This window comes from Bacillus sp. MM2020_4 (assembly GCF_011250555.1).
Lineage (GTDB): Bacteria > Bacillota > Bacilli > Bacillales > Cytobacillaceae > Neobacillus.
In genome coordinates this window covers 1-57,671 of the sequence record NZ_JAANMZ010000015.1, presented here as the reverse complement: position 1 = coordinate 57,671, position 57,671 = coordinate 1, and the positions used below count along the sequence as shown (strand labels likewise).

At 39.5% G+C, this 57,671-nt stretch carries 50 protein-coding genes and 2 tRNA genes (1 of these 52 running past the window's edge); 10 read left to right on the top strand and 42 right to left on the bottom strand.

Going from position 1 to position 57,671, the window contains the following annotated elements:
* Together G6554_RS11780 and G6554_RS11775 are read right to left on the bottom strand one after the other, a co-directional pair.
* A protein-coding gene (locus G6554_RS11780) for a polyprenyl synthetase family protein (RefSeq protein WP_166242001.1) crosses the window boundary here: on the bottom strand, positions 1-1,664 show its 5' portion. Its footprint begins 718 nt before the window's first position; the window shows 1,664 of its 2,382 coding nt (coding positions 1-1,664); the start codon lies at positions 1,662-1,664; its stop codon lies off the left edge, out of view.
* Between the two features lie 198 nt (positions 1,665-1,862).
* Positions 1,863-2,435 carry a YybS family protein gene (locus G6554_RS11775; RefSeq protein ID WP_166241997.1) on the bottom strand — a complete coding sequence of 191 codons (573 nt, stop codon included), beginning with the start codon at positions 2,433-2,435 and terminating at the stop codon, positions 1,863-1,865.
* A gap of 252 nt (positions 2,436-2,687) precedes the next feature.
* Here G6554_RS11775 and G6554_RS11770 point away from each other — a divergent pair, with 252 nt between their 5' ends.
* Complete coding sequence (locus tag G6554_RS11770; protein ID WP_166241995.1) at positions 2,688-3,392, top strand: hypothetical protein; 705 nt, start codon at positions 2,688-2,690, stop codon at positions 3,390-3,392.
* Between the two features lie 205 nt (positions 3,393-3,597).
* Here the strand turns inward: G6554_RS11770 and G6554_RS11765 are convergent, their stop codons facing one another.
* From G6554_RS11765 to G6554_RS11735, 7 genes are all read right to left on the bottom strand, one after another.
* Positions 3,598-4,155 carry a hypothetical protein gene (locus tag G6554_RS11765; RefSeq protein WP_166241993.1) on the bottom strand — a complete coding sequence of 186 codons (558 nt, stop codon included), beginning with the start codon at positions 4,153-4,155 and terminating at the stop codon, positions 3,598-3,600.
* 270 nt (positions 4,156-4,425) lie between these two features.
* Positions 4,426-4,917 carry a DUF6803 family protein gene (locus tag G6554_RS11760; protein ID WP_166241990.1) on the bottom strand — a complete coding sequence of 164 codons (492 nt, stop codon included), beginning with the start codon at positions 4,915-4,917 and terminating at the stop codon, positions 4,426-4,428.
* A 164-nt stretch (positions 4,918-5,081) separates the two neighbouring features.
* Positions 5,082-9,551 carry a coiled-coil domain-containing protein gene (locus tag G6554_RS11755; RefSeq protein WP_166241988.1) on the bottom strand — a complete coding sequence of 1,490 codons (4,470 nt, stop codon included), beginning with the start codon at positions 9,549-9,551 and terminating at the stop codon, positions 5,082-5,084.
* Positions 9,529-10,275 carry a DUF6063 family protein gene (locus G6554_RS11750; RefSeq protein ID WP_166241985.1) on the bottom strand — a complete coding sequence of 249 codons (747 nt, stop codon included), beginning with the start codon at positions 10,273-10,275 and terminating at the stop codon, positions 9,529-9,531. Before G6554_RS11750 ends, G6554_RS11755 begins: the two co-directional genes overlap by 23 nt.
* The gene (locus tag G6554_RS11745) at positions 10,275-11,786 is read right to left on the bottom strand and encodes a hypothetical protein (RefSeq protein ID WP_242637876.1); all 1,512 of its coding nucleotides are present in this window, start codon (positions 11,784-11,786) and stop codon (positions 10,275-10,277) included. The genes G6554_RS11750 and G6554_RS11745 overlap by 1 nt, the downstream gene beginning before the upstream one ends.
* Positions 11,777-12,850, bottom strand: coding sequence for a Wadjet anti-phage system protein JetD domain-containing protein (locus G6554_RS26205; RefSeq protein ID WP_166241981.1), 1,074 nt, complete (start codon positions 12,848-12,850; stop codon positions 11,777-11,779). The genes G6554_RS11745 and G6554_RS26205 overlap by 10 nt, the downstream gene beginning before the upstream one ends.
* Before the next feature lie 159 nt (positions 12,851-13,009).
* Positions 13,010-14,275: an MFS transporter gene (locus G6554_RS11735; RefSeq protein ID WP_347564300.1), complete on the bottom strand. Its 1,266-nt coding sequence runs from the start codon at positions 14,273-14,275 to the stop codon at positions 13,010-13,012.
* 320 nt (positions 14,276-14,595) lie between these two features.
* Between G6554_RS11735 and G6554_RS26350 the strand changes: the two genes are divergently transcribed.
* On the top strand, positions 14,596-14,976 hold the full coding sequence (locus tag G6554_RS26350; protein ID WP_481747920.1) for a YkvA family protein: 381 nt from the start codon (positions 14,596-14,598) through the stop codon (positions 14,974-14,976).
* 68 nt (positions 14,977-15,044) lie between these two features.
* Here G6554_RS26350 and pqqE read toward each other — a convergent pair whose 3' ends face one another.
* The 8 genes from pqqE to G6554_RS11690 all read right to left on the bottom strand — a co-directional run bounded on the left by pqqE (position 15,045) and on the right by G6554_RS11690 (position 21,883).
* On the bottom strand, positions 15,045-16,187 hold the full coding sequence (gene pqqE, locus G6554_RS11725) for a pyrroloquinoline quinone biosynthesis protein PqqE (protein WP_166241975.1): 1,143 nt from the start codon (positions 16,185-16,187) through the stop codon (positions 15,045-15,047).
* Entirely contained in the window at positions 16,162-16,503 is a 342-nt protein-coding gene (pqqD, locus tag G6554_RS11720; protein WP_166241973.1) for a pyrroloquinoline quinone biosynthesis peptide chaperone PqqD, read from the bottom strand. The genes pqqE and pqqD overlap by 26 nt, the downstream gene beginning before the upstream one ends.
* Before the next feature lie 47 nt (positions 16,504-16,550).
* Positions 16,551-17,291 (bottom strand): pyrroloquinoline-quinone synthase PqqC, encoded by a 741-nt coding sequence (gene pqqC / locus G6554_RS11715; protein WP_207343062.1) that lies wholly within the window; start codon positions 17,289-17,291, stop codon positions 16,551-16,553.
* Positions 17,292-17,296: 5 nt separating this feature from the next.
* Complete coding sequence (gene pqqB / locus G6554_RS11710; protein WP_347564299.1) at positions 17,297-18,223, bottom strand: pyrroloquinoline quinone biosynthesis protein PqqB; 927 nt, start codon at positions 18,221-18,223, stop codon at positions 17,297-17,299.
* Complete coding sequence (locus G6554_RS11705; RefSeq protein ID WP_207343063.1) at positions 18,211-18,465, bottom strand: hypothetical protein; 255 nt, start codon at positions 18,463-18,465, stop codon at positions 18,211-18,213. Before G6554_RS11705 ends, pqqB begins: the two co-directional genes overlap by 13 nt.
* Positions 18,466-18,862: 397 nt before the next feature.
* Positions 18,863-19,327 carry a hypothetical protein gene (locus G6554_RS11700; RefSeq protein ID WP_166241970.1) on the bottom strand — a complete coding sequence of 155 codons (465 nt, stop codon included), beginning with the start codon at positions 19,325-19,327 and terminating at the stop codon, positions 18,863-18,865.
* Positions 19,328-19,447: 120 nt separating this feature from the next.
* Positions 19,448-21,376, bottom strand: a complete 1,929-nt coding sequence (locus G6554_RS11695) for an outer membrane protein assembly factor BamB family protein (protein WP_166241968.1) — start codon at positions 21,374-21,376, stop codon at positions 19,448-19,450.
* 411 nt (positions 21,377-21,787) lie between these two features.
* Positions 21,788-21,883 (bottom strand) — tRNA-Sec (locus G6554_RS11690).
* Between the two features lie 268 nt (positions 21,884-22,151).
* Between G6554_RS11690 and G6554_RS11685 the strand changes: the two genes are divergently transcribed.
* Positions 22,152-22,577: a DUF2621 domain-containing protein gene (locus tag G6554_RS11685; RefSeq protein ID WP_166241965.1), complete on the top strand. Its 426-nt coding sequence runs from the start codon at positions 22,152-22,154 to the stop codon at positions 22,575-22,577.
* A 76-nt stretch (positions 22,578-22,653) separates the two neighbouring features.
* Here G6554_RS11685 and G6554_RS11680 read toward each other — a convergent pair whose 3' ends face one another.
* Together G6554_RS11680 and G6554_RS11675 are read right to left on the bottom strand one after the other, a co-directional pair.
* Entirely contained in the window at positions 22,654-23,133 is a 480-nt protein-coding gene (locus G6554_RS11680) for a CcdC family protein (RefSeq protein ID WP_166241962.1), read from the bottom strand.
* Positions 23,134-23,342: 209 nt separating this feature from the next.
* Entirely contained in the window at positions 23,343-24,050 is a 708-nt protein-coding gene (locus G6554_RS11675) for a cytochrome c biogenesis CcdA family protein (RefSeq protein ID WP_166241959.1), read from the bottom strand.
* 275 nt (positions 24,051-24,325) lie between these two features.
* On the opposite strand from G6554_RS11675, the gene G6554_RS11670 reads away from it, so the two are divergent.
* The gene (locus tag G6554_RS11670) at positions 24,326-24,502 is read left to right on the top strand and encodes an aspartyl-phosphate phosphatase Spo0E family protein (protein WP_166241957.1); all 177 of its coding nucleotides are present in this window, start codon (positions 24,326-24,328) and stop codon (positions 24,500-24,502) included.
* A gap of 56 nt (positions 24,503-24,558) precedes the next feature.
* On the opposite strand, the gene G6554_RS11665 is transcribed toward G6554_RS11670, so the two are convergent.
* The 8 genes from G6554_RS11665 to yneA all read right to left on the bottom strand — a co-directional run bounded on the left by G6554_RS11665 (position 24,559) and on the right by yneA (position 32,711).
* Positions 24,559-26,352: an ABC transporter ATP-binding protein gene (locus G6554_RS11665; protein ID WP_166241954.1), complete on the bottom strand. Its 1,794-nt coding sequence runs from the start codon at positions 26,350-26,352 to the stop codon at positions 24,559-24,561.
* A 1-nt stretch (position 26,353) separates the two neighbouring features.
* Positions 26,354-28,105, bottom strand: coding sequence for an ABC transporter transmembrane domain-containing protein (locus G6554_RS11660; RefSeq protein ID WP_166241951.1), 1,752 nt, complete (start codon positions 28,103-28,105; stop codon positions 26,354-26,356).
* A gap of 188 nt (positions 28,106-28,293) precedes the next feature.
* Complete coding sequence (locus tag G6554_RS11655; RefSeq protein ID WP_007083891.1) at positions 28,294-28,509, bottom strand: YneF family protein; 216 nt, start codon at positions 28,507-28,509, stop codon at positions 28,294-28,296.
* 73 nt (positions 28,510-28,582) lie between these two features.
* Positions 28,583-29,023: a sporulation inhibitor of replication protein SirA gene (gene sirA / locus G6554_RS11650; RefSeq protein WP_166241948.1), complete on the bottom strand. Its 441-nt coding sequence runs from the start codon at positions 29,021-29,023 to the stop codon at positions 28,583-28,585.
* Between the two features lie 221 nt (positions 29,024-29,244).
* Complete coding sequence (gene tkt, locus G6554_RS11645; protein WP_166241946.1) at positions 29,245-31,251, bottom strand: transketolase; 2,007 nt, start codon at positions 31,249-31,251, stop codon at positions 29,245-29,247.
* A 165-nt stretch (positions 31,252-31,416) separates the two neighbouring features.
* A complete protein-coding gene (locus tag G6554_RS11640) occupies positions 31,417-31,647 on the bottom strand; it encodes a DUF896 domain-containing protein (protein WP_166241943.1) in 231 nt (76 codons plus the stop codon).
* A gap of 77 nt (positions 31,648-31,724) precedes the next feature.
* Positions 31,725-32,372, bottom strand: a complete 648-nt coding sequence (locus G6554_RS11635) for a YneB family resolvase-like protein (RefSeq protein ID WP_166241941.1) — start codon at positions 32,370-32,372, stop codon at positions 31,725-31,727.
* Between the two features lie 12 nt (positions 32,373-32,384).
* Positions 32,385-32,711 (bottom strand): cell division suppressor protein YneA, encoded by a 327-nt coding sequence (yneA, locus tag G6554_RS11630; protein WP_207343111.1) that lies wholly within the window; start codon positions 32,709-32,711, stop codon positions 32,385-32,387.
* A 161-nt stretch (positions 32,712-32,872) separates the two neighbouring features.
* Here yneA and lexA point away from each other — a divergent pair, with 161 nt between their 5' ends.
* Positions 32,873-33,496: a transcriptional repressor LexA gene (gene lexA / locus G6554_RS11625; protein ID WP_166241938.1), complete on the top strand. Its 624-nt coding sequence runs from the start codon at positions 32,873-32,875 to the stop codon at positions 33,494-33,496.
* 106 nt (positions 33,497-33,602) lie between these two features.
* On the opposite strand, the gene glnA is transcribed toward lexA, so the two are convergent.
* From glnA to hflX, 4 genes are all read right to left on the bottom strand, one after another.
* Entirely contained in the window at positions 33,603-34,937 is a 1,335-nt protein-coding gene (glnA, locus tag G6554_RS11620; protein ID WP_166241936.1) for a type I glutamate--ammonia ligase, read from the bottom strand.
* A gap of 34 nt (positions 34,938-34,971) precedes the next feature.
* Positions 34,972-35,346, bottom strand: a complete 375-nt coding sequence (locus tag G6554_RS11615) for a MerR family transcriptional regulator (protein ID WP_166242060.1) — start codon at positions 35,344-35,346, stop codon at positions 34,972-34,974.
* Between the two features lie 172 nt (positions 35,347-35,518).
* Positions 35,519-36,790 (bottom strand): methionine gamma-lyase family protein, encoded by a 1,272-nt coding sequence (locus tag G6554_RS11610; RefSeq protein WP_166241934.1) that lies wholly within the window; start codon positions 36,788-36,790, stop codon positions 35,519-35,521.
* Between the two features lie 14 nt (positions 36,791-36,804).
* On the bottom strand, positions 36,805-38,064 hold the full coding sequence (hflX, locus tag G6554_RS11605; protein WP_166241932.1) for a GTPase HflX: 1,260 nt from the start codon (positions 38,062-38,064) through the stop codon (positions 36,805-36,807).
* A gap of 379 nt (positions 38,065-38,443) precedes the next feature.
* Between hflX and G6554_RS11600 the strand changes: the two genes are divergently transcribed.
* Positions 38,444-39,049 (top strand): trimeric intracellular cation channel family protein, encoded by a 606-nt coding sequence (locus G6554_RS11600; protein ID WP_166241930.1) that lies wholly within the window; start codon positions 38,444-38,446, stop codon positions 39,047-39,049.
* A gap of 32 nt (positions 39,050-39,081) precedes the next feature.
* On the opposite strand, the gene spoVK is transcribed toward G6554_RS11600, so the two are convergent.
* The 3 genes from spoVK to miaA form a co-directional block, all read right to left on the bottom strand.
* Positions 39,082-40,029, bottom strand: coding sequence for a stage V sporulation protein K (spoVK, locus tag G6554_RS11595; RefSeq protein ID WP_166241928.1), 948 nt, complete (start codon positions 40,027-40,029; stop codon positions 39,082-39,084).
* 209 nt (positions 40,030-40,238) lie between these two features.
* A complete protein-coding gene (hfq, locus tag G6554_RS11590) occupies positions 40,239-40,469 on the bottom strand; it encodes an RNA chaperone Hfq (protein WP_007083878.1) in 231 nt (76 codons plus the stop codon).
* Between the two features lie 28 nt (positions 40,470-40,497).
* A complete protein-coding gene (miaA, locus tag G6554_RS11585) occupies positions 40,498-41,451 on the bottom strand; it encodes a tRNA (adenosine(37)-N6)-dimethylallyltransferase MiaA (RefSeq protein WP_166242058.1) in 954 nt (317 codons plus the stop codon).
* Between the two features lie 307 nt (positions 41,452-41,758).
* Here miaA and mreBH point away from each other — a divergent pair, with 307 nt between their 5' ends.
* Positions 41,759-42,766, top strand: a complete 1,008-nt coding sequence (gene mreBH / locus G6554_RS11580; protein ID WP_166241926.1) for a rod-share determining protein MreBH — start codon at positions 41,759-41,761, stop codon at positions 42,764-42,766.
* 192 nt (positions 42,767-42,958) lie between these two features.
* Here mreBH and mutL read toward each other — a convergent pair whose 3' ends face one another.
* Positions 42,959-44,836, bottom strand: a complete 1,878-nt coding sequence (gene mutL / locus G6554_RS11575) for a DNA mismatch repair endonuclease MutL (protein WP_166241924.1) — start codon at positions 44,834-44,836, stop codon at positions 42,959-42,961.
* 12 nt (positions 44,837-44,848) lie between these two features.
* A complete protein-coding gene (gene mutS / locus G6554_RS11570; protein WP_207343112.1) occupies positions 44,849-47,440 on the bottom strand; it encodes a DNA mismatch repair protein MutS in 2,592 nt (863 codons plus the stop codon).
* A 226-nt stretch (positions 47,441-47,666) separates the two neighbouring features.
* Between mutS and G6554_RS11565 the strand changes: the two genes are divergently transcribed.
* Both G6554_RS11565 and G6554_RS11560 read left to right on the top strand, forming a co-directional pair.
* Positions 47,667-48,410: a YwaF family protein gene (locus G6554_RS11565; RefSeq protein ID WP_166241922.1), complete on the top strand. Its 744-nt coding sequence runs from the start codon at positions 47,667-47,669 to the stop codon at positions 48,408-48,410.
* 204 nt (positions 48,411-48,614) lie between these two features.
* Positions 48,615-48,688: transfer RNA gene (locus tag G6554_RS11560), tRNA-Arg, on the top strand.
* Between the two features lie 120 nt (positions 48,689-48,808).
* Here the strand turns inward: G6554_RS11560 and G6554_RS11555 are convergent.
* The 5 genes from G6554_RS11555 to G6554_RS11535 form a co-directional block, all read right to left on the bottom strand.
* Complete coding sequence (locus G6554_RS11555) at positions 48,809-49,306, bottom strand: carbonic anhydrase (RefSeq protein WP_166241920.1); 498 nt, start codon at positions 49,304-49,306, stop codon at positions 48,809-48,811.
* A gap of 51 nt (positions 49,307-49,357) precedes the next feature.
* On the bottom strand, positions 49,358-49,723 hold the full coding sequence (locus tag G6554_RS11550) for a Na-translocating system protein MpsC family protein (RefSeq protein ID WP_166242054.1): 366 nt from the start codon (positions 49,721-49,723) through the stop codon (positions 49,358-49,360).
* A gap of 27 nt (positions 49,724-49,750) precedes the next feature.
* Positions 49,751-52,363 carry a DUF2309 domain-containing protein gene (locus G6554_RS11545; protein ID WP_166241918.1) on the bottom strand — a complete coding sequence of 871 codons (2,613 nt, stop codon included), beginning with the start codon at positions 52,361-52,363 and terminating at the stop codon, positions 49,751-49,753.
* On the bottom strand, positions 52,360-53,883 hold the full coding sequence (locus G6554_RS11540; protein ID WP_166241916.1) for an NADH dehydrogenase subunit 5: 1,524 nt from the start codon (positions 53,881-53,883) through the stop codon (positions 52,360-52,362). Before G6554_RS11540 ends, G6554_RS11545 begins: the two co-directional genes overlap by 4 nt.
* Before the next feature lie 510 nt (positions 53,884-54,393).
* The gene (locus G6554_RS11535) at positions 54,394-54,921 is read right to left on the bottom strand and encodes an ECF transporter S component (RefSeq protein WP_166241914.1); all 528 of its coding nucleotides are present in this window, start codon (positions 54,919-54,921) and stop codon (positions 54,394-54,396) included.
* A gap of 147 nt (positions 54,922-55,068) precedes the next feature.
* On the opposite strand from G6554_RS11535, the gene pdxR reads away from it, so the two are divergent.
* Complete coding sequence (pdxR, locus tag G6554_RS11530; RefSeq protein ID WP_207343092.1) at positions 55,069-56,472, top strand: MocR-like pyridoxine biosynthesis transcription factor PdxR; 1,404 nt, start codon at positions 55,069-55,071, stop codon at positions 56,470-56,472.
* Between the two features lie 135 nt (positions 56,473-56,607).
* Here pdxR and G6554_RS11525 read toward each other — a convergent pair whose 3' ends face one another.
* Positions 56,608-57,567, bottom strand: a complete 960-nt coding sequence (locus tag G6554_RS11525) for an aldolase catalytic domain-containing protein (protein ID WP_166241912.1) — start codon at positions 57,565-57,567, stop codon at positions 56,608-56,610.
* Positions 57,568-57,671 lie beyond the last annotated feature (104 nt).

Below are 57,671 nucleotides of genomic sequence, written 5' to 3'. Positions count from 1 at the left end.
GCCCATGTCACGATAGGGCGCAATCGCTTTCCATCACCTTCCAAACTATAATTGGCCGCATCAATTATCGGGTCATTCATGAACCTATCATTTTGGGTTTTGGGAATTTTCAAGATGTTGTTAATCTGAATCCGTACGGATTCAATCATCGTTTGAAAGTCTTCCTGCTCCCTCCGTTCATTTTTTAGTGTGGTAATGATATGATCTCGAAGAAGCTTATCAAAAAAATCAACATCATCTGCTTTTCGAACCATACCTTGGATCATTCGGTTGAATTTCGAATTTCCAGTGGTAAATAGCGTCATCACTTCATTGTATTTTTCCATTCCCACGCGTTCTTTAAATCGTTTAAGGCCATTGATGGCACGATCTAAAATGACCTCACATGCCTTTGTATCTGAATGATATACGGAATGTAACAAATGGGAGATAACCGTCCAATATAATTCAAAGGGATTGATCAGATCTGGTCGCTTATCATGATATTTCATATAGTACGTATAGGGGGTCACTGAACCGGCCTTCATGTCATCAAACATATCAGCAAAATCATCCGCCAACTGGTTGTAAATGCCATAAAAGAAGGTTCGGCTGCTAAATCCCTTATCCTCGGGAGCGCTGATGACAGAACGGACAATTAAGCGGGAGGAAGAGGATTTTAAAATGATTGGTATGTAAACATCCTCATTGGTGTAATTTGCATTGGATAAATCCTTTACCCGATCAACTTCCTGCGAGTGGAAAAAAACATAGGCCTCTTCGAAAAAGGTTTTTCTTGTTTCCGGTCGTTGCTGGGTCTCGATATACTCAAATGCCTCTTTGAGTTCTAAGTGAATATACTTGATCAAATTGGCATTACTTCCGGTCCACTCGCCCAATTCCGGTACAGCCCCGGTAATTAGTGTGGTACGGATCATTTGAGAATATTGTTTTTTCTCTTTATCGGATAAAACTTCTGAATCCAGTAGGTCATCAATGAAGGGATATGTCAGGCCATAAGAATAGCCCAACCTAATGGCCTCATCTAGTTTCTGTGCACGTTCAGTAGAGGATAACTCGTCGTTTAGCTCTTCCATTACGTGCAACAAAACACCCGCAATGATTTTGATCAATTTTCGCTGGGCCTGTTCAGCATCCATCCCTATTGGAATATGGGAAGATACCGTTTTTAATTTGTCCATCATCCAAATAATAGTGGATTCAATCCCTTCCTTTTGCGCCCACCTGTATAACCAAGCCATGCTAAAAGCTTCCCTTTTCTCTGCACGATTAGTAGTCAGAGCATTTTTCAAACTGTCCACAACACGCCTAATCCTTGTCTGTGTTTCAGTTGTGTCAAGAGCTTTGCCAAGATCCCTCATAAAAATATATGAAATACTCCGATCAAGATAATTATCCAGTTTTCCGGCGTAATCCAACCATTGGATATAAGTGTGATACCCCTCAGAATCAGGTTTTCTCCTTCTGCGCAAAAATAAGGATAGTACTGGATGGTGATGAATATGGTTGTGTTTCCATGATTGGAAATCTTCTGCAAGGGTAGCAACATATGACCTTTTTGAGACTTGAACATATAGTGATTTAAAATAATGAGCAGCCCTCTTCTCAGCCACCCGATAGCATTCATCGGTATTTATTCGTATCTCCGTATTCATACAATCCATTACCCCTACTTCTTTATGTTCTCTTAAACATGTTTTGTAAAATATACCTGGCATGATTAATTATACAAGCATTTTTCTATATAACTATCAGAATATATTTATATTTACGACATAATGATTTTATAACTCGTTTACGAAGCGAAAGAATGAGAAATATAATTTTGTCGAATATTCATGAACATTTTAAAAAATTATTCCCTACCGATTGGGTACACCTTTTTCCCGAAAAAATATTTTAAACACCTTTTTACTCAATCCCGTCCAAAATGAACTGTAAAATAATGAAAATACAAGGATGAGAGCTGCCATTTTGAAATCAACTGTACGGGATACAGAAGGTCCTAAAACAGGGAATTGAAGGACGTATAATAAAGTCAGAATCCCCAGCGTTAATCCAATCCCTCCAACAAGTGAAACCATTATCCAATGGTTCCACCATTTAAAAGCTGCTCCAAGTGAAATTCCCAATAATCCGGTGGTGAATGAAAAAACCAATAACTCACTAGGCTGCAAAATGGTCAATAATAAAATCGTTATCATGTAGGACATAATGCCAATTCTTAACGAAATCATCGCTGAAAGAACAATCGGAAGTGTAGCCAAGATACTAAATGTATAACCAATTCCAACAACTACTCCGACTGACTGAAAAAGGGCTGCAATGGTAGCTAAAACTGACCCTAATACTAATTTCTTAGTATTTGTAAATTGATTAGCCTCTACCTCTTGGCAGTTTATGTACGATTGATTGCGTTCTAAACGATTCTTCAACACATCCACCCCCTATAATAGGAAATGCCGAGGTCAACCCGCATATGATGATTTTTTCCAGATCTTACATCCATTACATTTTTCGCTAGTAGAATTCCTCGTAATTAGGCTACAAATGATAGGAACTATCACAATTCATAAGAAAGTGACGATGGAAACTCCACATACATAAACAGGAATGTGAGAAAGAATATTGAATTATACTCTTACAAGGAAATTAACCTTGTACCAAAATGGAAAGGTTGTGAGTTTATGAGAATTTCGGATCTACAACCTAAGAAAAACCTCAGTTACATCTTCGTTCAATTTCCAGGAATGAAAATGAATCTCCCTATGCTCTCAAGCGATAAGGAAAAGGTGGTGAAGGAAGAAGTTGCCTTATGTGTCCAAGTAAACAGGAATAAAAAGGTTGATCAATTATACTTTGTCAGGACACAGAGTATAAAACCTTTTGATTTTACAGATGGAGGAAGTGGAGCTAAGGCATCTTATCGGGTTATCAAGCCAAAGGAAGACTCCCAAGTAAAAGCCCCTCTGGACTTCGTCACAGTTATTACAGATGAAGTAGAAATTGTTCAAAAAATAACGAAAACAGGATATCACTTTATTTTGATGGTCAATAAACGTGAAATTGGAATAGTTGCGTCAATCGAATTAGAAGTTTTACAAACAGAGAAAGAAGCCGTACAACAGAAAGAGAAAATGACAGATAATGTTACGGTTACCTCCATAAATAAGAAAAATAGGACTGTCTTTGGAAGGAATGCCAAAAAGAAGATATTCTGGGGAGGCAAAATCTTTGAGGATATTGTTGCGAATAAGCCAATCCGAATTCTATTGGAGGGCGGTAAAAGAACAGTTACAGTCTTTTCTCCTGCCGCGTTAGACTTTCTCGGTCCAGGTGATAGGAACCATTCTATTTTTAACATGGGGGGTGTTAATGAGATTTGTCCTTAATGGACTATACAATTTCATACTAAATAATCGAAATTTGGGGGATGAAATGGCTCATCCTATTCGATTGAATACATTAAAATGATAAGGAAAGGAATGTAGCTAAAAGAATCATTCTCTGAATGGAGTTTTAACCTATTGGGACTTAACTCACCTGTTAAGTCCTTTTTACTTTAACCATTTCTTTTTCACCATACACTTCCTCTTTTTAGAGCGTTTTTATTAGCTTAATCTCGCCATTTTTGGGAATTAATTCAGTAATATTTTCAACTTTATTGTCTATTTTTTGATGTTCGCGCATACCTTTTTCATATTTCATAAAGGAACAGCAAAATAGCTTTCGTTCAACTCTTCCCTTTTCCCCAATTAAATTAAACCATCTTTGTCCAACATAAAAAGGATTCGTTAGGATTCGATCAACAACAAAATATATACGGTCATTTTCTTCGTTGGTTTCTATTTTTGTCTTTGACGAAAGAGCCAATACAAAATAATTTTTAAACCTATCCAATTCTAGTAATTCAAGGTGGTACTTTCCAGTCTGCCTTTGATTGAATTCCTTTAGAACCGTTTTGATACTTTTTTCAACATCTATTTCATATTTACTGGCGTCCCTCCAGCTCGACAATCGAGAATTATAAATAGTCAGCGTTAGGATATAATGCGAGGCATAACTTTTCGGATCAAATACTTCGTTCCCATTCGTTTTTTCATTGACCGGTGTAACTATAAACTTTTTATAATCTGCAAAAAAATTTTCGTTCATACCGCATACCTTCTTTCTTACATAGATTGGGATGGAAGGATGAATAAAATGGTTCTTTACCGTTGCATTCTGATTCTTTAATTGTTTTGTATTATATATTCATTATTAAGATTTAAAATCCTGCCTTTTCATCCAAAAACCAACATTTTCCTAGCATTTTAATCAAAAAGTCCTATTATTAAAATCAAAAATTGTCGGGGTTTTGCGACAATCGAGAGGTTAGATCGCAAAAAAGACACAACTAGCAAAAAAGCTAGTTGTGCCTTTTATTTACATATTGTGACCCATCGTTGGCATGTCAGAAACAACCGTTGGATCAACCATTCCGGCAATCATAGCAATATGTGCAAAGATTAGAAACATACCAACAAAGACCACGTGAACTTTTAATTTTTCTTCTTGAGATTTGTTTTTAGAAATAATATTTACATCCAAAAGTGCCATTCCCAGCAATGGAATTATTCCAAGCAAGTAAAACCCAACTGCAACTACATCAATCCATCCATGCCATTCTCCTTTTGATGTAATCGGAATAACTGCATTAATTAGTAAGTAAATAAAAATACCAGTAAAATAAAACCCAACAAAAATAGAAGTTATTTTGTTAACTAATCTTAATTTACCAGAGAGATTTCTAGTAAACAAAATGGCTAATTCTGTTACAGCAATTGTTTCAGCACAGATAACTGGTATTGCCATAAAAATAATCAGATTCCATGGTTGATTATCTGCTAGTAAGCCCATATAATGTGTCATGTTCATTCACTTATATCCTCCTAAAACATCCTGTTTTGTTTGCAGATTGATTATAGGTTTAGGATATAAAGATACGATGAAGAATCTGTGACAAAAACATGACTTATATTCTGCTTGAATATAAATATTGAAAGTGAGAATTTTCGGTCATCCACGCCTTTTCCTATCAATTATCTTTCCTGAATAACTTCCTCACCTTGGTAAATCCGAAAAGCTGGAACAATCGTATCTGTAACGATTTCTTTACCTTTTTCACGTATGAAGTCCAATTTATAATAGGCAGCAAATCTTTGGCTTATTTCAGTTTTCACCAGTTCGGGCGGGGTCACCACGATGAATTGGAATTTCAGTTTTTCAGCAACTGCAAAAATAGGGTCAAGCACATGTGCTGAAGCAGCTTGTCCAAATGGATTATCACAAACTAAAGGAACCCAGCTATGGTCTGTTTCACTCTTTACGGATAATAACATCATCATCATAACCATACGTGCTGAGAGCTTTTGCCCCCCACTTCCATCCGACTTCGTCTTTGAACCTTGATTAATAGTCTGCCATGTTGAATAATGCTCTCTTTGCGGTTTTCCGTACATAAAGGCATTATCGGTTCGCATATTATAGACAAGCAATTCAGGATATCGATTTCTTAGTGATACAAACAAAATTTGCTCATCACTAATGTGCTGTTTTATTTCTAGGTCTAATGCTTGATTATTATTATCAATCATATCAAATTGTTTCGTAATTTTGTTAATGGCAGTTACAAAATGCTGCCTCAGCAGTGGTTCAATATCTTCAGCCTTTTTTGGTAAGATATCTTCTTTTAGCTGGACTAGCGGAAAAGAGCCTCGTTCATTTTTCAGCTTCATTTTCGCAACCATGGAACGAATCGCCTCTGAAATGCCCATCACTTTCATGCTGGCACGGCTTGCCCAAAAGTTTTGTGCCTTTTCTGCCCTTTCTTTGTCACGTTCTAGTTGTTCCAATCCGCTTTGCGAAAAACGTTTCATATTTTTAACGATGGTTTGAATATGTGAATAATGCCTTGTATCCATATGGTCCAGCGTTGTTACTACTTCATTTTTAAAACGAATCTCCCAGTCTTTGCCTTCAATCGTAAGCTTTAAATTGCGCAATGATTGTTCGATTTTCGCATGCTTTTCTTGGCCTTCTTCTAGAATAGCTTGATGTTCTTCACACCAGGATAGGATACATGATTTTCCCTGATTCTTAATTTTTTCTACATCCTCATTCGTGAATACTGCAGCTTCCTCCTTTAGGATTACCGATAAGGTTAATAAATCCCCTTCGAAACCTGCAATATTCGTTTCTGTTTCTTTTTGGCGTTTCTCCGCCCGCTTTACCTCCTCATTCGCTATTTTCATTTGATCCTTAATTTCTACAGCCTTCACTTCTAAGTCAAGGCCCTCCCATTCTTCAGGCCGCTTTTCATGCTTTGCCATCTTTTTTCCTGACTTGTCACGCTGTTCGGCCGCATGCTTTAGGGACGTTTCTGCTACTGTTACAGCAGTTCCTTGTTCCCGTTCATCTTTTTCCGCTGTCTTTACTTCCTTCTGTGCAGCTTGCAGCATATTTTCTAAGATACTGATTGGTTCAGATGGTTCCGGAGTATCTTTCCAATCCACGTTAAGAGCAGAGAGTTTTTTCTCTAATTTCTTCTGCTGCTTTTGTTCGGTTTCTTTTTTCACTTGAATAACCAGTAGTTCTCTCGCCTGTTCTTCTTTTGATTTTTGAAGCTGTTTAAGCTCTTCAATACTTCCGTTAATCTCTTGTACCATATGTAGTGAAAGATGCGGGACCTCTTCACATTGATCTGCTTTATTATCGGTAGGAAAAACTGCCTCTTCAATAAAGAAGGCGATTTCCTTGATATTTTGTTCGGTTGTAAGCTTCCATTCTACATATGTTTGATTCCACTGGTTTTGCAGTTCAACAGTATTTTGGTGCACTATTCCTATTTCTTGTTGCTGAGAATCCAAAGCTTCCTTAAGATTCTCCTTCTCTCGTTTCACTCGTTTATTTTCTTGATGAAGCGTTTTTTCTTCTTCAAAATTCTCTAATATTTCCACATCTCTTGTAATCTTTTCAATCTTTCGATGTGTCTTTTCCAATTGTTCTTTTAGCCCAAGCTCAGTTTCCTTCTCTTTTTCTATTTTTGTTTTGATTTCCTGTAATTTCGTTTTCAGTGAAAGAAGTGCGTTTTGTTCCTGTGTAAAAGCCTTTTCGATTTCACTCGAAAGCTCACTTGATAAAAACCTGTCGATTTCTTTTAAAATATGACGTAAAGATGTTTCCGTCTTTTCAAGTTCAATCAGAGTACCTTTCTTTTCTTCGATTTGCTTTGTAATCCTTATTTTCCAGCTGGTAAATTGATTTTTATCACTTAATAGTTCTTTCTCGGTTCCATTAATAATCACAAAGGAGGGTTGGTGTTTTTCTCTGTTCATTTCTTCACGCAAGAAAATCGGAACAGGACTTTTAAACATTCTACTTGATAGAACCTGCTGATTAATTTTTTGCCATTGCTGTCCATTTACAACCAATCCGTATGGAAGAAGTGGATTGATCAATAGGGATTTCACCATTTCCTCAGTACTTAATGATTGAAGAAACTGCGTTCCATAAAACACATCAATCCCAGTCTTTTCATCGATCCATTCCTTTAATTCTTTCACATCTTTATTAGCGACCCAGAAAGGCTCATCATTTAAGGAATGGTCGAGTTGCGTTTCCCATAGTTCTTTTTTTATCTGTTCAGCTTGTTGAAGGTTATTGGCCAGTATTTCTTCTATTTGTAAGCTATACTTCGATAAGAGTGAATGAGTTAATGGCACTGTGACATCATCAATTAAACCAAGAAGCCGGTCCACTAGTTTTGCCTCTTTTTGCTTTTGCACATCATTGGCTGCCTTTAATTCCTCACATTTTTCTTCTGAAAACTGAATAGATTTGCCGAGGGTACCATGTGTAGTGGCAAGTTGGTTTTGCTTTTCACTTGATTCTTTGTCTTTTACTTGCAGTTCTATTACCATTGCCTTTTTATCTTCAATTTGTTTTATAAAATTCTCGATTAAACCCCTTAAATCATAAGTTAAGCGATCGCCAAATCCTTGGATGAGTGCTGCTTCCCTAGACTCAAAGGAATGTATTTGCGTATAAAGGAAATCAATTTCAGAACCAAGCTTTGCCATGTCTTTTGTCTTTTTTTTATCCTGCTGCGACAGCTCTATTGCTTTTTTATTTAAGAACTTTTGATACCCAAGGTACTGTTTCATACCTTCTTGTATCGATAAATAGGTTTGTTCCCATTGCTTTCTAGCTTCTTGTTTAATTTCATCTATTCTTTGATTCACATGCTCTAAGCCGCTATTCTGTTCTAATGTCGCAATCTGTTGTGACAGAGCACGAATACTTTGTTCGTATTCACTCCACTCTTTTACTAAAACGACAAAGGCAAGCTGTTCTTTTCGTTCCTGTTTTTCATTAACGATCGCTAGTAGGGAAGTATGTTTTTCCCTTTCTTCCCCTAATTTTTTATCCCAATTCATGACCTCTCTATGTGCCATTGCATACTCTAAATTATCTTTTTGGTAACGTAAATCTGCTTGCCTTGTCGTTAATTTCTCCATGTCCTTCTCTATTGAAAGCAGCGTTTCCTCTTCCGATTGCTTCAAATGCTCTAAAGCACCAAGTAGTTGTCTTCCTGTCAGTATACTTGCAAGAGCCATTTCTTTATGTTCAATTCCTTTAGTTAAGTGCTCCTCAAATGGGACAATGTCTTCTAAAAACTCTTTATGCGCTTGCTCTCTTTTTAAGAGCACAGGTAGATCCTTCGCAATACTTGCCTGGCTTTTAAAAATTTCCACGAGATCGTCCTTGTGATGTTCAGTACGATGTAAGACTTGACTCACAGTCGGTATGATTCGTTTTTGGAACAGGGAATGATCATCCTCTGCACCCTCAAAGTATTTCCCCACACCGCCTTCGTCCTTATTAATATCCTTCATAATATCCCAGTCTTTACGATTAATTCCGTAAGTATCAAGAATGCGATAGTGCTTCTTCGTATCTCGGTAAACATCAAAACCATTCCATTTTAAATAGTCCTTCAAACCCTCTGTTTCGGCAACCTCACCATTTTCGTAGAGTGGAATATGCTCAAGGGCTGCCTCTTCTTTCCGATCAAATTCCCTTGTATAAAAGGTAATGTTTGGGAGTATCTTCGCTTCCTGTTCCAATGTTCTTCCTTCATTCCCACTATCATCACTCATGGAAATCCGCTGTTCGGCTGAGAACATCCCTCCGGTTATCAAATGCCTGCGATCCGCACCGTCTAATTCCCACTGAATAAGAACATGAAAGGTATAGGGAATAAATTGCTCTTTATTATTAAAGAAGAATTGCTGATAATAACGATTGTTTTGTTTTCCCCACGAAGTTCCTGGTTTAAGTATTTGGAAAATGGTTTGAAGGAATACACCCTTCCCGCCTCCATTCATCATCGCAATGAGGCCATTTGTTGATGTCTTTTCGTTATGGAAATTAAACGTGGTATCTTTATATTGCTTTTGCATGCCATCGTACTTTAGGCCGACAATTCTAATTCGATGGATTTTCGGCATGCATATCCTCCTCTGTTGTCATTATTTTTTTAAAAACTTCATAACGGTCATAATCATGATATAGGTATTCAATACGCTCAAACAGCTCCGTTTTTGGAATCACCCTTGGAATATCGTCGCGGTCAAGAATGACAATCAGCCCCTCCGTCTCTAATAACCGCATCGCGCCCGCAATTAAACCAATTCTGGTTCGTCTATTGCCTTTTTTTAATCCGTAATCCTCTGTGTTAACTTCCATGTATTTCCATGTGGTCACCACTTCCTTCATATCAATTCGTTCTTCTTCTCCAAAAGTCGGTTTCGTTTTAAGAATGCTATCCCATTTCATTACTAGGTCGTTGACATGCCGTTCTAATGCATAGTAGCTAATCCCTTCCCGCTTTGTACGGATTTTTGCAGCCTGATTTTGATCGATAGCTGCTAAAAAGGCCATTATAACAACGCTAATCAGATGAAAGTGTTTTTTCGTTTCAACCTGCCGATGCTTTTCCTTCAAATGGGTGAAATTCGTAGCAAACACGGATCCCGTTGGCTGGACCACTAGGTGGATCCGTTTAGGCGATTCAATGATATATGTACCTGATTCATCAGCTAATAAAAGAACGGTCTGTCTCACTTCCGGATCAAAATAAGTCTGAAAGTGCTCACTATTATCATCGATAACTTTATCTTTTAATAATGTAAAATAGACGGCCGATGCTCTTTTGACACTTTCTGCATTCATCAATTTTCCTCCTTTACACAGATTTTGAAAGGGGTCATTTTCATTTGATACCATAGAAAAGGCTCCGCCCGATGGTCAAACATGGTATAAATCTTCAAGCCTTCAAACAGTTCAAATTGTGGATATTCCTTCATTAGTTTATAAAGAAGAATTTCCCTTTCATCGCTTAATGTCTCTACCTTTCGGTGCAGCACTTGAACCTTTAGCGGCTTTTTATCGAACATCATCCACAAATCTATTGTTTCAGATTCTTCAAACCATAAATCCTGCACCTCTAATGGCAAAGACTTTAAATCCGACAACGAAAACTCTTTGTTTGTTTGTAAAAATTGAAATACATAACTCCATGCCTTCATTACTGAATCCCAGTTGGTCACATGCTGACGAGTCATGCTTTCTTCAGCCTCATCCTCTATTACAGCTTCCGTTTCTTGTTTTTCATCGAATTCTTGTTCGCCCCAAACCCAATCAAGGGGCAAAATAAATTCATTCTTCGGTGAAAATAACGATGAAAGGACACTCTCTATGTCCATAAAGCGATGAACACCTTCCTTCATGAACCAATTTTCATAAATATGCTCACGAAAAGATACCAGACTGTTTTCCCAAAACAACGAAGGGTTTTCCGCCTTTAATTTCATCTCATAGGAAATATTTTGAATGACAAGCTTCGCAAATCGATCATGCAATTGCCTTGTATGACCAATTTTTTCTTGGAGAAGAATCAATTCTTTCTGTATATAATCATCTTCTTCATTCCTTCGTTTCGTCTTGTCTATCATACTAGTAATCGTACGGAAATGATTTTTTTCTTCTTCGAATTGCTTTTCAATTTCAACCCGATTATCGGCCCTCTGCCATTCCTCTTCCATCAATAAGATTTTGGGATTGTTGACCATTTCCTTTTGATATGTGAATTCATTTGCCATTAAGCGGTTTACACGTGAAACGAGGTGATCGAGGTTTCTTGTTGCCTTGCGAAAATTACCGTTTTTTATCAGTTGCATACTATAAAGTTGTTCAATCGTAATGGAGAATTCCTCAGCCATTTCCCTGCTCATGAAAATCATTTCCTGAGCAACATCAGTGAGTTTATAAACAATGGAACCGCCAATCTCTAAATTCGTATATAATTCATCCATTGTGACATACCGAAAGACCTGAGTTTCCCAGGTTTGTCTTATTTCATCGTAATATAAGGATTCAAACGGTTTACTATACTCCTCTTTCCCCTGATACAGGAGTCCACTTGTAATCCGTTCAATTTGCTTCTCGTCTGCTAAAAGCTTCATTTGTTTAATCGAGTCTTCTACTATATATTTGATATCTGATTTGCGTCTGCTATCATCATCATTTAACTCTTTATAAAAGATAGTAAGGAGCACTTGCATGAGAATGGTTTGGATATGCGGCTTCAGTTCACCTACTTCCATTCCCCTCCCAAGCTCAAACAGTGGATTTAATCGTTGCAGACGCTTGCCAAACCCTTCCCATGATTCGTTCACTGCCATCTCCTCCATGTTTCTATTGTTAAAACTTCTTGAGGGATTCGCTTATTATCCAGCCATAATTGCCTTAATAGTGCTTGCTCATCTTCCGTAAACCACTGAAAGAATACATCACGATATTTAAGATTTGATGTTAGACCTTGTTTCTGATCATTCTTTTGCTCTAGGCAGTCCAGCATTTTTCGATAAATTTTTAAGGCAGGCTGTATACAGCATTCCGGGTATTTTTCTATGAGCCTAATGAGAATCCCGTATCCTGCGGCATCTAAATCACCAGTATAATAGAACAGATAGGGTTTCGGTGGAAACATTCGAAAGAAAAAGGAAAAGCTTCGTTCAATTTTTGTTCCTTCACCATAAATAATCAGTTCTGGTTCATAATCGAGTTCATTTGCTTCTACTAACTTAATGGAAGTATGGAAGAATGATAGATTCTCGACAATCAGTACCCTTTGAATATCTTTTATTTCTTTCCCTTGTTTCATCCAAAATACAAAAGGCTCCCCGTAATTCACTATTTTTAGCTGCTCTTCTGATACGCCAATTCTGGCTAAAAATCCTTTTCCATCAGGAAAGTTAGCACTGTCTAGTAAAAATTTTTCATGTCCAAATAGCTCCAGGCTTCTTTCTTCGAATGAAACAAGTTCCCGTCCATGACTGGTCTTTAGAAACGTATAGACATGCTGGACTCGATTCCATTCGTCCTCCGTTTGCCATTCGGGATGCCGTTCATAAAAGGAAAAATCAAACTGATCCCTTAATTTCATCATCTCAAGACGATTCCATTTGTCTTTCTCTGTCTTTATATTTATCCAGTAATAAAGGGGCAGCGCTGGTGTTTTTCCATTATATTGATTATTTTGAATCGGACTCAGTTGTCCTTCCGCCTGCAATGTTTCAATGGCACGATAAAATAAGGAATATCCATCCATTTCAAAATAATCATCCAAAAGCCTGCGTAACTGAATTTCTAAATCGTTACTATTTATTTTCTTTTTTTGGTTAGGGTGTTGAATATCGGCAATAAACCCTCTCACCCGAGCTTCAATGACATCGATTGTCTTCACCTACTTTACTCTACTAAGTATCAAAGGAGTCTATTTCGACTCCTACTATCAAATTTCGACATCCTTTTATTATAAACTAGTTGCGTAATGGTTGGTAAATGAAATTTTCTTGAGATAATGATTGGCTGCAAAATAAATAGGTGCCCTCCCCTCCTAAAGTCACCCCGATGAAGCATGGGATTTCATTCGAATTTCGTAGGAGCTGAAGACTTTTCCATATAAATAAGCAAAACTGAATTGTAAACCAGAAGCTATGTAGAAAGGCAGGGCTAGTGAACCTAATCCAAAAAGATAGCCGGTAAAATACGGTCCAATCGAGATGGGAAGTCTGATTGAAAAGATATTGATGCTTGATGCGAAACCACGTCGCATGTCACGAGTCAAACTCACACTCAACGCTTGCTGTGCCCCTTGTGTACCTCTGTTTAGAGCCGTTCGTATGATATACATGACAGAAACAAGTGCATAGGATGATAGTACGGGCATCAAAATCAAAAGCAGGCTTGCAATGACACGAACCAGCACAATGGACCTTACTGTACCGTGTTTGTGGGATAATCTTGCTTGTAAGACCGAGGTAACACCTGTCGCAAAAAAAGTGACAGCCAATGTGCCTCCAATCTGTATACTGCTTACCCCGAATTTAGCCGCAAACCAATAAGACATCATCGGGCCCGTAAGTCCAATAGCAATCCCGTTAAGGATGTTAATGGCTGCCAGCTTTAAGACCGCAGAATTTTCTTCGCGCAGGATTCTCTTTTCCTGATTTCCTGACTCCGCTTTTATATATCCTGGTTGTTTCTCAATTTTCCCTTCCTGAATGGTTAAAATGATTGATGCGGTCACAAAGGATAAAACGAAGATAAAGAAGAAGATAGGGCGATAGGAAGAATCACCTGAGAAGTTATGATTCCATAAGGCCGTGATCCCCGCCAGCACTGCACCCGCGGCCATTCCGAAAAAGCTAAGAGCATTATTCAGACTATATACCTTTCCACGCTCTATTTTTGGGACAAAGGCCGCAAGCCAAGCCTGCTCTGCCGGGGCACACGGACTGGGAGATCCGGCGTCCGCTTTCCCAAAACCTGAAAGGGTGATGGCAATAAATAACAAAATAGGATTTGTAGACAATATCCCAATCAACGCACATCCGGCTGTTAATAGTTCAGAAAAAAGGATAAAGGGTTTCCTCCCCAGTCGATCACTATAAATACCAATGACTGGGGCTAGTCCAACACCAAGCAAACCTCCGGCCGCAAGCACACTTCCAATTGCCGCTGTGCTCCAACTCAGTGCAGCGAGGTATAGAGACAAATCAACAACTAGCATGCCTTGTCCAATACTTCGAATAGCATTGACCATCATAAGTTTTTTAGCCGCCGGATGAATTTGTCCGGCTCCTTCATCATCGTTCTTACCAAACACAAACTTCAACTTTATCACTTCTTTTCTATTTTTCTTACTTCATTTTTAATAAATATGGGGGAGATAGCGGTAAGCCATGGGTTATTGTAACTCTACCTAAAAGAGTTCCAAATCATCCTATCATTTATTCACAGCCATTAAGGTTTTCCTATAAAAGAAACCACTCAATCTGTGCATCATGACTTTAGAAAACAAAAACACAAATAGCTGATACAGCATAAGTTGTTTAAAATGGTGATGTTTGAAGCAAAATAATGAGAAATGATCTGTACTGACCGATGAAAAACGAGGATAGTTTATTAGAGAGGGAAGGAAACGACATGGTTAAGCATCCAAACAAATGGAAGAAATTCATACAGGATCTTAAACAAAATATCTATATCGTGTATCTTGCATATCGTCATCCGAAAACACCATGGTATGCTAAAGCATTTTCAGTATTAATTGTTGCCTATGCCTTAAGCCCCATAGACCTTATTCCAGATTTCATTCCCGTATTAGGCTATTTGGATGAAGTTATTCTTCTTCCCTTGGGGATATTAGGAGTATTCACTCTGATACCGAATCAAGTATTGCAAGAATGCAGGGAGATGGCCTCCCGAACGCCTAATATGCTGCGGAAGAATTGGGCAGCAGCGATTGTTATTCTCCTCGTTTGGATCAGTCTCGCGACCACGGTTCTTTTCAAATGGGTCATATAAAAAAGGTGCAAAGGTTATGTATGCAGTCCTTTAGCACCAAATTCGCAATCAGATATTTTATTAGAGTTTTATGTTTTTTTCGATGCGGGTCTGTATAGCTGAAATCTCCGATAGATGATAGGTGATGATTGTTTAATGGGGGTGCAATTAGCGTCTTGTACAGCTTTTTCAATCAGATCATGTTTTGGCGCCCATTGGCAGACTGGGTCCGTCGCATAAGCGTCCCCAGTTAAAGCAAAAGCCTGACAACGGCACCCACCACCGTCTTGGTGTCTTAGTTCACACGAAAGGCAGGGTTCCGGCATCCATTCTTCACCGCGGAAAAGGTTAAAAGACTCTGATTCATACCAAATATTACTTAGTGACGAATCAAGCACATTTTCAAAGGAAAAACCCTCAATCATCCCGGCTGTCGGGCAAGGAAGGACTGCTCCATTTGGTGTGACCGTTAAGCCAATCGTCCCCCATCCCCCCATACAAGGCTTAGGTGCCTGAGCATAATAATCAGGAATAACCCAAATGATTTCGATTTTTTTCCCAATGCGCGCTTTTGCCGCTTCGTAGATTTCACGGGCACGTTCAATCTGCACACGGCTTGGCAACAGCTGCTCCCGATTGAGCAAAGCCCAGTTATAATACTGTGTATTCGCCAGTTCCAGACGTTCTGCACCCACCTCCTCGGCGAGTTTAATAATCTCATCCAAATGATCAATATTCATTCGGTGCAACACGACATTTAAGGATAAATACAATCCGGCGTTTTTTACCGCAATGCACGCTTCCCTTTTCTTGTCAAAAGCCTTAAAACCGCCGATGATGTCCGAAAGCTTTGCATCGCCTGCCTGAAAACTCACCTGCACATTTTCCAGTCCGGCATCATAGAGCCGGGCAGCCTTTTCAGTTGTTAATCCAATGCCGCTGGTTATGAGATTGGTATACATCTCTAATTTATTTGCATGGCGGATAAAAACTTCCAAATCGTCTCGCAAAAGTGGTTCTCCACCGGAAAAATGAACTTCTACAACTCCCAGATCAGCCGCCTCAGACAAAACACGGCACCACTCTTCGGTCGATATCTCCATTGCCTTTGAAATCATTTCTAAAGGGTTCGAACAATATGGACAATGCAATGGACAGCGATGAGTTAACTCCGCGACCAAGGAATATGGAGGGGGCGCCACCTTATTATTCTTTGTTATCGACTGAACCATGTTTATGGATCACCACCCAACCCTGATCCTCCATTTCCCGGAGAAACTCAGAAATATCTGCCTTCATCGCTTTCAAATCAATTAGTGCACTTGTATCTGCGGTTTCTGTGTCTGCCAGTAGGGAAGCCCTTATTTTTTCGGTGATGGTGTTCACGGTCTGTTTCCCGTCACATAAAGTAAGTATAGATGCAGCCGTTTCGTTCAAGACCACGACCTTTTCCGGTAACAAAAGAAGATTCTTTTCCCTTACCTTATCAAATTTTAATCGCGCCTTTGCTGCGAGTCTTGGAATACTGTCAGCTAAAATTGACTCCACCACCTTTCATTTATTTTTCAGATGAGTGATAAAACCTTCGTTCACTCTTACAGCGGATATGCGTTTTCGATGGCATCAAGCTGTGCCCACAACACATCACACTTGAAACGCAGGGCAGCAACAGCCCGCCTTTGATCTTTCGGAGTTTGGCAATAGGTAGTCACAAGTTTAAGGGCTGTATCGGCATCACGCGGCGCCTGTGAAAGGCGATTTTGAAAATATTCCAGACCTGCACGGTCAATCCACGGATAAAGCCGCTCGAGGATTTTTATTCTCTTTGACATTAAATCAGGAGAAAACAATTCGGTTAGGGAAGAAGCGACGGCTTCAATCCATGGTTTTGTCCGCGCGAAGGTTACATAAGCATCAACGGCAAATCGAACACCGGGAACGACTCTGACTTCCTGTGTTACATCTTCCCGGGATAACCCCACAGCTTCACCAAGCCGAAGCCATGCTTCAATTCCACCTTCTTCCCCTTGCGTTCCGTCATGGTCAATGATTCGCCCAATCCATTCCCGGCGCATATCCCTTGACGGCAGCCTAGAAAGAATAGCTGCATCTTTAATCGGAACTGATTTTTGATAATAGTACCGGTTAGCCACCCAACCGCGGATCTGTTCTCTGCTTAATTTTCCTTCATGCATCGTTACATGAAATGGATGTTTGTCATGATAGGAGGAACTTCCAACCGCTTTTAATTGCTCTGTGAATTCATCCCTCGTCCATAATTCTTCCTTTGTTTCATTTAACACCTTTTCTAGGCTAAGGAAATCACCTTGATCCAAAATGTTCACACCTCCACTTCCATACCGTCATAGGCAATCTCAAAACCAAGCCGTTCCAATGTATGCCTTTCCATTGAGTCCTTCTTAAGAATAGGGTTGCTGTTGTTAATGTGAATCAGAATTTTCCGCTTGGCTGAGTATTTGGCTAGCTTTTCAGCAATGCCCGATGGTCCGCTAATCGGTAAATGTCCCATATTTCTTGCATCGCGCTTGGTTGCACCCATCTCAACCAATTCGGTTTCTGACCAAAAGGTTCCGTCAACCATCAAGATATCCGCCTTCTGAAAGCAAGCTTCTATAGCCGGGGTGATCCTTTCTAAAGTAGGAAAGTATGCAAGGCATCTGCCGGTACTCTCATTATGAAGAACTAGCCCGACCTCCCAACAATCTCCGGTGTCATTCTCCTCCATATTTGACCGGGTATAAAGCGGTGGTTTTTTAGAAACGGGGACAGTCTCGACGACGATGGTTTCTTCTATTCCTACACCCATAGGTCCTATCCGCTTGCGATGATCAGGGTGAAGAGACCGCCATTCCCATGAACAATAGTTTTCCAGTAGGGGGAACACTGGAAAACACGACTGCAAACTCTTTCGTACAGTTTCGGTTCCATAGATGGTTAAACAAGAACCCTCCCGTAATGACAATAACCCAATCGTATGGTCGAACTCGGCATCGGTTAAAATAACACCAGCCAGCGGAGTCTCTCTTATACCCGGACCCGGATGGAGGGCAGGAAACGATTCAATCTGCCTGTGAACATCCGGTCCCGCATTTAGGAGATACCAATCCTTTTCATTCGCACTTACAGCAAGCGATGATTGTAATAACGGCTGGTGCGAATCGCTTCCCTCGCGGACACTATGGCAATTTGGACATGCACAGTTCCACTGCGGGAAGCCGCCACCTGCCGCTGCTCCTAAGACTTTAATTCGAATTTAGCTTCAGTCCTTTCACTAGAGACTTGAACACCTTCTTTGCCAATATACCTACGTTTACCTAATGCCCTTCCAACTTGCCACCCAATCGCCATATTCACCACAGCCATGAGGGGATACAGGAGATAGTCACCCAATGGTTCTGGGAGCAGGAGATCGACGACCAGCCATCCTCCTGCCATTGCACACCCAATAATCACGCCAATTATTGATTTTTGGTAACGATTTATTTTCATTTCCCCTACCTCCGTTGATTTATTAAACTATTAAAAGCATACGTAAGAGGCAAGAGGGCTGTGCTGCTAGCCAACATAGGCATACATTGTCACCTCAGGAGATGTATTGATCACTTCATACTCAGGCTTCACCCACATGTTTAGATACCCCCTTTCATGACTCTCACAATGAAAATTCTCCCTGCGCGGGAGTGTCTGATTTTCCCTTTCAAAATAATCATATGTAGATAAATATCTCAAAATAACCAGAATTTTGACCTATAGATGTCCTAATGTGGTATTGGAATTTACAATATATTGCAAAAAGGGACAAGAACAAAAAAGAAACAACCTCAGTCCGGATGATGATGGAACTCAGGTTGTTTACGGGATTTTTTTGGTTTTTTCAACATCTACCTCAGTACTGACTGCTCCTTAAATGAAAATTAACTGTCCATTGTCCCTTTTGATTCATTATTCCATGTGTGTGAAATGATAATTCAGAATTATCTGATCTGTAATGTTGTAACTGTGCTATGATCGTTCCTCTATACTCATTATTACTTATTTTCTGAAACGATTCTGATTCCTCACGAACTAACGTATTCCCAATCCAAATATACGGGTTTGTAATCAAACTTTTTGTATTCGAACTAACTGGTATATTTAAATTTGAGGTTATCGTATAATGCAGCTGAATGTCTTGGCCATGGTTTATTATCGTATAGTCATTGATGGTTAACCTGATTCCGTTATCCTCGGATGAACCTAAGCCATTACTTGATTGAGCATTGGTCAAAGTTGGGCAGGCAATTCCAAAGAGTAAGGAAATACATAGCGCGGCCCCAATGAATCGCACGGTATAATTCGGTAATTTCCTCATTTTACCACCATCCTTATTTTTCGTGTATTGCTGATGTTTCGCCAATTTATAATGATCCTTTTAAGAAACAATCTGAGTCCGAATAAAGGAATCAGACTCGGATTGCCTCTAGTGTAAAAATCATTTCTTTTTGGAAAGCCAATCCGCTAGTGCTTCTGCCTCTGCACCTTTAGCTAGGCCAGCCGGCATGCGGTCGCCACCGTTTAGTATTTGATTCAAAATGTTTTCTTTAGACATCGTTTTACCTATGTGTTGAAGATTTGGTGCTGTTGCGCCTTGAAGATTATCCCCGTGACAGGAAATACAACTTCTTTTGTAAACCTTTTCCGGATCGATAACCACGTCTGCTTCCCCTTGTAATTTTGCATTTTTATTTATAGCTTCTGGTTTTAATTTACCTCCGAGTCCATAAACAACAACCTTCGTACCACCAGTAATGACCGCAACATATTCATGGCCGTCAACAGTATATATGGAAGGTGCCATTTTGATTTGTTTTCCTCCACTTTGCATGCTCCATAATACTTTACCTGATTTAATATCAAGCGCATTAACCTTTCCATCCAATTCCCCGTAGTAAGCAAGACCGGCAGCAGTGCTTGTGAATCCACCATACATCGGATCGTCCGTTTTATTTTGATATACTTTTTTCCCTGTATTCATATCAATGGCTGTAATGGTACCAGAAACATCCACATCCTTTGGCAAAGGAAGGATCTTTGTTCCTGGAAAGGTATTATTATCTTTTGCAATCTCTTCTGCATCTTTAGCTGCTACCATTAGATTAGGACTATTAATACCTGGAATAAGCACATAGTTGGTGTCAGGGTCATATGTCTGTGGAGCATAGCTTTCTCCACCTGGCGTTCCTGGCCATTGAAGTACAGCTTTACTCTCATCGCTTGGTACGTCGGTATGTTGAATTTTTACAAAAGGTACCCCATCATATATGGTTTTCCCCGTTTTTGCATCCCACGCATACCACTTTCCATTCTTACCGCCTTCAACCACAACCTTTTGCTTTTTCCCACCGACCTTTGCATTGAGAATCATCGGTGTTGCGGCAGCGTCATAATCCCATATATCATGGTCTACTTGAGTGGATGACCACTTAAATTTCCCTGTTTTACTATCTAGAGCAGTAATAGAGTCGGTATATGGATTTTTCCCTTTTCTATCTGCATCATAAAAGTCCGGAGCTGGATTCCCTACTGCAAAATACATCATATCAGTATCTGGATCAAACGACATCGGCGTCCATACGGAACCTCCGCCCGTATATTTACCTTTCGCCCAGCTCGTTCCTCTTTCAGGAACGGTCCAAAACGGCTCTTTCCATAGCGGTTCCAGAGTATCTGCTTTAAACGCCCAAACAAAACCTCTTGTACCATTATCACCGCCGCTGCTTCCAACGTAAACGTTGCCATCATAATACATCGGAGCTGATGATTCATAATATCTGTTTTCTAACGTGATAGTAGGTTCATGATCCCAAAAGTTAACCATTTTTAACAGTTTTCCGTTCTTCGCATCCAGTTTGGCCAGCCGGTTATCGATCATCAAAACAAATACATTTCCATTGGCCACTGCGACCCCTCTACTGGCCACATTGGACTGCCATGGCAAACCATTTATATGATCAAGTACCTCCTTGGGCGGAGTCCATGCCCAAAGTTTCTTTCCACTTGCGGCATCGATGGCAAACACATGGTTTTTCGAGCTAGTCACATACATGACCCCGTCGTGAACGACAGGGAAATCCTCTTGTAAATTTGGAACATCCTTATTCCAATCTAATATATCCTGCTGCCATGCAATCCCCATTTTTTTTACATTATCTTTTGTAATCTCTTTATAGGGCACATGTCGGGTATGTTGAAGGTCATACCCCCAATTTGGGAATCCTTCCTCATCTTCCTGATTTGCCTGGTTGGATTCCTTGGTTTTCCCTTTGTTTTTTGCATTATTCTTGTTATTATTTGATTGACAGCCAACTATAACCATACTCGCTAGCAAAACTAAACATAATGACTTTAAAAATTGCTTCATGGAAGTACCCTCCTGACATTATGAAATAATACATCGCATTTTTGATGATGAATTTTCCACTTTCAGTCTTTTTACCTCCTTAAGACATTCTAATTTTTATAAGAATATTGGTATAATTAGCTAAGGCACCATAGATTATGCAAATTATGAATAGTTCTTCCTCCCCTCTTTTTATAATGCGAATGATTAGTTTTCGATGAATTTCACTTTCCTTATAAACGATGACCATCCCCTTAATGAACAAATAGTTTTTTATCAAAAGTTTAATTGTACTGTTGTACGATCAATTACTCATTTAAACATAAAAAAGACCCCCAGCCATAATGACCGAGAGTCTTTGAAACGCACATATTAACGTTTTAAGGAAAATGGAGAACTAGTTCAAATACCGAAATGACTACAAATTATCGTTGGCGGGACCGCCTGGGAATCGAACCCAGCAGACCTGGCACGCAGGTCTCGGTAGTTTTGAAGACTATGGAGGACACCAGTACCCCATTCAGCCCCATTGGATGTAGTATTGTCAATTTGTTAGGACAATGGATTCAAAGTCTTCTTCTTTTATCTATCATTTGTAATCATATTACAATGGAATATAGTATTAATCAATAGAATCGGTAGTATTGTCATTTTTTCGACAAGTTTTCCATTTTTCTCTTTGTTCTTTTTAGGCATGTAATGCCATGACTACTCCAAAAACTTGACGATTGCTTGTCATTTTTCCTAGAAACAGTCTATAATAAGGAATAATATTGTTTTTTGTAGGTGAAAAAGAATGCTTAAAGGTTGGTTTTTGTGGTTTATCCTTTTTTGGGTTGTTTTTTTAGTAAGTGCCTTTGGTATCGGCGGATTTTTTATGTTCCGGAAATTTCTGAAAAAGATGCCGAAAGAAGATGGCAAGTCAGTCATGGATTGGGAAGAGCACTATGTAAATGAATCGCGTCATTTATGGAATGATGAGGAAAAAGCTCTTCTAGAGGATTTAGTAAGCCCTGTTCCTGAGCTATTCCGTGATGTTGCCCGGCATAAAATTGCAGGAAAAATTGGTGAGCTTGCCATTCGCGAGAATTCCCCTAAAATCACCCAAGAATTGGTGATTCGTGGGTATATTCAAGCGACTCCTAAACGAGATCACAAATTTTTACGAAAAAAACTATTTCAAAATCATATTGATGTTGCTCCCTATGAGCATTTATTCTAGACCGTTCATCGTGAACGGTTTTTCTTTTTTTAGAAAAATAAAAACACTGTCTCCTAAGAGAAACAGTGTCTATATATTACATCATTTTAAACCCATGTAATTCTTTATAAAGCTTCATATATGAACGGTACATTGCCACGCGCCATGGCACAATCATACTAAAGGCTAGCAGGAAGAACATGCCGCTCAGTTGTCCGACATCAATCGAACTGCTTAGGATTGTTTTTAAAACAAGGCGAACGACTAGCAAGCCGACCAAAATAAAAATGAATGCCTTTGAACGCTTTAAATAAATATCGTTGTCACGTATTTCAAATTGTGAGGTTTTGACAAGTAAGATTGAAAATAACATGCCAACAATGATGGCTTCTAAAATTTCCATTGGGGTTAGTCTAAATTCAGGTATAAAATACATGAGTGCCCCGCTGGACATAAAAATGGGCGGCATAATAATCTTTTTCACATTTGTTGGTTTCTTTGCCGCTTTCATCCGAACAAAAAGAACAAAGAAACCCATAAAAACTGCTCCGATTGAAGAAATAACAACGTAATTCATTGGATCCATTCTTCCCTTATTAAATTATTTACTACCCCATTATATCTCAAATGAAGAATTTTGCTATCAATTTTTCACTTTATTATGTTCCTAACATTGAAATCATAGGTACTCATTACAAAAGATGGAAATAGTAAAATTCTCTTAAAGACTATTATATTTACATATAGTTGTTTTTTTATGACCACGAAATAAAACAAGTAAGGAAATTAAAATCCAGTAAAGTTACCAAACAGGCCGGAAAAGATTGTAATGATTTTTGTCATCCAGTCAAAGAAAAGGACAAATCCCATGACGATCATAAGGTAGCCGCCAATTTTCATAATCTTTACACTGTGTTTTTTAATCCAATTCATTCTGCCAACAAAGAACGATAAAATGAAGAATGGAATCGCAAATCCTAGAGAATAGGCAATCATGTATAAAACGCCGGAGCTAGGATTTTGTCCAGCAAGCGTGATGACAAATCCAAGAATAGGGCCCGTACATGGTGTCCACCCTGCAGCAAACGCCATTCCAATTAGGATTGAGCCAATATAACCCGAAGGACGGTTTTTAAATTCAAATTTACGGTCCTTCATTAAAAACTCCGGCTTAAAGATTCCGACAATCATCAAACCAAATAAAATAATAAAAATTGCTCCAAGTTGACGAATTAAATCTTTATACTCGCGAAAGAAGCTTCCAATCAATGTTGTTCCAAAACCAATCGCTACAAAAATGATGGAGAAGCCAATTAAGAAAAATAAGGTATGTAACAGACTTCGTTTTTGCAGCATGGCATTTTCACTCTTTAATTCCCCGACAGACATTCCCGTAATGTATGATAAAAATGCAGGATAAAGAGGTAAACAACAAGGTGAGATAAAGCTTAAAAACCCTGCACCAAGTGCCATGAATATATTTACATCAGACATATTAACACTCCCACTATAGTCGATACCTCTCCATTCTAACAAAACTTTTGACTAAAAGATAATGATGAACATGAATATTTTGTGTCACCTGTGACACGGATTCAAATTTATACAATATTTCCAATTCCCATCACTGTTATTTTTGGATATTCTTTTACAAATGTCTTTGAAATAATTTACAGCATAGGTTATACTAGTAAAACAGTGCCTTTTTGCTAGTCTTTTTATACTAATATTCCCAAATTTAGGAGTTACTCCGGAAAGGATTAGTTGCCGTGATCAAACAGGAATTAGTTGCATTAATCGAAAAAAAGCGAGCTGAATTAATTCAAGTCGCCATCACCAACGGCTTTACTTCCTCCGTTGCAATTCGCTATAGCCAGGAACTTGATAATCTTTTAAATGAATATAATAGAATCTATATAAAAAAAGTTTCATCATCAGCCTGTTAACATGTAAAGCGAACAAGAGAAAAGTAAAGCCCGCCCATAAGGCAGGCTTTTTTTGATTAATTTACCGCATCCTCTACCCGTTCAATCGCTCCATTTTGCAAAAGGAACATCTTGTGATACAAACCTTCTTGTGCAAGCAATTCTTGATGGGTTCCTCTCTCCACAATCTCCCCTTGATGAAGAACAAGGATAAGATCTGCATCCTGAATCGTTGATAGCCGGTGGGCAATTGCTATAGTAGTACGGTCTTTACGCATTTTCGCCAATGCCGTTTGAATCGCCTCTTCCGTTTCGGTATCAATGTTTGCTGTCGCTTCATCTAGAACCAAAATTTGGGGATTGGCTGCAATTGTTCTCGCAAAGGCAATCAATTGTCGTTGACCGCTAGATAAAGTGGTTCCCCTCTCGACTACTTTATGGTCATATCCACCCTCCAGCCGTTCGATAAATAAATGGGCTTGAACAAACTTTGCTGCTTCTTCTATCTGCGTTTCGCTCATGTCTAAATTATGAAGCCGAATATTATCTTTTACTGTCCCGTAAAACAAAAACGGATCTTGTAGCACAAGCCCCATTTTCTTCCTTAGTTCTTGCATTGGATAGTTGCGAATGGATTCACCATCAATTAAAATTTCTCCACGTTCGTATTCGTAAAACCGCATCATCAGATTTATGATAGAACTTTTCCCACTTCCCGTGTGGCCGACAAGGGCAATTGTCTCACCCGGATTAGCGGTGAAGGAAATATTTTTTAGTACATCCCGCTTTCCATCGTAGGAAAAACAAAGATTTCTGAATTCAATTTTTCCATTTTCAATGGTACTTGTTTTCTCTTCTTTTTGTGCAGGGGCCAATTCCTCTTCATCAAGTAATTTAAATACCCTGGAGCCGGCAACAATCGCCTGCTGGTATAGGGACAACCGCATCATCATTTGGTTTACTGGTTCAAAGAAACGATCTAAATAATTGATAAACGCATAGATGATCCCAATTTCGATACTGTTCCCGAATGAGGTAATCCCAAAATAGCTGAGGACAATGATCAGCGCAACCGTATAGATCAAATCAATTGCCGGTCTTAATAATAGACCATCGATTTTAATATTTTTCATTCCCGCATTGTAATGCTGTTCATTAATATTGCCGAACTCCTTACGCAGTCGCTTTTCCTGGCGAAATACTTGGATAATCGACATCCCTGACAAAGATTCACTTAACTTTGCATTTAGCTGGCTAAGTCTCTCACGCATTTCAAGATAGAACCTCGAGCTTAATTTCCGATATAAATTCATAACAAATAATAGCAGTGGGATAATAATGACACAGAACAGTGCAAGTTTCACATTCAAAATAAACATTGCAATAAAAATTCCCGTCAACAAAAACCCACTTTGGATGAATGTAGCGATAACAGTGACAAACATATCCTTTATCGCTTCCGTGTCATTCGTTACCCGCGATACAATACTGCCCGCAGGTGTCTTATCGAAATACTTCAAACCCAGTGATTGAACCTTCGAAAAAGCATCAATTCGCAGCCGTTGGATGATATATAAGGCAATCTCTTGAAATTTCACAAACTGGTAAAACATCAGGATTGCTTTTACCACCTGAATTCCCATATATACCGATCCTAGAATCAATAATGGTCGATACTCAAGCTTTCCCGGTATTAAGTAATCATCAATAAAGATTTTCACTAAAAACGGCAGGACAATGTCGCCAACTGTCGTTAAAATCAATAGGACAAAGGCAAAGCTAATTATTTTTTTATGCGGTTTGGTATAGGAAAGAAGGCGGAATAAAACCTTTCTTTGTTCATGTTCCGACAGCTGTAATTTTTCTTCCATCCTAATGTCCCCCATGCTCAACCAGCTCTTCTAGCTGTTGATGTAGATACATTTCCTTATACCATCCATCTAAATTCATTAGTTCCTGGTGTGTACCTCTTTCCACAACCTTCCCATCTTCTAGGACTATAATGAGATTAGCATGTTGAACGGCGCTTAATCGATGCGAAGTAATAATCGTTGTTTTTCCTGCTCGATTCGCCATTAAGGACGAAAGGATGGCTTCCTCTGTTTTGGCATCAACAGCCGATAATGAATCGTCTAGCAGCAATACTTCCGGGTTCATTAATAGGGCGCGAGCAATGGAGATTCGTTGTTTTTGCCCACCTGATAAAGACACCCCGCGTTCGCCAACAACGGTTTGGTATCCCGCGGTAAATTGGAGGATATCATCATGAATATGGGCCAGTTTCCCCGCCTCTTCAATTTTTTTTATTGAGGCGGATGGATCTGTGAAGGCTATATTTTCCGCCACAGTAGCTGAAAATAAGAAATGATCCTGCGGAACATAGCCAATTGCTTCACGTAAATTATCCAGCTTATAGTCTTGCAACTTTTTTTCACCAAATAAAATATCACCGTTATAGCCTTCAAACTCGCGAATCAGCAGCTTCAACAACGTGGTTTTTCCTGAGCCTGTTTTACCGACGATGCCAAGCGTTTTACCTTTGTTAAGGGTGTACGCGACCTCTCTTAGCGTAGGCCTTTTTTCACCCGGGTAGGTAAAGTCATCAATCCTATATTGGATATCTCCATTCGGCACGACGCTTAATGCATTCTCATGATCGATTATTTCTATTTTTTTATTTAAAAGTGTAGCTACACGGTCATAAGAAGCACGGCCGCGTTCAACGATGTTAAACAGCCAGCCAAACGCCAGCATCGGCCAAATTAATAGCCCTAAATAAGTCGTAAAAGAAATTAATTCCCCAATCGTTAGCTCGTCATTTAGGACGTATTTTGCACCAAACGCAATCGATAAGAAAAAGGAAATACCGGTGATAATCGAAATGGTAGGATCATAGAGGGAATCTATTTTCGCCACGACCAAATTCTTTTGAACAACATCTGCCGACTGCTTGCGAAAATCTTCAATATCTTCCTTCTCCTGCCCAAACGTTTTGATCACTTTAATCCCTGTAATACTTTCCTGAGTTTTATCATTAAGTGATGAGAACGCTTCTTGTGCCTTATAAAAGCTTTTGTGAAGCATGGTCCCAAACCAATTTGTCAATAATGCCATAAACGGCATCGGAATTAAACATATAAGGGTTAACTTCCAGCTGATGGTAAATGCCATCGCGAGGATCACAAATCCACCTGTCGAAAGGGAGTCAACAAGAGTTAACACGCCCGCTCCCGCTGTTTGTTGAATAGCGGAAAGGTCATTTGTTGCATGCGCCATCAAGTCGCCAACCCGACTTTTTTGATAAAAGGATGGTGACATCATTGTAAAATGCTGATATAAACGATTTCTTAAAATCCTACTAAGTTTAACGGAGGAACCAAAAATCATGATTCGCCAATAATATCTAAGGCCATACATGGTAAACCCAACAACAATTAATACAAGCATCCATTCGATTAATATCGCTTTTGTAATCGTTCCCTCGTTTATATGGTCGGCAATAATGCCGATTATCTTTGGCGGAACCAGTTGTAGAAATGCGACTAGTAATAAAATACAGACACCAGATATGTACGCTTTTTTCTCCTGTTTAAAAAACCAGCCCAATTCTAAAAATACTTTCATAAATACCCCCTTAACAGCTAAGATCCAAATAGAGTTAGCTTATCGAAAATATATTTTATCAAATATTTATAAAATAATAAAGATTAGGAAATTTAATTAGAACAGGATTCGCTTATTGGAGAGGTGATCCGCTGAGTGGGGAGGATTGCATGAAAAAAGCACCCATTATAAATGAGTGCTTGTCCGTTTTATTTAGATTGCTGCTTGTTCATGGCTTGCATCATTTGATTGATCTTCTTCTGCGAAGGTTTCATGCCCATTTGCATCATCATCATTTTTAACATTTGTTCATTGATTGGCGGATTTTTCTTTAAGTAGCTCATCATATATTTACGAGCAATGAAAAATCCTAGCGCTACACCAGCTGCTAATGCTAGTATACCAACTAGAATGTAATAACCCATTCAACTTCCTCCTTCATGTTGTCTACCATACAGTTTACTAAATAAAACGGGATAAGACAATATCTCATTGCAATTAGATAAATTTTCTTTCTTTAATTGGTTTTAACCAGCCGTAGCGCTCATGTTCCAGATCAATAGCTAAAAAGGATGATTCGCATTTTCGCAGCACTTCAAAAAAAGCTGTTTCGGCTTCATAGCTACCCACTGCCTCAACTAAAATTAAATCCTGAAACACTTCTACCCTTGCCGTACTTAGTTTTCCGCTTAGGTAAATCGTATATGCACCATGGTCCGCACTAAATCCCTTTATTTTCCCCAGTTGTTTTTGAAACAGTTGATGGATTTTAAGGACTTCTACTCTTTTTGTTATATATGAAATTTGTTTTTGTGTTATAAATTTAAGCTCGCCGACAGCTGTTTGATGTTCCTGAAAAAGCTGAAAAAATAAACGCTCTCTTCCGAAGTAATGGGCGGCAAATTCATCTTCTATTAAATATAGCTGATATTTTCTCACCACTGTTCTCTCCTTCGTTGAAACCCCTTTTACCTATTATAAAAAAAGACAAGCAAAACTTTTGTCTTACGGCGGCAAAAACTTTCACTATTTTTGTCGATTTAATATCTTCATATGCTTAACGAACAACTTCCGGGCATTACAGCCACGATATTTTGTGGTCCTACATAAAATGGCAAGAAAAAAAGAGAACGGGAAACCCGTTCTCTCCTTTACCATTCTTATTTTTCTAATAGCGCCTTCACTCGGGCAACTACATTATTAACTGAAAAACCGTATTCTTCCATTATTTTTTCACCAGGTGCTGATGCTCCAAATTTATCTATCGCTAAAACATCACCCTCGTCACCGGTGTATTTGTGCCATCCGAATGAAGCTCCCACTTCTAAACCAAGACGTTTTTTCACAGTCTTTGGCAGAACAGAATCTTTGTATTCTTGCGATTGCTGATCGAAGCGATCCCATGAAGGCATGCTGACAACTGAAACATGTACACCCTCGCCTGCAAGGGCTTTTTGTGCTTCAACAGCAAGACTTACTTCTGACCCAGTTGCCAATAGTAAGGCATCGGGAGTTGCTCTCTCAGAAGGTGAAACAACATATGCTCCTTTAGACACTCCTTCGTACGCATTTGTATCGGTTCCTTTTAATGTCGGTAAATCTTGACGGGTCAATATAAGTGCTGTTGGTTTATTTGTTGATTCAACCGCAAGCTTCCATGCCGCAGCAGTTTCATTACCGTCCGCTGGGCGAATGATAGATAATCCCGGCATTGCACGTAATGCAGCAAGCTGTTCGATTGGCTCATGTGTCGGACCATCCTCACCAACAGCAATACTATCATGTGTGAATACATAGGTAACTGGTAATCCCATTAACGCTGCTAAGCGAATTGCTGGACGTAGGTAATCAGAGAAAACGAAGAAAGTTCCACCAAAAACTTTTACTCCGCCATGAAGGGCAATACCGTTCATAGCAGCACCCATCGCAAACTCCCGAACTCCGAACCAGAAATTACGGCCTTCGTATGAACCAGGCATATAATCTTTTGTACCTTTAATCATCGTTTTATTTGACCCAGCAAGGTCTGCAGAACCTCCGATGAATATAGGAAGGTTTTTCGCAATACCGTTTAAGGCTTCACCAGATGAAGCACGGCTAGCAAGGCTTTTTCCTTCAGGATAAACTGGCACATCTCGATCCCAGCCTTCCGGAAGTTCATTGTTTAAAGCTTGTTCTAGCTGTGTTGCTAACCCAGGGTATTCCTTCTTATACTGTTCAAAAAGATCATTCCACTCTTTTTCCTTCTTCTCACCATTTTCGACGATGAGTTTTTGGAAGTTATCATAGACCTCCTGTGGTACATGAAAATCTTCCGCAAATGTCCATTTATATGCCTCTTTTGTAAGCTTTAACTCTTCGGCACCAAGTGGTGAACCATGAACACCAGATGTTCCAGCACGGTTTGGTGAGCCGTAGCCGATAACTGTTCTTACTTCAATCATTGTCGGACGGTCTAAATCATTTTTTGCTTCTTCAAGTGCTTTTGCAATTTCTTCAAGATTATTGCCATCTTCTACGCGAAGATATTGCCAGCCATAGGCTTGAAATCGCTCTTTTACACTTTCAGAGAATGATTTATTCAAATCTCCATCAAGAGAAATATCATTTGAATCGTAAAGAACAACCAAACGACCTAATTTCAAATGTCCTGCAAGTGATGCTGCTTCTGCAGAAACACCCTCCATTAAATCACCATCACCACACATACTATATGTAAAATGGTTCACAAGTTCAAAGTTATCTTTGTTATAAACGCTTGCGACATGACGTTCAGCCATTGCCATCCCAACAGCCATCGCAATTCCCTGTCCAAGTGGACCAGTTGTTGCTTCCACGCCTTCAGTGTGACCATACTCTGGGTGCCCAGGTGTTTTACTCCCCCATTGACGGAATTGCTTCAAATCTTCCAAAGATAAATTATAACCAGATAAATGTAGCATGCTGTATAACAAAGCAGAACCATGTCCTGCAGATAAGACAAAACGATCACGGTTAAACCAATGCGGATTTTTTGGGTTATGATTCATAATCCGTGTCCATAATGTATAAGTCATTGGTGCCGCACCCATTGGCATCCCTGGGTGTCCTGAATTTGCCTTTTCGATTGCATCAATTGCTAGAGTTCGTATTGCGGTAACAGATAAATCATCAATAGTATTAAACATGGATTACATCCTTTCCTGTCTACAGTTACTTACATACCATTTATATTATAGTGCAATTTGAATTAATTCAACTACTAAACAAATATAAAATTTAGATTTTTTTTATTTTCTCTTATAAAAGTAGATATATGTAAAAAGGAATACCATTAAAGTGCATTCCTATTTTTAATGTAGTGTATTTCTCTTTCTTGCTTTCAGTTTTTCAGGTGTTACATCCTTGCCTTCAGGATCAATAAACTTTGTATTGGTTAAGGTATCAAGCATATTTGAACGAAAAGTTGCCAAATACTCACTTCTTAATTTCGATTGTTCCTTTGCCTCTAATTCCGTTAATCCAGTTGCTTTTGATTTCCGCGCCAGTTCATTAATTCGTGCCATTTTTTCTTTTGATAGCATTTCAAAGATCCTTCCTTTCCAGCAGTATAAGATACCTGATTTTACTAAAAAAAAAACCTTATGACAAGGCAAAAGGTCTACTCTTCTTGTGATTCAAGATATTCTCGGTACCTTCTATGAACAGTCGCTTTAGAAATATTATACCCAAAACCTCTCAAAGTTGCGGCTATATCCGCAAAGGTTAGGTTGTTTTTTCTTAATCTTACAATTTGTTCAATTGGAACTTCAATTTTATCTCTACCAGAGGCGTTTCCAAGATTTTTTAAGTTTTTTTCCGGTTTATACCCCTGGTCTACGGCACGTTTCATCCCTCGTCTAATTTTCACATTATGAAGTTTTCGTTGGTATTCTTCCACCATACTGACGATTTTTAATACCATGGAATCTGATTCTGATAATTCTAATTCACCATTATGAGAAATACTATAAAGTTTGATTTCCTCTTTTAATATACAATGCAAAAGGGCTATTTTGGCGTTTCCTCTTCCAAGTCGCGTTTCATCCTGGATTAGTAATGCTTGTACCTGGGGATCTTTTATGCGTTCTAAAACTTCTAGTATTCCTTCCCTCTCAAAATCATATCCACTCGCTTGTTCCTTTATAACAGAATCAATTTCAAATTGGCATTGTTTGGCAAGTAAGATTAATTCCTCTTCTTGACGATGTAATGAAGTTTCCTGGGTGTCTTTATTTGTACTGACACGGCAGTATATGATTGCTTTCATAATAATCCCTTTCTATTCTTGAGGGGCACTCGCTAATTCTGTCCCTGATGTAGAAGTCCTTTTACTTACTGGAATAATGATTTCTTCACCCGGAAAAATTTGATCACTGATATTTTCATTGTGCTTCTTAATCCAACTAATAAACTCATCATTTGATAAGGAATGCTGACTAGAATATTGATTAGAAATTTTCCATAATGAATCCCCTTCAGAAATTGTGATCTTTACATATTGATCACTGTCGTTGATATGATGTTGAAATGATAGGATGAAAGTAAGCGAGCAGCTTAAAATAATTAGTGTAATAGCATAAGAGTATTTGTTCCATAATTTTTTCATAATTCCGCACCTCTTTTAAGAATGTATGTTCCCTTTAAGATGTTTTAATTATAATTCGAACGTTTGTTTGTTGTCAACTATTATTTCGAACTTATGTTTGTATAAAATAGGGGAACATGCTATAATATAGTCAACATTAACCAGGCGAGGTGCATTTTATCATGGTAAAAATATCAAAACGGCAGCAGGATATCCTCGATTTCATTAAGAGTGAGGTAAAGGGTAAGGGGTATCCACCATCTGTCAGGGAAATCGGTGAAGCAGTTGGACTTGCATCCAGTTCTACTGTACACGGACATTTGGCACGATTGGAAAGCAAGGGATTAATTCGACGAGATCCTACTAAACCAAGAGCCATAGAGATTTTAGAAGTGGATGAGGCTGCAAATATTCCAAGAAACAAAGTCATCAATGTCCCAGTGGTCGGAAAAGTTACCGCAGGTCTTCCCATTACGGCAATTGAAAATGTGGAAGAATATTTTCCTCTTCCCGAAAGTATGGCTCCAGCTGACGAACATGTCTTTATGCTTGAAATTATGGGTGAAAGTATGATAGAAGCAGGAATTCTTAATGGTGATTACGTTATTGTTAAACAACAGCAAACTGCTAATAATGGCGATATTGTTGTCGCGATGACGGAGGAAGACGAAGCAACGTGTAAACGATTTTTTAAGGAAAAGGATTATATCCGCCTGCAGCCCGAGAATTCCACCATGGATCCTATTATATTAAGAAATGTTTCGATTCTAGGAAAAGTCATTGGTGTTTATCGACATATTCATTAAGCTTAAGAGAGTCGGGCGCACCGACTCTCTTTTTTTGAATATTTAAACACCTGAATAAACAAAAAAGAAAAAGCCTGACGCATCGTGCGCCAAGGCTTCCTCTTTCTTAATACATGGACATATATTGATCTCTTTCCCACTGATGGACGACTGTACGGAACATATCCCATTCAATCTCTTTCGCCTCAACGAAGTGTTCGAAAATATGCTCTCCAAGACCAGCGACAATCACTTCATCTGCTTTTAACTTATCCAATGCTTGAGCTAATGTTGCAGGAAGGTCAATGATTCCTTCTTCGATTCTTTCTTCCTTGCTCATCACATAAATGTTACGGTCAACTGGTGCAGGAGGAGTTAATTTATTTTTAATTCCTTCTAAGCCAGCTTTAAGGAGCACTGCCATTGCCAAGTATGGGTTTGCTGCAGGATCCACACTACGTACTTCAACACGAGTACTTAAACCGCGTGATGCTGGGATACGAATCAAAGGTGAACGGTTTTGTGCAGACCAGGCAACATAACATGGAGCCTCATAACCGGGTACTAGACGCTTATAAGAGTTAACAGTAGGATTCGTTACGGCTGTAAAGCTTGGTGCGTGTTTTAAAATTCCGGCAATAAAATGACGAGCATTGTCACTCATTTGCAAATCACCTGTTGGCTCAAAGAAGGCATTTTCTCCTCCTTTAAATAAAGATAGATTCATATGCATTCCAGACCCATTGACACCGAATAATGGTTTCGGCATGAAGGTTGCATGCAAGCCATGTTTACGAGCAATTGTTTTTACTACAAGTTTAAATGTTTGAATTTGGTCACAAGCTGTTAATGCGTCCGCATATTTAAAATCAATTTCGTGTTGGCCCGGTGCTACCTCATGGTGAGAAGCCTCAATTTCAAAGCCCATTTCTTCTAACTCAAGAACGATGTCTCGACGGCAGTTTTCACCTAAATCTGTTGGTGCTAAATCAAAGTAACCGCCTTGATCATTCAATTCTAATGTTGGCTCACCTTGTTGATCTAATTTAAAAAGAAAGAACTCAGGTTCAGGTCCAAGGTTGAAGCTAGTAAAGCCAAGATCTTCCATTTCCTTTAATACTCTTCTTAAATTATTTCGGGGGTCACCAGCAAACGGTTTTCCATCTGGAGTGTAAATATCACAAATTAATCGGGCTACTTTGCCTTTTTCAGCTGTCCAAGGGAATACAACCCATGTATCTAGGTCAGGATAAAGCTGCATATCAGATTCTTCAATCCTTACGAAACCTTCAATAGAAGAACCATCAAACATCATTTTGTTATCAAGTGCCTTTTCCAATTGGCTGATAGGAATCTCAACATTTTTAATAGTTCCAAGAATATCAGTAAATTGTAAGCGAATAAATTTCACGTTATCCTCTGATGCTAAACGTTTAATATCTTCTCTTGAATACTTTGCCATTTACATACCCTCCAATTTTAAATAAACAATTAGTTTAATGGAAAAAACGTGAGATATCGCCCTGTCTTAAGGAGGAACGATTTAATCTGCCAGAATGCAATAATTCGTTCCGTAATAGCTTTCTAAGCTGATCGTCCGAAATATCACGCTGTGCTTTCTCCACTTGCTGATCCAACAAGTTAGCCTGGTGTTCCTTGACCAAAAGAAGTTGCTTGATACCTGCCATATTCACACCTTGGTCAATTAAGTCCTTGATTTCTAATAACCTATCAATATCAATCAAACTGAAAAGCCGTCTGTTCCCCTCGGTTCTTGCTGGAGAAATCAATTGGTGTTCTTCGTAATAGCGGATTTGTCTCGCTGTTAATTCTGTAAGCTGCATGACAGTTCCAATGGGAAACAGTGGCATGGAACGACGAATTTCCTTTCCACTCACCAAATTTCTCCTCCTTTTATTCTTTCATATTTGTATTATATTTCGTGTGAGAAAAGATGTCAATCCTATGTTAGGTTTTCTGACATGGAATTTCATGAAAAAATGGACAACCCTATTTGGAGTTATCCATAACAGTCATTTTCACCTAATTCAGTTCGATTAACCCTTTTTCCACTAACAGATCCACGGCAAGACAAATGGCCATTTTCACATGGGCATAGGTTAAACCACCTTGAACATAAGCTACATATGGTGGTCTGATGGGTCCGTCTGCTGTTAACTCAATGCTCGCACCTTGAATAAACGTCCCAGCTGCCATAATAACATCATCTTCATATCCGGGCATATAACTTGGGTGCGGCGTCACATAAGAATTAATGGGCGATGCAAATTGAATGGCTTGGCAAAAGGCGATCATTTTATCAGGGTCATTGAACTGTACCGATTGAATTAGGTCTGTCCGCTTAGCATCCCATCTCGGTGAGGAGTCCATTCCTAATTTCTCCAGCATAGCCGCGGTAAATACAGCACCCTTTAAAGCCTGGCCTACTACATGGGGAGCCAAGAAGAAGCCCTGATACATTTCTTGCAAGCTATAAAGAGATGCGCCCGCTTCCGCCCCGATCCCCGGTGATGTCATTCGATACGAACAAGCTTCCACCCATTGTTTTTTGCCGACAATGTATCCACCAGTCTTGGCAATCCCACCGCCCGGGTTTTTAATCAAAGAACCTGCCATTAGATCTGCTCCCACATGGCATGGCTCCTGCCCTTCTACAAATTCCCCGTAGCAGTTATCTACAAATACCACCAAATCCTGGTTGATTTCTTTAACAAAATGAATCATTTCTCCGATTTCCGCTATGGTAAAAGAAGGTCTTGTGGCATAGCCCTTGGAACGTTGAATGCCAATCATTTTCGTATTCGGTTTTATTTTCTTCGCGACGTTGTCCCAATCAATACCGCGATCATCGGTAAGATCCACGCTATCGTAGGAAATGCCGAATTCTCTTAACGATCCGACTCCGTTCCCACGAATTCCTACGATTTCTTCCAAGGTATCATAGGGTTTCCCTGTGATATATAGAAGCTCATCGCCGGGACGGAGCACACCGAATAAGGCAATCGAAATGGCATGCGTACCGGAAATGATTTGCGGCCTGACAAGTCCTTCTTCTCCGCCAAATACATCTGCATAGACTGACTCTAAGGTGTCTCTGCCAATATCATCGTACCCATACCCTGTTGACGGAATAAAGTGTGAATCACTTACCCGGTTGTTTTGAAAACTTCTTAATACCCGAAACTGATTCATTTCAATTTTTTCATCGATTTCTTTATGTACCTTAGCAATCTGTTTTTCGACTTCACTTACAAGCGGCTGAAGGTTTTCCCCATTTTTTAGCTGTTGAAACATGTTGTTACTCCAATCTATATGTTAAATTTCTGTAATTGTCCTGTAATTTGATGATCTTTTAACGCAAACCCTTTGCAGCGATAGAACTGTCCTTCTTCTTCAAATGTTAGTTCCCTAAGGATGGTTTCATTCTTTAATTGTGACAGCAGCTTACCTTCAGTCGAGGGAACCTGGACCTCAAATGGAGTCATCCGTTCAATGATTACCTTCTCCATTTTTTCTTTTAATGCATGACGATCTTTTTCATCAAAAGCACTAATAAAGGCTGTCGGCGTATCGGCAGTTGGAACAAAATCAGGATGCTGTTGGTCCTTTTTATTATAAACAGTTAACTGTGGAATATCTTTTACTTCCAAATCATCAAGCAGTTTCTTTACCGTCTTTTCGTGTTGAAAATAATCCGGGTTCGACATATCGACCACATGCAGGAGCAAGTCCGCTTCCTTTACCTCCTCAAGCGTTGAGCGAAACGCCGCGATTAGTGCCGTTGGGAGATCCTGAATAAATCCAACGGTATCAGTAATCAAAGATATGAATCCACTTGGTAAAATTAATTTACGTGTCATTGGGTCAAGGGTCGCAAACAATTGATTTTCTTCATAAGAATCCGCTTCAGATAAACGATTAAAAAGGGTTGATTTCCCTGCATTTGTATAACCGATAATCGCGACCTGAAAAGTTTTGTTTTTCTTTCTTCTTTCCCTGTAGCGCTCGCGGTGCTGAACAATGACCGATAGCTGGGTTTTAATATCATCTATTCTACGGCGGATATGCCTTCGATCTGATTCCAACTTTGTTTCTCCAGGACCTCTTGTCCCAATCCCGGCTCCAAGTCGCGATAACGCTATCCCTTGGCCGGCAAGCCGTGGTAGGATGTATTGCAGCTGTGCAAGTTCAACCTGGAGTTTCCCTTCTTTTGAGCGAGCCCTTTGTGCAAAAATATCTAATATAAGCTGGGTGCGATCAATGATCCGCGCATTTATTTCGGAGGCCAGATTTCGCTTTTGACTTGGTGAAAGCTCATCATTAAAAATGACTATATCAGCTTCAAGTTCCTCAACAAGCGCATTTAGTTCCTCCACTTTCCCTTTTCCTATATATGTTGCCCTATGAACCCGATCCCTTTTTTGGACAACCGAGATCAACACTTCGCCCTGAGCTGTTTCCGTTAACGAACCTAACTCTTCCATAGAATAGTGAAAACGTATATCATCATTATCCTGGGTTTGACAGCCAACAAGAATTGCTTTCTCTTTCGTTTCCTTTTGTTCCAAAAGGCATCCTTCCTTCCCAATTGAGCTCTACCATTCATCATAACAAAAAACAGCTATAATCACTAATTTTCCCAGAAAACCTATAAAAGGTTCCACCCTATCTACTATCACGGAAATAATTTCAGCAAACAAGCCTTTGTCACTTAATAAAGGCGGTGTGAGCAGAGCAAGAGGTCACTTCATTCATTGTCTAACCATTCATATCCACACTAAATTAGGCTTTACCGATTCGCTTTTGCGCCGCTCCGCTCCTTTTCCATATAAAATGTGGTTGTAATTTTCCGCTTACATGTTAAAATGTTAATGTTTGTGATAAAACATTTTTTACTATTGTTATAGTGTTTTTATAGATGGATCAACGAGGAGAAATCAGATAATCATGACATGGGAAGTACTGAGTATGATTGGCACCATTGCCTTTGCCGTCAGCGGCGCTATTGTGGCCATGGAAGAGGAATATGATATTTTAGGTGTTTATATATTAGGGATCGTTACCGCTTTTGGCGGCGGTGCCATTCGAAACTTGTTAATCGGCGTACCAGTATCCGCCTTATGGGAACAAGGTTTATTTTTTCAAGTTGCCTTGTTATCGATTACTGCGGTATTTTTATTTCCAAGTAATCTGCTTAAGCATTGGCAAAAATGGGGAAACCTGTTCGATGCAATTGGCTTATCCGCTTTTGCCATTCAAGGCGCCATGTATGCCGCGAATATGAATCACCCGCTTAGTGCCGTAATTGTTGCAGCGGTCATGACGGGGATTGGTGGCGGTATTATCCGTGATTTATTAGCCGGAAGAAAACCGATTGTCTTAAGAGCTGAAATTTATGCGGTATGGGCGATTCTTGCAGGCTTGATTATCGGACTTAAGATTGCCATACTTCCTTGGCAATTGTATACACTTTTTACGCTGGTAACCGTCTTGCGGGTACTATCTTATACTTTTGATTGGAAGCTGCCAACCAAAAAGCTTAGAACACATTAAGAAATCGACGGATTCCTCATCCGCCGATTTTTTTAATCCTCCTCAAATACCAAATCATTGCTTCTTAGCGTCATCAATTCATGCTTGTCATAGCTATTTAACAGTAACAACCTCATCGCCTGCGCCCGAACAGATTTTTCAATCACATTGCGAACATATCTGCCGTTTGAAAAACTATTTGGATTTAAAACGGCCTTCACCCAAATTAGATGATCCCTTAATTTCTTTTCAGCTTCATGACTAAACGTGTATTCCCTTTCATTCAACATCCTGCCCGCAATATCCATCAGCTGTTCAATATTATAGTCTGGGAAATCAATCACTAACGGAAAGCGAGAATGAAGACCTGGATTTAAGGTTAAAAAATAATCCATTTCACGGGAATAACCAGCGAGTATCAGGATAAATTCATGTTGTTTATCCTCCATATGCTTTACCAATGTATCGATTGCCTCTTTGCCGAAATCCTTTTCCCCGCCCCGGCCTAATGAATAGGCCTCATCAATAAACAGAATTCCACCTTGCGCCTTTTTGATCAAATCCCTCGTCTTTTGCGCTGTATGGCCAATATATTCGCCAACAAGATCAGCACGCTCTGCCTCAATTAAATGGCCCTTTGTCAGGACATTCATTTTTTGAAACAGCTTTCCAATTATCCTGGCTACGGTTGTTTTGCCCGTTCCTGGATTCCCTTTAAACATCATATGGAGGGCTTGTTTCCGAGCCTTTAGTCCCATTTCCTCTCGCTTCTTGTTAACATAAATCCAGGCATAAATTTCCTTTATCATCCTTTTCATTTCTTCCATGCCAACCAAAGACCCGAGCTCCTCCTCGATTTCCTTAAGAGCAGCGTGTTCAGGGGGAATGTCCTTTGGAACAACTTGAAAGTCAGGTAACTCCTTTGTAACAGCTTTCTTCTTTTGTGAATTAAGAACAACTCTAATTTGGCCGTTACTTTTCATTCGGAATGGTTGATCCAAAGCTATCACCTCTCATTCTGCAAACAGTATACGTAAGGTAGCAAGTTTAAGCTACTCAGAAGTGTATTCGTTTAGACAAAATCCTTCATTCTAATATGTATTCACAACTATTGAAATTCATTAAAAAAGATTTTCTAGCGAAAGTTACATTCTTGAAAAAAAAAAGAGCCCACGCAGTGTGGACTCCATTTAGACGAATGGGTTATCGATTATTGATTATCCAATTCCAGTTGGACATTTCTTTGTGGCGCAAAGGTTGAAATGGCATGTTTAAATACTAATTGCTGTTTCCCCTCTGATTCAAAAAGCACGGTAAAATTATCAAACCCTTTAATCTGCCCTCTTAATTGAAAACCGTTTAGAAGGAACACCGTTACGTGAGTGTTGTCTTTACGGCACTGGTTTAAGAATTGGTCTTGAATATTAATGGTTGTTTTCATTGTATATCCTCCTCTTTAATCTCTACTACTATGTATTCGATTTTAGTTGAAGCTTTCCTTCAACATAATGTGAAATTTCCGCTATTTTTTTTGAGAAATTATTCACATCCGTCATGTCATACCATTGTACATCCATTTTGTTGCGAAACCAAGTCAATTGCCTTTTGGCATATCTTCTTGAATTTTGTTTTAGATTTTCTACTGCTTCCACCAATGGCAATTTCCCATCCAAATAGTCATACATTTCTTTGTACCCAATTGCTTGGATAGATTGACAATCACGCAGGCCTTGTTGATATAACCTCTTTACCTCTTCCATTAGACCTTCATCCATCATCAAATCAACACGGGCATTGATTCGTCCATAAAGTTTCTCCCGGTCCATTGTCAAACCAACAAGTGCCGTATTGTACAAAAGGTCACGCTGTTGTGTACTTTGGTAATCTTGCATCGTCTTCCCCGTCAGATGAACTATTTCTAGGGCGCGAATCACCCTTCTAATATTATTGGGATGAATTTGTGCAGCACTTTCTGGATCAACCTCTTTTAATTCAGTGTAGAGGGCTTCATTACCAATTTCCTTTACTCTTTCCTCTTGTAAATGTCGAAATGATTCATCTCCAGGAACATCGGAAAATTGATAATCATAAATAACAGACTGGATATATAACCCTGTCCCCCCGACAATGATGGGAAGCTTTCCCTTTTTGGCGATCTCATCTATTCTATCCCGAACAAGTTGTTGAAATTCAGCGACAGAAAAATTTTCTGAAGGCTCCTTGATATCGATTAAATAATGAGGAATTCCTTCCATTTCACACTTCGTGATCTTTGCAGTACCAATATCCATGCCCCGATAAATCTGCATAGAATCCCCACTGATAATTTCACCATTATAACGTTTGGCCATTTCGATACTTAATTTTGTTTTTCCAACTGCTGTAGGGCCAATGATGACCAATAAATTTTGTTTTACATCCACTATTTTCACACTGCCTTATTCCGTTTTCAGCGAATCAGGGTTCTCGTATCCCTTTCTCACTATTCTATCGTACCACATATTTTGATAAGCAGTTGAACATCAATTAAGTATGGACAAAGTTTTATTTTTCTATGCGTTTTTAACGTATATAGTATGAAATCCCTTTATGTCACAAAGATGTGAAATATTTCTTGTAAGGTTACAATTCAATAACGGTTCATTTACAAACGGCTCCATACCCCCACATTCATGTTAGGCTTATTCGTAGTGTATTTTGAATGAAAAAAATAGGGATAAGGTGAATTTTATGCTTTCTACATTTGAAATTGGAATTGATTTAGGAACAGCAAATATATTGGTATATAGCAAAAACAAAGGAATCGCCCTTAACGAGCCCTCCGTTGTGGCTATCGATACAGAAACAAAAAATGTGGTAGCTGTTGGACTTGAGGCAAAAGAAATGATCGGGAAAACTCCGGAAAAAATCATGGCTATCCGCCCATTAAAGGATGGGGTCATTGCTGATTTTGATTTAACAACTGAAATGTTGAAGCACGTAATGAAAAAAGCATCTAAAAAAGCGGGCTTTGCGATTCGTAAACCGAATGTGGTCGTATGTATTCCATCTGGTTCAACAAGTGTGGAACGAAGAGCGATCCATGATGCCGTAAGAAACGCTGGTGCTAAAAAAATCTCCTTAATTGAGGAACCAGTTGCCGCAGCAATTGGCGCGGGCTTACCTGTTGATGAACCGGTGGCTAACGTGGTGGTCGACATCGGCGGCGGTAATACCGAGGTTGCGATTATTTCCTTCGGCGGCGTAGTGGCCTGCCATTCAATTAAAGTGGGCGGTGACCGCCTCGATGATGAAATCATTCAGCATGTGCGCAAGGAATATAATGTGTTAATCGGAGAACGCACGGCGGAAAATATCAAAATGGAAATTGGTTTTGCCCTTATTGACCATGAGGAACTTTTCATGGATGTTCGCGGTCGTGATCTTGTGACTGGATTGCCAAAAACTATTAAACTATCATCATATGAAATTCGTAAAGCCATTAGGGAATCACTTTTACAAATTTTAGAAGCCATCAGGGCTACGCTCGAAGATTGTCCTGCTGAACTTAGCGGTGACATTGTTGACCGTGGTGTTATTCTAACTGGCGGAGGCGCGCTTTTGAATGGTATGGAAAAATGGCTCAGTGAAGAAATTGTGGTACCAGTGCAGCTTGCGCCAAGCCCTCTTGAATCTGTAGCAGTAGGAACCGGACAAGCCTTGCAATATATGAGTAAATTGCTTGCGGCTGTAAAATAATGAGGATACAACAAAGGCTGAAGGGACATTTGCCCTTCAGCCTTTTGAATGTGGCTAGTATATCATTTTTGGGGTTTTTGGTAACAAAGGACACATTATTGTTCCCATTGCAGTGATTTTTTTGAGCTCGTGAACATTAACCTTTTTTTGTTACCGATTTACCTCCAATTTAAAGATCTCGGTAACAATTAATTACATTACACGTTTAAACATCTTTTCCATTTCATAAACACTATAATGCACGATGATCGGTCTCCCATGCGGACAGGTAAACGGGTCAGATGCCTTACGCAAATCATCCAGAAGTGCTTGGATTTCATCAGTCCGCAAATGGCGGTTCGCTTTGATCGATGCTTTACAGCTCATCATGATCGCCGCTTCTTCCCGGAGCTTTTTGATATCTACCTTTTTCATCGATAACATCTGTTCAATCATGTCTTCAATAATCTGCTTTTCATCCCCTTTTGGTAACCATTGGGGATGCGATCGGACAATGAAACTATTCATACCGAATTCCTCAAGAAACACGCCCACTTTTTCAAGTTCAGTTAAATTCTCCATTATTTTCACATATTCGTCAGTAGAGTATTCGAAAGTAATCGGTACGAGCATTTCCTGCAGTTCAGATTGAACCTGTCCCACCTTTTCCCGAAAATACTCATACTTCAGACGTTCCTGGGCCGCGTGCTGGTCAATGATATATAAGCCGTTTTCATTTTGGGCAAAAATATATGTCCCGTGCATTTGCCCGATTGGATAGAGACGTGGAATTCTACTCTCAGCTTGATCGCTAGTTGAATTTATTTGTTCATTTTCAAGTGAATCCCTATTTGATTTGACAACATTCTGTTCTGATTCAAAATACGGCATTGGTGGTTCCCAAGCCATTTCTTCCTCTTCAATTTCCGGTCCTACAGGTATCGGTGAAACTGGCAATATCCTAGACTCCTGAACTGTTTGCACACGATCCGGCCATTCCCTTTGAATGTCTTTCGTACTAGAAGTGCCTTCATCCAAAATGAACGAAGTCTGTTCCGATTTAGCTTCATCTTTTTTCACATGTGTGTAGGCGGTAGGAATTAAGATCTTCGATTTAAAGGTATCTTTAATAATGGTCGTTACTAGCTCATCTAGTTCCGCTTCCTTACTGATTCGAACCTCCATTTTCGAAGGATGCACATTGACATCCACGAGCAACGGATCCATCTCAATATTCAGGAGCACAATTGGAAATCTGCCAATTGGCAACAGCGTATGATATCCTTCCTGTATTGCTTTTGCTAACGGATAATTTTTGATAAAGCGGCCATTAATCATTGTCGAAATATAATTTCTTGAGGCCCTTGTTACCTCCGGCATCGAAGCAAATCCGCTGATTTTATAATCAAGTGAATTCCCCTCAATAGGAACAAGCTGCTTAGCTATCGCCATCCCGTAAATCGCTGCAAGAACCTGTCGAACATCGCCGTTCCCGTTTGTTTGCAGTAGTTTCCGTTCATTATGAATTAAACGGAAGGCAACCTCAGGATGTGACAGAGCTAGCCGGTTGACGACATCGGTTATATTCCCGAGCTCTGTATGAATGGTCTTCATGTATTTTAAGCGTGCAGGCGTATTGAAAAATAAATCGGTAATCGTAAGGTCTGTGCCCCGTCTAGCGGATGCTTTTTCAAACACTACTACTTTTCCGCCCTCTATCACCACTCGATTACCAGCACCCTCTCCAGTGGAGGTCTTCATTTCAAGCCGTGAAACAGAGGCAATACTTGGCAATGCTTCACCTCGGAAACCAAGGGTACGGATGCGGAACAAATCATTTTCGTCCTTGATTTTACTGGTAGCATGGCGCTGGAAGGCGATTAACACATCCTCTTCGTCAATTCCGTATCCATTATCGGTAATGCGTATTTTGGCAAGTCCTGCTTCCTCAACTTCTATTTCAATGACAGTACTGCCAGCATCAATCGCATTTTCAACAAGTTCTTTCACAACGGAGGCGGGACGTTCAACCACTTCGCCCGCCGCTATTTTATTGGATAAGGCATCATCTAATTGGATAATCCTTCCCATCGCCATTACCCCCTACTTTAACTTTTTCTGAAGCTCAAATAAGACATTTATCGCATGAAGTGGTGTAACATCTAATAAATCCAATTCTTTTATTTTCTCTAACACACGTCTTTCCTTAGTTGTAAATTCGTGCTTTTTTGGCTCTTTCGGTTCATCAAAAAATGAAAGCTGCGCCGGCTGCACTTGCGGTTTTTCTTTGATTACTTCTGCTATTTTAACAGGAATAGGTTGTTCATCCGACTGCTCCAATGCAGTTAAAATTTCATTTGCCCTACTGATTAATTCCGCAGGCAGCTCCGCAAGTTGGGCCACATGAATTCCGTAACTTTTATCTGCTGGTCCCTCTTTAATTTTGTGAAGGAAGACAACCTTCCCATTATGTTCAATGGCACTGACATGAACATTTTTCAATTTCGAAAGCTCTTCATTCAACACCGTTAGTTCATGATAATGGGTAGAAAATAAGGTTTTCGCCCCAATCCTCTCATGAATATATTCAATAATTGCCTGCGCCAACGCCATTCCATCATAGGTAGACGTTCCACGGCCGATTTCATCAAACAAAATTAAGCTGTTTTGTGTTGCATTCGTTATCGCATTTTTCGCTTCTAACATTTCAACCATGAACGTACTTTGACCGGAAATCAGATCGTCGGCTGCGCCAATTCGTGTAAATACCTGATCAAATATTGGCAATACAGCCTCAGATGCCGGCACACAACAGCCTATTTGCGCTAGGATGGCCGTCAAGGCTACCTGCCGCATGTACGTACTTTTACCTGACATATTTGGGCCTGTAATCAGCAAGACTTCCCGATCACTATCCATCTGACAGTCATTCGGAACATATTCTTGGGAGTTTAATACTTTTTCAACAACAGGATGACGCCCGTCCTTAATGGCTACACGGCGTTCGGATGAAAACTGCGGTTTCACATAGTGCCGCTCCTCACTAACTTGCGCAAAACATTGAAGTACATCAAGCTCGCTTACTGATTTTGCCAATGCCTGTATGCGCGGAATCTGTTCTTTCACAATCTCGCGAATCTCGGTAAACAAATCATACTCAAGCTCTCCGCATTTTTCTTCCGCTTGTAAAATTAACGCCTCTTTTTCTTTTAAGGCAGGAGTAATATAGCGCTCCGCATTCGTTAATGTTTGCTTGCGCTCATACTGACCCTCCTCCAAAAGATGCAGATTTGCACGTGTGACTTCGATATAATAGCCAAAAACGCGGTTATAACCAACCTTCAATGATTTAATCCCTGTTTTTTCACGCTCTTCCCGTTCAAGCTGGGCAATCCATGTTTTTCCGTTACGGCTGGCATCACGATATTGATCAAGCTGGTCATTGTACCCATCACGAATCATATTACCTTCTTTTAAAGATAATGGAGGATTTTCAACAATCGCCTGCTCTAACAAATCGGCGACTTCCTCACATGGGTCAAGATCTGCAGCGATTTTTGCTACTTCTTCATTTTGCATTTGCTGCAGGATTTCTTTTAAAAATGGTACTTGCAGTAAGGAGCGCTTTAGTTGCACTAAATCCCGGGCATTGACATTGCCAAATGCCACCCGACCTGCTAATCGCTCCAAATCGTATACTTCTTTTAATTTTTCTCGAAGCTCCTGGCGTTCAAAATATTGATTCATTAACACTTCAACGATTTGTTGGCGATGCTCAATTTCGGACTGATTAATTAACGGACGATCAATCCAGTGCTTTAACATCCTGCCGCCCATGGCTGTCATTGTCTCATCAAGCAGCCATAATAATGAGCCCTTTTTCCCTTTGGAACGGATCGTCTCTGTTAATTCTAGATTGCGCTTTGAATAGTAATCAATTTTCATATATTGATGAATTTGATAGGTGGTAACCAGTTGTAGATGGTCTAGACTTCTCTTCTGTGATCTGTATAAATAGTTAAACAGCCTTGCTGCTGTTTGCTTCAATTTATCTTGATTAAGGTCTTCCAGAAGATGAGAAAAATTTATATCTAGTGAACTATTATCCTCAATTGAAATAGCGAGGACATTACGCTCCTGCATTTTCTTCTGCAGATTCTCGTCAAAGCTGCTTGCAATGACTACCTCTTTAGCACTTAATACCGAAAGTTCATTTAATACATCATCAAAATTACTTGAAAGCAAGGTTACCCTGCTTTCGCCCGTTGAGATGTCGTTATATGCAAAACCAAAGGTTTGATCGTCAAATGCAGTAATAGAGGCAATATAATTATTCTCTTTATCATTTAACCCCTTACCATCCATGACCGTTCCCGGTGTAATCAGCTGAACAACTTCGCGTCTCACCATACCTTTAGTTTGTTTGGCGTCTTCCATTTGTTCGGCAATCGCCACTTTGTACCCTCTAGAAATCAGTTGCTCTATATAGGTAGCAGCAGCATGGTATGGGACTCCGCACATCGGAATAGTACCGCCATCGCGGCTAGTTAATGTTATTTCTAATTCCTGGGATGCCTTAATTGCATCGTCAAAAAACATTTCGTAAAAATCGCCTAAGCGAAAAAATAAAAAGGCATCTTGATAATCTGCCTTTACGGTTAAATATTGTTGTATCATCGGCGTATAACCAGCCATAATGACCTCCACGATTATATTCATTTCTACTTACTTCGACAAACTATTATAACATAAATCAGGAACATCAGACCCGTCGAATATTTTCCATAATAACGGAAACCTATAATTTTTAATCTTATAAGGAAAATAAGAATCAGAAAATCCTCCATAAATTTAATTAGAGGATAGAGACCGGCTTTATCGAATAATATTTATTAACTATTATTAAATTTGAGGTGGTTACATGTCAGGTTGGTTTGCCCGCAGTTACAAAAACTATGACTTTGAAATGTATTCCGTCAGCCATTTTGTGATTATATCCATTTGTATTTTGGGCTCGGCACTACTATTTATATATAGAGATAAATTAAAAACAGAGAAATGGCGCGTTACTGAAATCGGGATTGCCATTTCGTTACTATTAATAGAAACAACATATCATACTTGGATGTTGATTAATGGCAGCTGGAATGTCAGCCATGCCATCCCATTGGAATTATGCAGTATTAGTCTTATTTTAACCGTGTTTTTATTACTGACTAGAAAAAAAGTCATTTACGAAATTCTATTATTTACCGCATTATTAGGTGCATCTCAGGCAATATTCACTCCCTTATTAAATTATGACTTCCCACACTTTCGATTTTTTCATTTCTTTTATACTCATTTAATCATCATCTGGGTTCCACTCTATTTTACGTGGGCAAAAGGATATCGGCCAACAATTTGGTCTGTAGTAAAATTATTTATCTTTTTGAATGTATTGATGCCAATTATTATGTTCATCAATAAACTAGTTGGCGGAAATTATATGTTTCTAAGCCACAAGCCAGACAGTGCCAGTTTATTAGATGTTCTTGGGCCGTACCCTTGGTATATTTTATCTCTTGAGGGATTGTTACTATCATTAAGTTTGATCGTTTGGGCTATATTCAGGGAAAAGGCCGCTGTAAGAATAGAAGTGTCTAGGGACGAACCATTCCAATAATTACATCTTTTTATTGACCTTTTTCGATAAAATCATTATAATAAGAAACGTTCCTAATAAGTGTCCCGATAGCTCAGCACGTCTGAATACGCTCCACTGAATTTTCTTCAGCGTACTGATCGAGCAGCTTCTTGATATTCTTTCTGAGATCAGGACGGGAATTTCTTATTACGTGTGATAATATATATATTTAATTTTCCACTTGTCCCGATAGCTCAGCAGGATAGAGCAACAGTTTCCTAAACTGTAGGTCGGAGGTTCGAATCCTCTTCGGGACGTTTAAAAAACCTTGCCATTGCAAGGTTTTTTTGTTTTAACTATTATAGTTTTAAAAATATGAGCATATCTTTCATCCTTATCTACTATTAAACTGTGATTTCATTTAGTTAAATAATTTCTTAGACAACAATTCCAGTTAGCTTTTCATTATCCTGTTTAATAAATAATTCCTTGACCTTTACATGCGATGGGAGCAGCGGATGATGGCGAATGGTGTGAACTGTTTTTTGGACACCATCCCTTAATGTTTTGCCTCCCTGTAACCATTCACTTACCGTACCCGTGGGAAATTCCGGCTTGGTATTATTAAAAAGATACTCCAGTGTTTGAATCTTATCCTTTAATTCTTTGTTTTTATTAATATGGATTAGTATATTCTCAGTGTTTTTTTGATAATCATCTGTGAAGGCAACAACGATTTCTTCAACATTTTCCTTAAAGACCGCAATGATGATGTCCCTCATTATTTCGTCGAGGGGGTGTGAAATGAGTGGTTGATATCTTTGTAAGATCATTATATTTTCCGGATTGACATTGGTTTCTTTTTTAATAAAACGTTCTAATTTATGATCCATACCAATCACATATAGTACTTTTTTCTTTTCATCTCTAGACATCAAATCACCTCTTTCTTCATTTATATCGTACTCTATACAAATTCTGATGCTTTAACATAATTTACTTTGAAGATTGCTGGCAAGCTTAAAGATCATTGCTCGTTCTCCAGTTTGTGTACTTAGATCGGTGTGAAAGCTAATTACTTCTTCCCCTGTTAACTTTAAGATAATTTCCTTTAAATCATTCAGTCCGGATTCCACTAAACTATGGCGATATTCTTTTACCGATAACAAGCCTTCTTTATCCCGACATACTTCATATTCTGCTGGAGTTAAAATTGCGCCAAGATTCACAATCACCATATCGCGTAATATATCTGATTTAACTGATACGGAGCCTCGTCCAAGATAATTTTTCTCCCAATGTGTTAAAGCTTTGCTTATTTCAGCTTCAAGCATTCCTTTTGATTTTTCCATATCGATTCCTTTTCCTTTATTCAAAGTTTAAGACCAGCTCTCCCAGTGTCCTTCCGGGTCAATGGACGCTAGCCGAATCCATCCATTTTTCACTTTTTGCTGAAAGGCATGATCGTGGTTCAGCATCCGTTTTACATATTCCCTCGGCGCCTGGATGACCACCAGCAAACGTAGTGGTTCATGATAAGCCTCTCCATCTGATTTCATCACAGACTGCCAGGGAAGTCCCGATAGTAAGTCACTGGCGTTTCCCTGCATGACCCCGAGCCCTGCAGTGACGGTTTGGGTTGTTTTATTCCCGCTTCCATAATAATGTGGGGCAACAGTAGAGGCATAATATTGCAGGTTAATCCATTGAGCTACCGTTGCTGGTCCGGATATGATATTTGCGAGAATACCGCCGTTTTTATCCTTCTTCCAGTTATAATTATTAAGGAAAACCCTCCCACCCAGATTACAACCTTGGGTAAGTTGCCGTTCGCCGATGATAAACGCAGCATTGCGCGCCAAACCCCATTCCGGACGCACCTCACTCCAATCTTCTGAAAGCCGCTGGGCCTCAGCCTTCGGATTTTTCAAATGGGTACCGAGATTTGGCAATTGTGAAATCCGCTCGAAATTGGCTTCCTCACTTACCTTTGGCAACTCGGTTTGGACACGCTTAAATGCTTGTTTAGCTTCATTTGATAGTTCCGGAAGGTAAAGAAAGCGCAACTCATCAAGTGTGGTAATATGCTCAGCAGCTGCAAAAACGGTATCTTTCGGAATGATTATTCCCTCTTTTTCTAGGCTCATCCTTACGGTTGGAAGATTGCACAATTCTGCCAGCACTCTTGCATTGAATGCACCTGATGCTCCTCCACACGCACCACAATCGAGTGCAGAACTATATGGATTATTCGTGCTGTGACTTCCATGTCCGCAAATAACCACTAGGGGTGCAAAATGATCAGTGAGCCCCATCATTAGTAGAGCCTGCCTTACGTAGTGGACTTTTTCTTTTACCGAAAAACCAGTTGGCAAAGCTGTTTCAGATATTTGCGTATGGTTTAGCGTGAGTTCCGCGGATGGTTTATGCAGCCAGCTTTGGTGCATTTTCCTTAATGTCTGGCCTGCACTTCTTGGCACAAAGCTGCGAGCGAGTGTTTGCAGGCTGAGCCAAGGACCACTAATTTCCGGCAATACCATACTGGAAATCAGATTATGCTTCATAGCAGCAAATGTATAACCTATTGAATTGACTGCATGATGCCTTTGTTGATAGGATTCAGACTCAGGTGAAAACTCTTTTATTTTGTGTTGCGGTTTAAACATGACTGGCAAAGAGTTATGTGCATGGTTACTGCCAAGCTCGCAGGTTGCTATCGGTAATCCGAAAAATCCTGCTGTGCCAAAAGTCTGAAAATCTCCTCTTTTTTCAAGGTTGCGGCGAAAAGGCTCTGAACGAACATCGATACAAAATACAAACTGAGCTAGTGCCTGATTTATGTTTTCCGCCATTTCCGCCTTATGTTGGGATATAAGCATTTTCTTTAATTGGTCTTCATATGTTTTCTCCCATGCTTCAAGCCATAGTCGATTGCGTTGAATCTTATCAAAACGGTAGGCAAGGGTCAAACATGCCTTTATTTCTGTAGAGGATAACTGAGACCAAGCATTGATTGGCAGGTTACCCCATTTGGCCCAGGCTGCAATTAATGGTTCTACATGTACTTTATTATTTCTTTTTTCAGGCAAGGGAAGAAAGGGTTTAACTAATGCCCATTCCATTGATATTCTAACGGCTAAATACTCTAGCAGCAGCGAATTTTCTTCGGCTGATTGCTGCGAACGCCATAGCATCATGCCACTCCAGCCCGGTAAAGCAAGGAAATGCACTTCAAAATAGGCTTGAACTTCTGAAAATTGAATTTCTAGATCGGACAATACTTCCCTTAATGCCGCAGCAGCTTCTTCAGGCAAATAACTTAATTGTTTACGCTGATTACGGCTAAGTGCCGGGTCATGCTGGACTAGTTTCCGCCACGCACGATAGAAACCTTCTTCACGATTTGGCATCGACCAAACTGCTTGGGACTCATCAAGAAATAATTTACACCACTTGATCATGTGGCTGTTAAGATCGTGAGCAGCATTTACCCTTCCTAGCTGTTCCATGCGTTGGCTATAGGTTTTAGTCGAATGTTTTTCGGTCATTTCGGGTGTAAAACAATTTAGTTCTCTTACCAGACTTTTTAACTCAGATTCATCCAAAGTATTGGAAGATAGTTTCTTTTGCATGAGTGCAGCTAGGCAAAATTGCTCTGCGACCTTACGCGGCAACTCCAAAGATTGTGTGTTTAGCCAATGTTGAAGTCCATTTTTTAAAAAATCTTGTTGAATCTTACCGCGTTCCCATGCAGATTGAAGTAAAGAGTCATTGGGGTAGATATCTATATCACAAGTATCTTTGAGCCAATAGGCCGTTGTTTCAAACGTTTGTCCCTCAAAACCTACCCAGGGGCTACGTGCTGCAAATGTGTTAATAGGCCCGAGCGGTACAATAACGCTGCTGGCGGAGTTCACCAAGTCAATAAGATTAAAATCAAGGCTATCAGGAAGCTTTTCCCAATGTAAGTTTCTTGCTGATGTTGAATTCATTGTAGATGACCTCCCTTAAAGAATGATTTTGTCAAATACTTAGGATGACTTTCTATCAAATTGCTTTGAGGCTCACCCAATCGTACAAGCCAAAGATAAATAACAGAATAGGCAGTTGATGAACGATGACGAGCAAGCCATACACCTGCAGCACTTCCGGCCAATAATATAATCAAAAGTAAAATTGCCGCTGGTTCCGGTGGTTGAATTCCCTTTGGGATTGAATTTTGTAATACACCATAAAAAGCATCATGGACGAAGTGATATACAATTGCCGCTACTGCAACTAAAGAAAAGCCTGCAATTCGCGCGATATGTCCATTTCCAAAAGCCACGAGCTGGGTCCAGGCTAATGAAACTGACCACCCTAAGGTAAGGGCGCTTATGAATTGATAATTCTCCCCAGAAGAAGATAGCCAAAGACCAATTGTCGCCAGGAGTCCTAAAATCCCTCCTGTGATTGTCCATAATAATGACCGCGGCTGATTTGCTCCGGGAGTTTGCTTCTTGTGATGGTCAAGCGCGGAACCAGACTGTAAGAAAAGAGTTGACTTAAATAGACCATGTAAGATTGCGTGGATAATGGCTGCCGAAAAAGCACCTAACGCACATTGGATGAACATGAACCCCATCTGTGCAATCGTAGACCCTACCAGCTGCCGTTTATAATCTACCTGGACCAGCATAATTCCTGTACCTATCATGACTGAAACACTAGACAATATAAGTAAAATGATTTGGGTCATATTTCCGCTAAAAAGTGGAGAGAACCGTGTCAAGATCATTCCACCTGCGTTCACTAATCCCGCATGCATTACTGCTGATACAGGAGTAGGAGCTACTACTGTATTTAATAACCAGCGGTGGAAAGGCCACTGTGCAGCCGGAATGACGACAGCTAAGATTAGCATCAGGCTAATACAAGTCCTTTCCCATAAACCAAGCTGTGTAAGACTGCTTTTTGTGAGGACAAGCGACAACTGCAAATGTCCCGTGGACTGGGTTACCCAAAGGACAGCCCCAAACAGTATAATCCAGCTTATTGCAAACAATTTTCCTGTTTGTTTAGCTGCGTTTCTAGCAACACTCCACTCTTTTTTTACTCTTATCAGCAGTATCAGCCCCAGAAGTGTTGTCCCCCAGCAAATCAGCAACAGGCGAAGATCATTACAAAGCCAGACAACTGAATCAGCACTAGTTGTAAGTGTCAGCAAGGCAAAATATTTTCTATAAGAACGATCACCAAGGAAGTAACGAACAGAATAACGTTGCACGATAAAACCGATGATAAGCACAAACGATACCAGCAGCCATGATAACGAATCAAGCAACCATGGGCCATAAATGGTGGTCTCATTGGTGGTAAAAAGAATCAGTAGGGCAGCTAGTGGCGGCAACAATGTAAAACCGACGTGAAGTCGAACATAAGTCAGTGGAACCCTTGGGTATAACAGGAATAGTGCACTAAGTACAGAAACCGCAAGCAATACAAAAAATATTTCTGGCAGGGAATTTACCATTTTGCTTCCCTCTTTCTGCGAATAGAATCATCCGACATTATGAAAATATGACTTTGATTGATTTCCTTCATTACACTGCATTCCTTTCTGTTTATAAAAAACAAAAAAACCGACAATTTTTAAGCATAGTGGTCAAAACCATTACACTTTGAAAATCGTCGGTTTACTTTTAACGGGCCATTCAGGCCTTTTAATCGTCTACCTAAATATGTAATTATGTATTCATTCCTAAGGAGGTAAATTTACGATTACCTTTTAGTTATAGATTTACTTTTTCATTGAATCAATAAAGTTATTAACCTAATGCTAAAGAAATCTATTTAATTGAAGAAAACATTTATTCAAATTATTGATGATATGGATTTTACTATTAATGTAACATTCTGTCAAGTAGTAATTCGGTTATAATCGCGGTACCTTTAAATTATCAATATAGATAGATTGATATTTCTAGCACCGGATGCGAAGTCTCCTTTACATAAAAAGACCGGTCAGCGCCGGTCTTCAGTGCTATATTGAATTCGCACGCCCAACCCTTTTCTTAAACCCATTTGCAAGTGGGACGACAATGATGGCGGCGATGACGATCTGCATGATATTACCTGGGACGGAGCCGAACGGCTGGATCCAGTTACCAAAAAGGATGACTTCTGTAAAATAATAGCCGACAACTTTGATGATCAGGGCAGCAGCCACTGCCAGTACATGTACGAAAACCTTTTTGCCGGGAATCTTTTCAGCAATAAGGCCAGCTACATATCCCATTGCCCCAACGATAACAAACGTAAACGGAGCCCATAATGCCCATCCTGAAACAATATCAAACAAAGCCATTCCGAAGGCACCTACTATCGCACCTGTTTTTTTGCCAAAAACAAACGCGGCAATTAAAAGCGGCACGTTGCCCAAATGGATTAAGCCCCCATTTCCCATCAGCGGCAGCCTAATGTTGATAAACATTGTGGCCAGAAATGTTAAAGTAATAAATAGTGCATTGAGAACCAGGATTCTCGTTTTGTTTTGTTCTTGCGTAAACATGTAAATCCCCCTCGTCATTTCAAGTGCTAGTGTTTTGTTTAAAAATGAATCTTATCTTCTTTAATGATTACTAGTATAATAAAATCTGACAATATAAAAAGTGTCACCTTTTAAAAAATTCCCATGGTCAGAGAGGAGGAATCCCGAATGGATATGCTTATGTTTGAATTGAATAAAAACACAACAAAACCCTTGTATGAACAGCTTTATGTTGGTATCAAAACTGCCATTATGAGCAAACAAATTGAAGTTGGTACGAAACTACCCTCAAAAAAAAAATTAGCCGATTTTTTAAACATCAGCCAAACAACCATTGAAGTTGCCTATGCCCAACTGATTGCAGAGGGCTTTATTATGTCAAAACCGCGGATTGGATTTTTTGTAGAGGATATTAATGAATTACCATATATCGAAACAGAACAGGTAGAGTTGCCTGTAGAGGACTCGGAGGAAAAAATAATCCAATTTGACTTTCACCCCGGAAAAATCGATACAGACTCCTTCCCTTTTTCACAGTGGAGGAAATATGCTAAAGATTTATTTGATTATCCATCAAAAGAGTTGTTACAGATTGGAGAATCCCAGGGTGAATATATGTTACGGACTGAAATAGCAAAATACCTTTATCAATCGCGGGGGATTGTGTGTAAGCCGGAGCAAATTGTGATTGGTTCGGGAACGGAGCAACTCCTTCCTATGATTTTAAGGCTGCTTGAAAATGATTTAAACTTCGCACTCGAGAATCCCGGATATTCGGCAATCCCTAGAATCCACTTGCAAAATAAAGCAATCCCAATTCCGGTTGATGAAGATGGATTGATTGTAGATGAACTTGAAGAAACAAATGCGAATGTGGTTTACATTACGCCATCCCACCAATTTCCGACCGGTGCGGTCCTTTCCGCAACAAGAAGAACACAGCTTTTGCATTGGGCAGCAAAAGCTGAAAATCGCTACATTATTGAAGACGATTACGACAGTGAATTCCGTTACACCGGAAAACCCATTCCTGCATTACAAGGGATGGACCAAAACAATAAGGTCATTTATCTGAGTACTTTTACCAAGTCATTAATGCCGTCATTGCGAGTGGCGTATTTTGTTTTGCCCACAACATTACTGAAAAAATATAAGGAATCATTCAGTTATTATTCAGCAACTGTCCCGAGATTCGACCAGCATATTTTAGCCAGCTTCATGAGAGACGGCAATTTTTCAAAACACTTAAATCGTATGCGGAAAATTTATCATAAAAAACTTAATAAACTGACCCATTTTTTTAAAACGTATTATTCTGAAGTCATCATCACTGGAAACCATGCCGGGATGCACATTTTAATTTCCCTCCCACTAAAAAAAAGTGAACATGAGTTAAAAATAATCGCGGCAGAAAGCTCTATCGCCATTTACCCTGTAACCGATTACCTGTTAAAGCCAGTAGAATATAAGTATCCAACATTTCTGTTAGGGTTTGGCGGCATCCCAATTGGGAAAATTGAGGAAGGCATTCACCAATTAATGCAATGCTGGGGAATTGCAAAAAAAATTTAGGGGATAGAACGAAATCATACCTGAATAATTACCATTTATCTTGCCTATACACCAAAGGGAGCCAAAAAAATAACAGATATCAACATGCAAGAGGAGCGACCTTCTATAAAGGTAGCCCCTCTTTGACATATCTTCCTATTTTGTCGCTGTTGCCAAGGCAACTTCAGGTGATGTTACCTTATCATAAAAATCAACGAATTGATCACGCTCGGCGCTATCACGGTATGCCATAGCGACACGTGGATGTTCATTCAGGACACCTGAAATCATATAAGGAATGATATAGCCCCATTCCCACTTTTGACGCATCTCAAGCATATGCTTTTCAATTATTCCCAGAACTGGCTTGAGCTCATACCTTGTTTTTTGGATGTAGCTAACGAGAAGTTCTGTATGACAGTTACCTGCAGCGCGACCCATACCGTAAACAGAAGAATCTAGGAATGTTACTCCGTTTTTCATAGCAGATAGTGTATTGGCGAATGCCAATTGCATGTTGTTATGAGTGTGTATTCCGAGTTGTTTATTAGGAATCATTTCTTTAAACTTTTTCACTTGATGCTCAATATCTGCTGGATCTAAACTTCCAAATGAATCCACGATATAGACCACATCTACAGGACTATTTCGTACTAATTCAAATGCTTCAATAAGTTTCTTTTCAGGGACGCTTGATAAAGCCATAATGTTTAGGGAAGTCTCATACCCTAAATCATGAAACATTTGCACAAGTTCTAAGCCTTTATCTACTTCACGTATGTAACATGCTACACGAATCATATCTAAGACACTTTGATCACGGGGCAGAATATCATTTGGATCAACACGGCCAATATCTACTAAAGCAGACAACTTCGTGAACTTTTTCTCCGGAATAATTTCTTTTAGGAAGTGATCGTCAAGAAATCTCCATGGATTAGGTTCTGTTGCGTTAAGGAGCTTAGGAGAATTTTTGTACCCAATCTCCATGTATTCAACACCTGCAGCACTCAGACCATTATATAAGTCTTGAACAAATTCGACACTAAAATCCCAATTATTAACCAAACCACCATCACGAATGGTACAGTCTAAAATTTTGCTATTACGTTCCATGATGTAACCCCCTATTCCTCATTTACTGATTTTTTAAACTTTAACGCTTTTATTTAATAAAATCTTATTGTGTTTATATCATTTTTCATTTCATAGTGTCAATC

What these genes read in the sequence shown, in the direction of transcription:
- G6554_RS11770 (WP_166241995.1), top strand. Translation starts at nt 2,688, where the DNA reads ATGAGAATTTCGGATCTACAACCTAAGAAAAACCTCAGTTACATCTTC.
- G6554_RS11765 (WP_166241993.1), bottom strand. Translation starts at nt 4,155, where the DNA reads ATGAACGAAAATTTTTTTGCAGATTATAAAAAGTTTATAGTTACACCG.
- G6554_RS11760 (WP_166241990.1), bottom strand. Translation starts at nt 4,917, where the DNA reads ATGAACATGACACATTATATGGGCTTACTAGCAGATAATCAACCATGG.
- G6554_RS11755 (WP_166241988.1), bottom strand. Translation starts at nt 9,551, where the DNA reads ATGCCGAAAATCCATCGAATTAGAATTGTCGGCCTAAAGTACGATGGC.
- G6554_RS11750 (WP_166241985.1), bottom strand. Translation starts at nt 10,275, where the DNA reads ATGAATGCAGAAAGTGTCAAAAGAGCATCGGCCGTCTATTTTACATTA.
- G6554_RS11745 (WP_242637876.1), bottom strand. Translation starts at nt 11,786, where the DNA reads ATGGCAGTGAACGAATCATGGGAAGGGTTTGGCAAGCGTCTGCAACGA.
- G6554_RS26350 (WP_481747920.1), top strand. Translation starts at nt 14,596, where the DNA reads ATGGTTAAGCATCCAAACAAATGGAAGAAATTCATACAGGATCTTAAA.
- pqqE (WP_166241975.1), bottom strand. Translation starts at nt 16,187, where the DNA reads ATGGTTCAGTCGATAACAAAGAATAATAAGGTGGCGCCCCCTCCATAT.
- G6554_RS11705 (WP_207343063.1), bottom strand. Translation starts at nt 18,465, where the DNA reads ATGAAAATAAATCGTTACCAAAAATCAATAATTGGCGTGATTATTGGG.
- G6554_RS11700 (WP_166241970.1), bottom strand. Translation starts at nt 19,327, where the DNA reads ATGAGGAAATTACCGAATTATACCGTGCGATTCATTGGGGCCGCGCTA.
- G6554_RS11695 (WP_166241968.1), bottom strand. Translation starts at nt 21,376, where the DNA reads ATGAAGCAATTTTTAAAGTCATTATGTTTAGTTTTGCTAGCGAGTATG.
- G6554_RS11685 (WP_166241965.1), top strand. Translation starts at nt 22,152, where the DNA reads ATGCTTAAAGGTTGGTTTTTGTGGTTTATCCTTTTTTGGGTTGTTTTT.
- G6554_RS11680 (WP_166241962.1), bottom strand. Translation starts at nt 23,133, where the DNA reads ATGAATTACGTTGTTATTTCTTCAATCGGAGCAGTTTTTATGGGTTTC.
- G6554_RS11675 (WP_166241959.1), bottom strand. Translation starts at nt 24,050, where the DNA reads ATGTCTGATGTAAATATATTCATGGCACTTGGTGCAGGGTTTTTAAGC.
- G6554_RS11665 (WP_166241954.1), bottom strand. Translation starts at nt 26,352, where the DNA reads ATGGAAGAAAAATTACAGCTGTCGGAACATGAACAAAGAAAGGTTTTA.
- G6554_RS11660 (WP_166241951.1), bottom strand. Translation starts at nt 28,105, where the DNA reads ATGAAAGTATTTTTAGAATTGGGCTGGTTTTTTAAACAGGAGAAAAAA.
- G6554_RS11655 (WP_007083891.1), bottom strand. Translation starts at nt 28,509, where the DNA reads ATGGGTTATTACATTCTAGTTGGTATACTAGCATTAGCAGCTGGTGTA.
- tkt (WP_166241946.1), bottom strand. Translation starts at nt 31,251, where the DNA reads ATGTTTAATACTATTGATGATTTATCTGTTACCGCAATACGAACTCTA.
- G6554_RS11640 (WP_166241943.1), bottom strand. Translation starts at nt 31,647, where the DNA reads ATGCTATCAAAAGAAAAAATGGCACGAATTAATGAACTGGCGCGGAAA.
- G6554_RS11635 (WP_166241941.1), bottom strand. Translation starts at nt 32,372, where the DNA reads ATGAAAGCAATCATATACTGCCGTGTCAGTACAAATAAAGACACCCAG.
- yneA (WP_207343111.1), bottom strand. Translation starts at nt 32,711, where the DNA reads ATGAAAAAATTATGGAACAAATACTCTTATGCTATTACACTAATTATT.
- lexA (WP_166241938.1), top strand. Translation starts at nt 32,873, where the DNA reads ATGGTAAAAATATCAAAACGGCAGCAGGATATCCTCGATTTCATTAAG.
- glnA (WP_166241936.1), bottom strand. Translation starts at nt 34,937, where the DNA reads ATGGCAAAGTATTCAAGAGAAGATATTAAACGTTTAGCATCAGAGGAT.
- G6554_RS11615 (WP_166242060.1), bottom strand. Translation starts at nt 35,346, where the DNA reads ATGCCACTGTTTCCCATTGGAACTGTCATGCAGCTTACAGAATTAACA.
- G6554_RS11610 (WP_166241934.1), bottom strand. Translation starts at nt 36,790, where the DNA reads ATGTTTCAACAGCTAAAAAATGGGGAAAACCTTCAGCCGCTTGTAAGT.
- G6554_RS11600 (WP_166241930.1), top strand. Translation starts at nt 38,444, where the DNA reads ATGACATGGGAAGTACTGAGTATGATTGGCACCATTGCCTTTGCCGTC.
- hfq (WP_007083878.1), bottom strand. Translation starts at nt 40,469, where the DNA reads ATGAAAACAACCATTAATATTCAAGACCAATTCTTAAACCAGTGCCGT.
- mreBH (WP_166241926.1), top strand. Translation starts at nt 41,759, where the DNA reads ATGCTTTCTACATTTGAAATTGGAATTGATTTAGGAACAGCAAATATA.
- mutL (WP_166241924.1), bottom strand. Translation starts at nt 44,836, where the DNA reads ATGGGAAGGATTATCCAATTAGATGATGCCTTATCCAATAAAATAGCG.
- mutS (WP_207343112.1), bottom strand. Translation starts at nt 47,440, where the DNA reads ATGGCTGGTTATACGCCGATGATACAACAATATTTAACCGTAAAGGCA.
- G6554_RS11565 (WP_166241922.1), top strand. Translation starts at nt 47,667, where the DNA reads ATGTCAGGTTGGTTTGCCCGCAGTTACAAAAACTATGACTTTGAAATG.
- G6554_RS11555 (WP_166241920.1), bottom strand. Translation starts at nt 49,306, where the DNA reads ATGTCTAGAGATGAAAAGAAAAAAGTACTATATGTGATTGGTATGGAT.
- G6554_RS11550 (WP_166242054.1), bottom strand. Translation starts at nt 49,723, where the DNA reads ATGGAAAAATCAAAAGGAATGCTTGAAGCTGAAATAAGCAAAGCTTTA.
- G6554_RS11545 (WP_166241918.1), bottom strand. Translation starts at nt 52,363, where the DNA reads ATGAATTCAACATCAGCAAGAAACTTACATTGGGAAAAGCTTCCTGAT.
- G6554_RS11540 (WP_166241916.1), bottom strand. Translation starts at nt 53,883, where the DNA reads ATGGTAAATTCCCTGCCAGAAATATTTTTTGTATTGCTTGCGGTTTCT.
- G6554_RS11535 (WP_166241914.1), bottom strand. Translation starts at nt 54,921, where the DNA reads ATGTTTACGCAAGAACAAAACAAAACGAGAATCCTGGTTCTCAATGCA.
- pdxR (WP_207343092.1), top strand. Translation starts at nt 55,069, where the DNA reads ATGGATATGCTTATGTTTGAATTGAATAAAAACACAACAAAACCCTTG.
- G6554_RS11525 (WP_166241912.1), bottom strand. Translation starts at nt 57,567, where the DNA reads ATGGAACGTAATAGCAAAATTTTAGACTGTACCATTCGTGATGGTGGT.